A 57,118-nucleotide genomic window follows, 5' to 3' on the forward strand; every position below is an offset into this window, starting at 1 on the left:
CAGATGTGGTTGTCGCCGGTGGGGCAGGGGACAATGCGGCCTCGGCCATTGGCATGGGTGTCGTCAAGGCGGGGCAGGCCTTCCTCAGCCTTGGCACCTCCGGTGTCTTGTTTGCCGCCACTGACAGCTACGCGCCCGACCCCGACACGGCGGTGCATAGCTTTTGCCATGCCTTGCCCGGACAGTGGCACCAGATGGGGGTGATCCTTTCGGCGACGGATGCGCTGAACTGGTTCGCCCGCGGTGTCGGCAGCAATGCCGCCGCGCTGACCCTTGCTTTGGGGGAGGAGGTCCAGGCCCCCGGTGACGCAATCTTTCTGCCCTATCTCGGGGGGGAGCGGACACCGCATAATGATGCGGCCATACGCGGGGCTTTTGTTGGTCTTGCCCATGGCGCCGATACGGCCAGCCTGACCCGCGCAGTGTTGGAGGGCGTGGCCTATGCCTTTGCTGATTGCCGCGATGCGCTCGCGGCAACTGGAACGACGCTCGAAAGGGCCACGGCCGTCGGAGGCGGCTCTTTGTCGACCCATTGGTTGCAGATCCTTGCGAACGCCACCGGCTTGATCATCGACGTGCCGGAAGATGGCGACTTTGGCGGTGCTTTCGGCGCGGCCCGGTTGGGTATGATGGCCGCGCACGGAGCCGGGGCAGAGCTTGCGACACCACCGCGGATCGCGCGCTCGATCCAACCACAGGCGGATCTGGTTCCGGCCTTTGCCGCAGCGCATGAGCGCTATAAGGCGGCCTATCAGGCGCTGCGCGGCTTATCGGGGTGACTGGACAGGGGCGGCGGACCTGCTTAGGTCTGCCGCCTCATGTCAGACGGCACTTCTGAAACCACACGATCTTTTCAGACGGAAGCGGCACGATTCGCCCGATTCCTGATCGTGGGCGGTGGTGTAGCGCTGATCTATGCAGGCTTGTTCTTCGCCCTGCGGTATTGGCTCGTCCCCACATGGCTGGCCAATGTCATCGCCTTTTGCTGCGGCGTTCTGTTCCAATATGTCATGCAGACCGTCTGGACGTTCCGCGCCTCTGTGCGCGATTCCAGGCAACAAGCCCGCTTTCTGGGTGTGATCGTGTTCGGGTTGGTATTCTCGTGGCTGGCCACCACGAAAATGGCCCCCGTCATAGGCTATGGGGACAGGATTGGCGCCGCACTCGTCATCTTTGTCCTGCCCGTGTTCAATTTCGCGCTCTATCGGTTCTGGGTCTTCCGCGATCAACAGTCAAATCGTCTTTGAGCGCCCCAAGAGCAGCCCAACATACCGGTTTCGGTCGTGAATCAGGTCTGATCGTTCGGATTTAGGCGCATTTCCGATCCACCGTTGCGTTTCGCTAGGACGTATTGTTAGCTTTCACGCGACATGACGGACTGTGCGGTTGCGCACATGAACGAACGGGACAAAAGGGGCAGGTATTTGTCGGATATGACAGCGAATGACGGGTTCGTAACATTCGATCGGGTGCAGAAAAGCTACGATGGCGAAAACCTCGTGGTGAAGGACCTGAACCTTTCCATCGGCAAGGGGGAGTTTCTGACCATGCTTGGGCCGTCAGGTTCGGGCAAGACGACCTGCCTGATGATGCTGGCCGGTTTTGAAAGCGCCACCCATGGTGAGATCAAGCTCGACGGCGTTTCGATCAACAACATTCCGCCGCACAAGCGCGGGATCGGCATGGTCTTCCAGAACTACGCGCTCTTCCCGCACATGACGGTGGCCGAGAACCTCGCCTTCCCGCTTGAAGTGCGCAAAATGGGCAAGGATGAGCGTGAGGCCAAGGTTAAGCGCGCCCTCGACATGGTCCAGATGGGCGCATTCGGCGGCCGCCGCCCCGCACAGCTTTCCGGCGGGCAGCAACAGCGTATCGCACTGGCCCGCGCGCTCGTCTTCGATGCGGAACTGGTGCTGATGGACGAACCGCTCGGCGCGCTCGACAAGCAGCTGCGTGAGCATATGCAGTTCGAGATCAAACACCTGCACGAACAGCTCGGCATCACGGTCGTCTACGTGACCCACGATCAGGGCGAGGCGCTGACCATGTCCGACCGGGTTGCGGTCTTCAACGATGGCCGCATTCAGCAGTTGGCCCCGCCAGAGGATCTCTACGAGCGTCCCGAAAACAGCTTCGTTGCGCAGTTCATCGGTGAGAACAACACCCTCGGCGGTCGCATCGAAAAGATCGAGGGCGACGTGGCAGAGGTGCGTTTGCATTCGGGGGAGCTGATCAGCGCGTTCCCCGTCAATGTCACACAGCCCGGCGAAGAGACCACAATCTCCATCCGGCCAGAGCGGGTCGAGATCGACCACACGCGCTTGCCTGCCGACGCGCATCTGATCGACGCCGAGGTGCTGGAGTGGATCTATATGGGTGACATCTTCCGCACGCGCCTGCGCGTCGCGGGCAATGATCAGTTCGTGATCAAGTCGCGCAATTCCGGCGATCAGCGCAAGCTGAAACCGGGTGAGAAAATCAAGATTGGCTGGGCTCCGATGGACGCCCGCGCGCTCGACGCTAGCTGATCTTATCGCATAGCCGCTGTGGGGCTGGCCCCCGCGCGGCGTACACCGCACCGGAACGTCTGCCCGGCGTGTCCACTGCGGAACAAAGTCAACACGGGCACAGGGAATATGTAATGAAACTCAAGTCATTGATGGTTGGGGCAACCTCTGCCCTCGCATTTGCTTCCATCGCTCAGGCGGACGGTCACATGGCTGACAGCCTGACGGTCGTCTCCTGGGGGGGCGCTTATCAGTCCTCTCAGCAGAACGCCTACTCCATCCCCTACGCGGAGATGACGGGTACCGAGTTCACCTGGGATGAATCCTCGGCTGAGGCTGTTGCACGCCTGCGCGCCATGGCAGAAGCCGACAACATCACCTGGGATGTGGTGGACGTTGTTGCGGCGGACGCGATGCGTCTTTGCGATGAGGGCCTCGCGCTCGAAATCGACCACGACAACATGCTGGCCGCCGCACCGGACGGCACGCCTGCTTCCGAAGATTTCGGCGACCTGATCGTCTCCGACTGCTTCGTGCCTCAGATCGTGTACTCCACGACATTCGGCTACCGCACCGATGTCGAAGCATGGAACGGCAACGCGCCGACTTCCGTCTGCGACGTCTGGAACATGGACGACTTCCCCGGCCAGCGTTCGCTTGAAAAGCGCCCGATCGCCAACATGGAGTGGGCTCTGATCTGTGACGGCGTCGACATCGCGGACGTCTACGACGTTCTCGAAACCGAAGAGGGTGTTGCACGCGCCTTCGCAAAGCTTGACGAGATCAAGGACATGGTCACTTGGTGGTCCGCAGGTGCGGAAACGCCCCAGCTGCTCGCAGATGGCGAAGTCGTTCTGGGCTCCACCTATAACGGTCGCCTGTTCTCCGTGATCGAAGAGCAGAACCAGCCGGTCGCAATGCTCTGGGATTGGCAGATGTTCGATCTCGATGGTTGGATCATTCCAGCAGGTCTGCCTGCGGACCGTGAGGCACGCGCGCTCGACTTCCTGTCCTTCGCAACCGACACGCAGCGTCTCGCAGACCAGGCGAAGTACATCTCCTACGGCCCGGCACGTGCGTCCTCCGCACCGCTGGTGGGTCAGCACGCAGAGCTTGGCATCGACATGGCGCCGCACATGCCGACGGATCCTGCAAACGCTGTGAACACCTTCCTGTTCAACTACGACTGGTGGGCGGATAACCGCGACGACATCGACGCGCAGTTCCAGGCGTGGCTGCTCCAGTAATCTGGGACCATACGCCCCGGCCAAGTGCTGGGAGCCTGCCCCGGACCTGATCCGGGGCCGACTAGACGACCTGCGGTCCCGGCTCACGGGCCGGGACATGCAATAAGATCGACGCCCCGGCCACGCGCCGGGGCCTCACCCCGCAACACGCACCGCGAAAGGAGGCGTGATGACCAGCACAACGCCTTCTCTCCCGATGCATGACGCAAGACCAGACTGGCAAGCCGCCCACCGTGCGCGTGTGTCCCCTTTCATCGTTGTTCCGAACGCGATGCGGGTGGTTGAGTTCGCGCAAGAGGTGTTCGACGCAAGACTCGCGCGCCCACCGCTCTACCGGACGGATGGGCATCTGTGGAATGCGGAGATCGTGATCGGTGACAGTTGTATTCTTCTGGGCGATGCGCGGGATGAGAAAATGACCCGTCCGGCCTTCCTCTATGTCCACGTCCCCGACGCGGACGCAACTTATGCCAAGGCAGAGGCTGCGGGCGGCAAGGTCGTCATGCCCGTCACAGATCAATTCTACGGTGACCGCGATGGCGGCATCGAGGATCCCGCCGGAAATCTCTGGTGGATTTCAACCCATATCGAGGACCCGACCGATGATGAGATCGTCGCCCGGGCCCGCGCCGTTGAGGCTTCATGGTGAAGGCTCAGCCAACAACAAACCGACCCGCCCCGACAGGAGCAGATGTATGAGTTCGACAGACATGGACACCGGACCGGTTCTCGCCGCTGATGGCACGCCGCTCAAGAAAAGCCTCGCGCGTGCGTTGCGCCGCCAGAAGATGCGCGCGCTGATGCTGATCGCGCCGCTCTTGCTGTTCATCCTGATCACCTTCCTGATCCCGATCGGGCAGATGCTGCTCCGGTCGGTGGACAACGAAATCGTCTCTGCCACCATCCCGCGCACCGTTCAGGCGCTGGAGGATTGGGAATTTGTCGAGGGTGGCGCACCACCGGGCGAGGCGGTGTTCGAGCAGCTCTATGAAGACATGCTCATCGCGACCGAACAGAAGATCCACACACGCCTCGGTTCCCGCCTGAACTACGAAATGTCGGGCATGTCCTCGCTGTTCCGCAAGACGAACGAGCGTCGCCTTGGCCGCTTCGATCTGGAAGAGCCGCTGGCCCCGCAATTTGCGGATATTGATGAGGATTGGCTGGATCCGGAGGTCTGGTTCACGATTCAGAGCAATTCCGACACTGTGACGGCGGGCTACTTCCTGGCCGCCGTTGACCTGCAACGCACCCCCGACGGGATCGAGAGCGTGCCCGACTTCTCGGCCATCTATGTGAAGCTCTTCGTGCGCACGATCATCCTGTCGGTCACGATCACCTTCACCTGTCTCATCTTGGGCTATCCGATTGCTTGGCTGCTCTCGAACCTGCCGGCGAAATCCGCAAACCTCCTGCTGATCCTGGTCTTGCTGCCCTTCTGGACCTCACTTCTGGTCAGAACGTCGGCCTGGAAGGTGCTGCTGCAACAGCAAGGTGTGATCAACGACATCCTCGTTTGGATTGGGCTGGTGGCCGATGACAACAGGCTTGCCCTCATAAACAACGCGACCGGTACCGTGATTGCGATGACGCATATCCTGCTGCCCTTCATGATCCTGCCGCTCTATTCAGTGATGAAGACAATCCCGCCCTCCTATGTGCGGGCTGCCAAATCGCTGGGTGCAACGGATTGGACGGCCTTCTGGCGGGTCTATTTCCCGCAAAGTGTGCCGGGCATCGGTGCGGGTGCAATCCTCGTCTTCATCCTCGCCATCGGTTACTACATCACGCCGGAACTGGTTGGCGGGACCGACGGAACATTCATCTCGAACCGCATTTACTACCACATCTCGTCGAGCCTGAACTGGGGCCTTGCGGCCGCACTCGCCACGATCCTGCTGGCCCTCGTCATGGTGCTCTACTGGATCTACGACCGCATGGTCGGCATCGACAACGTGAAGCTGGGATAAGAACCATGAGCCTTCCTGCATATGCCTCCACCGGCCAAAGGGTCTGGTATTACTCGTTCCGTGTGATTTGCGGCCTGATCTTCGCGTTCCTGATCATTCCGATCCTGGTGATCATCCCGCTCAGCTTCAACGCGACGGATTTCTTCACCTTCACGCCGGAAATGCTGCGCCTTGATCCTGAAGGCTACAGCCTCAAACACTACGAGGATTTCTTCACCGATGACGGCTGGCAGGCCGCGTTGCGCAACTCCTTCATTATCGCCCCGATCGCCACGATCCTGGCGGTGGTGTTCGGAACGCTCGCAGCCATCGGCCTCAGCCAGAGCCACGTGCCGTTCCGCCGTGCGATCATGGCGATCCTGATCTCTCCGATGATCGTGCCGTTGATCATCTCGGCGACGGGTATGTTCTTCTTCTACTCGGCGATGGGCAATTTTCTGGAAGATACGTTCGGCCTCAGCCAGGATTTCGTGGGTTACATCAAGATTATCCTGGCGCACGCGGCCCTTGGCATTCCCTTCGTGATCATCACTGTCACGGCCACGCTGGTGGGCTTTGACCACTCGCTGACCCGCGCGGCCGCCAATATGGGCGCGAACCCGGTGACGACCTTCTTCAAGGTGCAGATGCCGTTGATCCTGCCCGGTGTGATCTCTGGTGGTCTCTTCGCCTTCATCACTTCGTTTGATGAGGTTGTCGTGGTGATCTTCATCGGATCGGCCTCGCAGCAGACGTTGCCCTGGCAGATGTTCACCGGATTGCGAGAGCAGATCAGCCCGACAATCCTTGCGGTTGCCACCATCCTTGTGGTCATCTCGATCCTGCTTCTGACCACGGTGGAGCTGTTGCGCCGCCGGTCAGAACGCCTGCGCGGCATGTCGCCGGGCTGACCTATCCGGAGGACACCCCTTGTTCAGATCTGCCCTTGCAGCTCTGCTGATCTCATCCTCCCCGGCGCTGGCCTGTACCGCGCCGGGGGTTTTCTTTTTCGACCCCGATCCCGTGGTGACCTTGCGGATCCTGCCCGATGATCTGGACCGGCTCGACCTGTCCGAAGGCACCACCGTGACCGGAGCCTATACCGGAACGGAAACCCGGCAGAATGGCGGTCATCTGCCCGTCGGCTTCATTATCCGCGAGGGGGAGGTCATCTCGCGCAACGGTGCCCGCATGGATGGGGCGCTGGTGATTGATGCGCAGGGACACGCCACGATCACCCGGCGGGACCGCGTGGGGATCGACACGTTGGAGGGGCGGCAAGGCTATCTTTCCCGCGCTTCAGTTGAGGGGACGGGCATCCTTCAATCGCATCTGCTGATCACGGACGGCGCGCTTGACCTGACGGATGTGGAAGACGCCCCGCGTTTCATCCGCCGCATCCTGTTCCAGACCGAGGCAGGACTGGGCCTGTGGCAAAGCGATGGCGCGCTCACGCTCTATGCGGCGGCAGAGGCGCTACAGGCTTCGTGTGCCCCTGACATGGCCCTTAACCTGGACATGGGGTCTTACGACTTCTGCTTCACCGGCGGGGACAATTGCGGCCTGCTGCGCGCAGGCGACCTCAGCCGCCTGTCCAACCTGCTACATTTCGAGGGTCGAGAGCGCGATCAGCCACAGGCTGACGCTGACAACGGATAGGGCTGTCGCAATCAGAACCGTGTTGGCGGCCACGCCCTTTCCGCGATCATACATATTGGCAAAGACATAGGCATTCACGCCAGGCGCCATTGCCGCTGTCAGGACGGCAGAGCGGATGAATTCGATTGGCAGTTCAAAGACATATACGGACAGAATCCAGGCGATGCTCGGATGCAGGACCAGCGACAGGCCGGTCACCATGCCCGCTTGGGCGATCTTGTCCGACAGGGCATAGCGGGTCAGTATCCCCCCCAATCCGAACAGCGCCGCAGGCAGGGCCGAGGCGCGCACCATATCGACCGCCGCCCAAACCGGGTCAGGCAGGGCAACTCCGCTCAGATTGACGATGAAGCCCAGCATCAATCCGATCATCAGTGCATTTCGAAACATCGCCCGTGTGACGGCCGCTGCCGTCGCAGCCGGTCCACGCCCGTCTGCGCGGCTGAACTCCATCGCTGTGATGCCCAGCAAATAGCAAAACGGCGCATGGATCGCGATGATCCCGAAATTGGAGGCCAGCGCCTCCACCCCATAGGCCCGTTCCGTGATCGGCAGGCCCAACAGGACAGAGTTCGAGAACAGCGCCCCGAACCCGATCGCCACAGACTCACCCGGTCGTCGGCCAAACAAATAGCGCGCGCCCAATATGCCAAGGACGAAGCAGGTCGTAGCCCCACTGTAAAAGCTGACCAGCAGCCGCCAATCGAACACGGCCCCCAGATCCAGCCGGGCCAAAGCCGCAAACAGCAGACAGGGAATGGCAAAGCTCTGCGTATAGACCATCAGCCCGTCGACATAGGCGTCGGCAAACAGCTTCAGGCGCACAGCCACATATCCGGCACCAATGATCATGAAGACCGGGATGACGACCGTCAGAACTGTCAGCATCGCGTCGCCATCTTTCTCCAAATACGCAGCGCGCGGTCGGCCCTACGTTTGGAGCAGGGGATCAAAGCTCCGCCTCGATTCGCATCATGTCAAAGGCGGGCGTGACGCCTTCGGGCAGTTCCGCTGATACCGTCCGATAATCGATATCGACATGCATATTCGTGATCACCGCACGTTTCGGCGCGGCGCGTGCAATCCACTCCAGCGTTTTTTCAAGGTGCGAATGGCTGGGATGCGGGGTATAGCGCAGCGCGTCCACGATCCAGCAATCAAGCCCTTCCACAGCCGCCCAGGCCGCATCAGTCATGTCAGAGACATCGGGCAGATAGGCGCAATCCCCGATGCGCAGCCCTTGTGCGACGATCCCGCCATGTTTCACCGGGAAGGGTGCAAACGGGATCGGCCCGCCGGGGCCGTCTATCGTGATCGGCTCATCCATCGGATGCAGGTCCAGAATGGGTGGATAGGAACTTCCCTCCGGTTGCACAAACGCATAACCGAACCGGTCGATCAGCGCGCGCCGGGTCCGCTCATCGGCCCAGACCGGAAGACGCTTGCGGGTGTTGAAGACGATCATCCGCAGATCGTCCAGGCCGTGCACATGGTCCGCATGCTCATGGGTGTAGACAACACCGTCCAGCACGCCGACCTCCGCATCGAGCAACTGTGCCCGCATGTCTGGCGACGTGTCGACCAACACTCTGGTGACGGCCTCACCCTCGAAACGCTCCACCAGAAGGGAGCAGCGCCGCCGCCGGTTTTTCGGCTCAGCCGGGTCGCAGGCGCCCCAGTGCCCACCCAGACGGGGCACGCCGCCGGACGATCCGCAGCCCAGAATGGTCAGGACGAGCCGTGCCATCAGCGAGCCTCCGGCACAAAAAACGGTGCACGGGTTGTGCACGCTTTGTGTACGGGTTGTGCACAGGCATTTTTCACCAGATCACCCCTTCACCCGTGGAAAGAGACGCTCGAAATTCGCCTCGGTCGCGGCGGCGAAAGTGTCAGGCTCGACGCCGAAAATCTCGGCCCCCATGGCAGCGGTATGCGCAGTGAATGCAGGTTCGTTCCGCTTGCCCCTGTGCGGCGTCGGCGCAAGGTAGGGGCTGTCGGTCTCCACAAGGATGCGATCCAGGGGGGCATCTGCGAAAATATCCCGCAATTCCTGTGACTTGCGGAAGGTCACGATGCCAGACATCGACAGGTAAAATCCCAGCCCAAGCGCCGTTTCAGCAAGGGCCCGGCTGCTGGAAAAGCAGTGCATGACGCAGTTGAACGCGCCCTTGGCATGTTCCTCTGTCAGAATGGCCGCCATGTCCTCATCCGCATCGCGACTGTGGATGATCAGCGGCAGGCCGGTCTTGCGGCATGCCTCGATGTGAAGGCGAAGGCTAACCTGCTGATCTGCCTTGCTTTCCTCGGTGTAGTGATAGTCGAGCCCCGTCTCTCCAATCCCGACCATTCGCGGGTTTTGAGCCGCGTTGACCAATTCTTCAACAGTGATGATCGGCTCTTCTGCAACGCGCATGGGATGAATGCCGAACGCATGCCAAACCGCTGGATAAGTCGCGGAAATCGTTTCGACATTTGCCAGGCCAGCCCGCTTTGTACAGATGGTGACCATCCGTTCCACACCTGCCGCCACGGCGTCAGCCACGACCTGATCGCGTGTTTCGTCGAAATCGGGAAAATCCAGATGACAATGGCTGTCGGTCAAGCGGGGCATGCGCGTCCTCTCAGGCCACCTTGCGCGCGGTGGCGTCAATCCTGAGGAAGCTATCGAGCATCACCTGCGCCGGGTCAAGATTGACCGCGCGCGCATGTCCGATCCGTGCGCGCAATTGATCGCTCAACTCCGCCCATGCGCGACCGCTTTCGGGACTGGGGGCAAGGCGGGCGAGCAGCTCTGCCTCACCTTCGAAAGGGGTTGGTGCAACCCGACCGGTGGCACCCGCACGGGCGAGACGGGCGAGGAGCAGGAAGGTCAGTCGGACGGTCAAATCGTAACGGCCCTCAGCGCCTTTGCCAGCACAGCTTTCTGCGATGCGCGACAAACCAACCCGGTCTAATTTCGGGACACCCGACAACAATGTCAGCAGGTTGGCATAAAGTGTCACCCCCTCATCGGCCAGCACCCGCACGGCCTCACCAACAGACCCGGCGGAGAGGGAGGCGAGCGCGGCTGCTTCCGCGCCAGGAGGTGCCCCGGCATCGGTCATGGCACTGTCCAGATCGGCCTGCGCCAATTCGCCCAAGCGCAGGGTGCGACAGCGAGAGCGGATGGTAGGCAGCAGGCGTCCGGGCTGGTGGGTCACCAATAGGAACAGCACACGGGCGGGTGGTTCCTCCAACAACTTCAGCAAGGCGTTTTGCGCAGGCACGTTCAATTCATCCATCGCGTCGATGATTGCGACGCGCCAGCCGCCATCTGCCGAGGACATCGCAAAGAAGGATTTGAGCTTGCGCACCTCGTCCACGGTGATCGCCGTTTTCAGCCGCTTGGCCTTGTCGTCATAGGGACGGCGCAGGACCGTGACGCGTGGTTCTGAGAGGGCTGCTACACGCCGAAAGACGGGATACTCAGCATCCAAATAGAGCGTATCGGCCGGCGGAGTTTCCTCCGCCCCGAACAACGCAGGCCCCGCGTCTGCCGGTTGCGCGATCAGCCATCGCGCTATGCGCCAGGCGAGCGTGGCCTTTCCGACGCCCCGTGGCCCGGTGAGCATCCAGGCGTGATGCAATTTTCCACTGTGATGCGCGGCCAGAAACTCTGCTTCCTGCGACCCGTGACCATGCAGGGATGCTGTGTGCCGTGGATGGGGGACACCCTCGATCCGATCTGGTTCGGGAAGCGCGTCATCACTCATCGAATTGCCTGCAGGACGTCGGTTGCCACATCATCCACGGATCTGTTTCCGTCGATCAGGCGGCATCTGTTGGGGAAATCGGCGGCCAGTGCCCGAAAGCCTGCGTGAAGGCGGTGTTGGAAAGAGGCGCCCATATCCTCGAACCGATCTTCGCCGGAGCGTCGGGCGAGGCCACGGGCCAGGGCTTCATCAGGGTCCATGTCGATGATGAGTGTCAGGTCAGGCTCCATCCCGATCATCTGGGCATGCAGGGCATCAACGACCGCGCGCAGATCGCCACGGGTCGCACCCTGGTAGACCCGCGTGCTGTCAGCAAAACGGTCAGAGATCACGGTCTTACCAGCTTCAAGGGCGGGCCGGATCGTCCGCTCCAAATGATCGCGACGCGCTGCGGTGAAGAGCAGGATTTCCGTCTCTGCCGACCAGCGGCCCGGATCGCCTTCGACCAAAAGCCTGCGGATTTCCTCCGCTCCCGCAGAGCCGCCCGGTTCGCGGGTGAGCACAATATCACGACCGGACTGTTCCAGATGCGTGGCCAGCCTGCGGGCCTGCGTTGACTTTCCTGAGCCGTCAATGCCCTCGAACGTGATGAACATGTCCGCTTAGTCAGAGCCGAATATGCTGCCAAGGGCGCGGCCTGCCATCATTCTGGCGGAAGTCATCACCCGTACCATCGCGCCACCCTCGGCCACATCGGCACCCGCGACGAGGGGTACGACGATGTCTCCAACATCTTCGGAGGTGGTGATGATCAGGTCGGCGATGTGATCGCCTGCTGCGATGGGCGCTTCAACCGGGCCGTCATAGGAGACGCGCGCAACAGCACCGTCGACCTGTCCGCGGGGAAGTGTCGCCATGACACTGTTTGCGGCGACGAGGGGCACGGTGTCGGTCTCGCCCAACCAGATTTCTGCCTGCGCGACCGTCTCGCCCGCATCGAAGAAGGTGACATTCTCGAATTCCCGAAAGGCCCAGCGGGTCAGACGTTCTGACTCGGTAGTCCGGGCGGATGAGCTGTCGAGCCCCGAAATCACGAAGACGATGCGACGACCATCCTGTTCGGCTGAGCCGACAAGGCCGAAGCCTGCTTCCTCGGTATGACCGGTCTTCAGACCGTCACCACCGATCCCGGCCCCAAGAAGCGGGTTCCTGTTGGGCTGCGTGATGTCGTTCCAGGTGAATTCCTGTTCGGCGAAATAGGGATAGAACTCCCCAAACTCATCAATCATCCGGCGTCCGATAAAGACGAGGTCCCGGCCGCTCATCCTGTGATCGGGATGCGGCCAGCCGGTCGCATTGGCAAAGGTGGAATCCATCATCCCCAATTCACGGGCGCGGATCGTCATGCGATCTGCAAAGGCCGTTTCTGACCCGGCAAGATGCTCGGCCACGACGATGCACGCATCATTGCCCGACAAGACCACGATACCCCTGATCAGATCTTCGACCGTGGGATCATGGCGGGTTTCAAGGAACATGGTGGAGCCGCCAAAACCGTGCGCGTTTTCGCTGACCGGAAAAACAGTGTCGAGGCCAACGCGGCCGTCCTGCACCGCCTCAAACAGCATGTTGAGTGTCATCAGCTTTGACATCGAGGCAGGCGGGATCGGCGTGTCTGCGTTGCGTTCCAGCAGGACTGCGCCGGTGTCATAGTCCACGATCAGCGCGGTGGTCGCGGCCGTGTCGATGGTTTGCGCGCTGGCCGATGCCGCGCCAAGGGCGAGGGCAAAGGCGATGTGGCGAAAGGTATTGATCATGTCGTCTCCCGTCACTGGAGGGAAATAGCGATGGAATCCGAGAAGCCAAGCGCGCGCAGACGGTCGCGATAGGTCGCCAGCTCCTGGGTCGAGGCGGCTGGACCAACGACAACGCGCGTTAGTGAGCCTGCAGGGCGTCCAGAGGCGGGAAGACCCGCTTCGGTCAGGCGTGTGACGAGCGCTTCTGCATTCGCGGCGACGCCAAACATACCCACCTGCATGAAAGGCTGATCCGGTGCGTTCGGGGCCGCAGCGGGTTCCTGCGCCGGCTCAACCGCCTCGACAACGACGGGTGCGGGCGTCTCGGCCGGTTCGGCGGACGCATCAGCTTCAACCGGGGTGGAGGGATCAATTTCGGAAGGAGCTTCAACGGGCTCTGCCACTGGCTCAACCACATCCTCTGCAACAGGTGCAACCGGGGCAGGAACGACCACTGCCTCCACCAGACCTTCCCGAACGGCGACGACGGAGACTTGCACGGGCACACCAGCAGGTACGTTGAGCGCAATCGCAGCTTCTGCGGAAAGCTGGAACGGTGGTCCGGGCAATGCGCGCTCACGGCGAAACAGTGCGGCGGACGTGACGATATTGTTTGACAGGTTGGTGATCTCCACCCGCTCGGCTGCGCTGACATCTGGATGAGCCACCCATGGGCCGCCAAGGGACGGGCGACCGTCCCAGACGGCCATGTCACGCACGGCGAATATATCAGGGCGTTGTTCAAGTTGCGGTTCGAGACTGGTCACAGGTGTCGTGACGGTCGTATCTACGGGACCGTCCGCGCCGCTCGCCGTTGGCTCGGTGTTGGCCGTCTGCTCGCAGGCGGTGAGTACGAAAGTGGATGCCAGTATTGCGCCAAGCGCCTTTACGCGAACCGTCATGCTGCCTGTTCCCTCACGGTCAAAATCTTGTTGCTTTGCCTCATCGGGCGCCGCTCTGCCGTCAGCACCTCGTTTTGCGGCATGCTACAGCACCGCGCTTCGGGGGGAAAGCCTCACGCAGGCTCTGGACCTTCGGTGTGATTTTCCGTTAGGCGTGTGCAGGACGGAAGTGTGGCCGAGTGGTTTAAGGCACTGGTCTTGAAAACCAGCGTGCGTGAGAGCGTACCGTGGGTTCGAATCCCACCGCTTCCGCCAGCAAACCTAGTCTTTTCAGAATGAAGCGCGCCGTGAGGGCGGCTCGCTACCAGTCCACGTCGAATTTTCGGACGACTGCGCCGATTTGATCGTTGGTCAGGCCGATTGGGTTTTGGCCACGGGTGAGCAGGGCCAGCTTGGCCGTTTCCTCCAGCTCTTCCATGGCGAAGGTTGCGGCCCAGATGTCTTTGCCCGCAACCACCGGTCCATGGTTGGCCAGCAGCACGGCTGAGCGTTTGCCTGCAAGACCTCGCACCGCGTCGCCCATCGCGGGATCGCCCGGAACGAAGAAGGGCAGCAGCTTCACCTTGCCCACGCGCATCACTGCGTAGGCCGTTAGCGGCGGAATGGCGTGATCTGGATCGGTTTCGGGCAGCATCGACAAGGCGACCGAGTGGGTCGAGTGGAGGTGAACGACGGCCCCGGTGCCGGTTCGCGTTTCATAGAATGCCGAGTGAAGGGGCGTTTCCTTGGTCGGGCGATCCCCGGACAACAGGCGGAATTTTTCATCCAGATGGCTGATCCGCGCAGGATCAAGGAAGCCCATCGGAACCCCGGTTGGCGTGACCAGCACGGACCCATCTGAAAGGCGCGCGGAAATATTGCCGGACGCGCCGCAGGTCAGCCCGCGGTCGAACATCGACTTTGCGAGCAGACAAATATCTTCGCGCAGCTTTGCCTGTTCACTCACGCGCTTTGCTCCATCAACGACAGGGTGTCGGCAAAGAAGGTCTCGCCTCCGAAATTGCCGGATTTCAGGGCGAGAGCGGTTTTTCCTGCACGCACGAGAGGTACGCCCGCGGCGGCGCGCGGGCCGATTGTGAGCGCTTCTGCCTTGAGGCCGGTCACAACCGCGCCGGACGTCTCGCCCCCGGCGACAACGAGGCGCGTCAGTCCGCGCGTAACTAGTTCAGTGGCCAAGCTGCTGAAGAAGCTCTCGATGGTCGCGGCAGCACGCTCCGTCCCGAATTCGGCCTGGGCCGCCCGCACGACATCCGGGTCGGCGGAGGAGTAGACCAGAGGGGCGGTGTCCTGTGACAGAACCCAAGCCGTTACATCATCCACAGTCGTGCTGCCGTCGAGCACCGTGCGCACGTCGATCTGCCTGTGCGGGGCTATGGCGAGATAGTGTTCGACCTGCGCACGGGTTGCACGGCTACACGAACCGGACAGCACCACGCCGGGGCCTGTCACCGGCTCCCAAGTCGGTGGGCGTGAGGTCACATTGAAATTGACTGGCAGCCCGAGCGCGATCCCGGATCCGCCGCAGAGCAGCGGCATGCCCCGGGCTGCTGCCCCGATTTCCAGCAGATCATCATCCGTGATTGCATCGACGATATAATGCGCGTCTTCGCCCATTGCTTCGGCAAGCACGCTCGGGCCGCGCATCACCGTTGCGCGTGGCACATGTTGCACGGCACGTGCGGACTGTGCGGCGAGCACGCGACGCAGATCCGGGTCCGTCATTGGGGTGAGGGGGTGATCCTCCATCCCGCTTTCGTTGAGCAGGCGGTCCTGCACGAAAAGATGACCCTGATAGACGGATCGTCCGTTTTCAGGGAAAGCGGGGCAGACCGGGACGCCCCGTGCTTGCAATCGGTCTGCCAAGGCGTCGAGCACCGGGCCGATATTGCCCTGTGGGGTGCTGTCAAAGGTCGAGCAGACCTTGAGCACGATCTGCTCGGCGCCTTGGCGCAACAGCCATTCGCATGCGGCCAGAGATGTCGCTATGGCGTCCGCGACGGGTGCAGTGCGGGATTTTAATGCGACAACGCCCGCGCCAAGGTCGGGATCGGAATCATCCGAAGGCACGCCGATGAATTGCGCCACGGACATGCCAGCCTCTGCCAGTGTCAGGGCGATGTCGGATGCGCCCGTGAAATCATCTGCGATGACGCCAATCTTCATGTCTTTACCGCCTTTTGCGGCCCGGTATCGAGCCTGTGAATGTGGGATGCGAGATCGCTGGCGAAGTAGTCCCGCACCAGCGGGTCGTGACCGGGGACAATCAGGTCCGGGCGACTTGCGAGTCGTTCGAGCGTGTCGAACCCGTCAAGCATATTTTGCAAGTCGACCACGATCGGGAAGGGTTTGCGTGCGTGCAGGTTCTCGTAAAAATGTGCGGCATCGGAGGCCAGCACCATCCAGCCCGATTGTGTGCGGACCCGGACGCATTGCAGGCCACGGCTGTGACCGCCAATGCAGTGAACCGTGATGCCGTCGGCAATTTGAGCGTCGCCATCGTGAAATTGCACCTTGCCTGAATAGAGCCGTCTGATCGCCTCGCACACATGATCTGCGGTAAAGGGCATGCGCAGGGTGTCGTGGCACATGCACGGCCCTGTGGCATAGGCCATCTCTGCCGCTTGCAGATGCAGCGTCGCATTCGGAAAAAGATGCAGACCGCCCGCGTGGTCGTAGTGCAGGTGGGTGACGATGATCTGATCGACATCCTCAGGCCGTATGCCGAATGGGGCCAGGGCCGCTACCGGATTGAGGCGAATGGGCCGCCCGCGCGCTGCGGCTTCCGTGTCGTCATAGCCGGTATCGACCAGAATGGTCTGATCCCCCTGACGCAGCACCCAGACATAATAGTCGATGTCATGGGGTGCATCATGGTTGTCGTCGAAAATGAAGCTGTCGGCGCGGGTTCTTTGGCCGCGTTCGGCATATTTGACGCTGTGGATTTGCCATTCGCTCATTGTACGACCTTCGAATAGGTGGAGACTGTCTTGGCCCGGATCATCGGCGCCACGACCCTATCGAACGTCTTGAAATGAGCGCTGTCCAGATGCTCGGCAAAGGCGGCGGCATCTGAATAGAGCTCGTAGAGGAACACCTCTGCCGGGCGCGATGGATCTGTGCAGACGTCGAACTGGTGGCAGCCCGGTTCCTGAGCAAGTGATTGCCGCGCATTGGCTTGCATTGCGGGCAGGAACTCTTCCATCCGTTCCTGCTCGATTTCGAATGTCACAACGACAGCGAACATCAGATGATCCTCCGGCGCAGATGCCCGAAGGCGCGTTTCACAACAGGTATCTGGCTCATGATAAGGGCCAGATTGAGCGCAAGCAGGATACTTGCGACCGGGCGTGAGGCAAAGACCATCAGGTCGCCGCCGGAAATCAGCAGGGATCGGCGGAACGTCTCATCAAAGAGACCACCGAGGATCACACCGATCACGAGTGGGGCAATGGGGAACTTGAGCATGTTCAGAAAATACGCGACGAAGCCGACGCCGAGCATCAGGTAGAGATCATTGATGCCACCCCCGACACTGAAGGACCCGATGGTGGTCAGGACCATCACGATCGGCAGGAAGACGACCTGCGGGATGCGCAGGATCTTGATGAACACCCGTGCGGTGAACAGGCCCATGATGAACATGGTGAGCGACGCAAGCACCATGATCGCCACGACGCGCAGGATGATGGCAGGGTCGATCGTGGGACCGGGTATGATATTGTTGATCTTGAATGCGCCCATCAGTGCCGCCGCCGGTGGGGAGCCGGGGATGCCGAGCACAAGCAGCGGGATCAACGCCCCACCGATGCAGGCATTGTTGGCCGTCTCGGATGAGAGCAGGCCTTCGAGCGAGCCCTTGCCGAACTTCTCCCCCTCAGGACTGACGGTCTTTCCGACGCCGTAACTGACCCAACCGGCCACATCCTCACCCACGCCGGGCAGGGCGCCGACGCCGGTTCCGATCACGCCGGAACGGGTGATGGTCGGCAGGTAACGCTTGACCGTCTTTGTGTTCGGAAGAATGCGTCCTTTGAGTTCTGTGACCTTACCCACATCCATATGGCGCATGCCCTCGATGATCTGCGGGACGGCGAATGCGCCCATCAGCACGGGCACGACCTGAAAGCCGCTCAGCATATAGGACCAGCCGAAGGTGTAGCGCGGTTCGCTGAGAAGCGGGTCGAGCCCGACCATCGCCATGGCAAGCCCGATCAGCCCGGCAATCCAGCCTTTGACGACCAAATCCTCGGACATCAACGTGCCTGAGAGCAGGATACCGAACAGGGCGAGCAGCGCTTTTTCGGGGCTTGCGATGTTCTGGGACAGAAGCAACAGCGCCCAGACGAATACCAGAAGGGCAAGTGTGCCAATGAGCGTGCCGATGAAGCTGGCGGTGGTGGTCAGGCCCAGTGCCTCTCCCCCACGGCCCGCCTTTGCGAGCGGGTAGCCGTCCATCGCTGTCGCGGCACTGGCTGCCGTGCCCGGGATGTTGAGCAGGATCGAAGGGTAGGAGCCTCCGTAAATGGCACCCACATAGGCGCCCAACAGGGCGATCAATGAATAGTCGAGGGGAACCTTGTTGCCGAAAAAGCCGGTCAGGATGGTGACGGCGAGTGTCGCAGTCAGGCCCGGCAATGCGCCAAAGGTGATGCCGAGGAACACCGAAATGATCAGATAGATGTAGGTGAGTGGATCAGAGGCGAGCGCCCAGAACGCCCCGCCAAATCCTGACAATTGGGTGAGGATGAACTCCATCTCACGACCTCCAGATCGGACGCAGGGTCACGTAATAGTGGTATTCGATTTGCTTGAAGAGGATGCCGCCGCGGTTGGGGACATTCTGGCGGAAGCCGAAGGCCATTGCGCAGACCAGCAGCACCGGTGCGATAAGCGCGATAACGGGGACCGCTTTCAGGACGCGGTCACCGCGCGCATTCAGCACGACAACAGCCGTCATGATCGCCCACATCGCCAGCGTGATGATGTCATCATCATGGGCGCCCCATTCAGACTGCGACAGGTGCATGACGAGCGCATAGAGCCCGCAGACCGCGACCGCGGCGGCGGACAGGATCATGCGTTCCGGCAATCCTTTGTGAAATCCAAAGGTAAGCGCGGTGATCAGCAACCCGCTGCACGCGATGAAGTCAACGCGGGGCACAAGTCCTGCGACATAGAAAAACAGGATCACGCCGATTGTGGTGAAGCGCAGAGCCTCTGCCTGATCCCAGCCGATCCCCACGGCGCTCAGCGCGCGGGCCGCGCCACCGTCACGGATCGCGATGATCAGCAGGACGATGGAAAGGATCAGGAGGGCGCTGAAGATGCCCAGGGGAACGATCGCTGCGGAATTGTACCAGGATGCCGTGCTGACGCCGGCGCGGTTGTCACCGAAAAGCGGGATGTCAAATGTCCGCCAAAGGAAAAAGACCGATACGGCCAGCAAAACGAGGGCGCCCCAGAAGTCGCGGGCGCGCAATATCTCTTTATCTTCCATCATCTGTCCCGATCCGGAGGGTGATGAAAGAGCGCGGGACTGGCCCTCCCGCGCTCTTCACTCTTTGCCTTATGGGAGGCGCTTACGGGCGCTCGATACCCAGGCTCGCGGGATCAACCGTGGCCGAGCCAAGCTCCTGCAGCGTGTAGGCAAAGTTCGCTTCGAGGGTCGCAAAGATTTCCTGCGCTTCCTCGCCATACTGGCCGCCAACATCGTAGTTGTTGGCCGCAGCCCATTCTGCGACAACATCCGAAGCGATAGCGGCTTCGAAGGCTGCGCCGAGGGCGGCTTTCACCTCATCGGACGCACTGTTGTGCACGGCGAAGCCGATGGCTTGCTTCAGCGGCAGATAGGCGTCCAGACCGTCATAGATGTCAAAGGCGGATGGCACCGTCATGCCGCCGATTTCGGCGCTTTCCGGGGTCAGCATCGCCAATGGGCGCAGTTGGCCACCCTCGATCAGTGCTGCCTGTTCTGCCAGCGAAGTGACGACAAGAGCGACTTCGCCTGCAATCGCGGCCTCCTGACCTGGCGCGGAACCGCCATAAGGCACGAAGAGGAAGTCTGCATCGGCGCCATTCTCGATCGCAAGAAGGTTGAGGTGGTGGATCGAACCTGCGCCGGATGCTGCAGCCGGGATCGTGTCTGGCGCGGCCTGCGCTGCTTCGACCAGCTCTGCCAGCGTGGTGTAGGGGCTGTCCGCCGGAACAGAGATCAGATCGGGCGAGCCGCCGACAATGAACGGATACCAGAAGTCGAAGCGCTGATCCCAGCCGCCCTGGACGGCCGCGGTCACGTTGGATTCGGACAGACCGACCAGCGTGTAACCATCATCGGGCTGGTTCTGCACGTAGACCATACCATTCGAGCCTGCGACGCCGCCGGTCTGGTTGATCACGTTGATCGACACCGGCAGGTGCTTTTCCATCTCAGCCATGATCATGCGGTTGATGCTGTCCGTGCCACCACCAGCACCCCAGACAACTGCCGTGGTGATGTCGCGGAACGGATAGTCCTGTGCGACAGCCGCGCTGCCCAGACCCGTCGCCAATACGGCGGCTGCGGCGATCTTTGCCATGCTGAATTTCATTTGATCTGTCCTCCCAGACGTTAGGTGTTCGTTGTTGCATTTATTTGCGTATGCATTAATGAATGCACTGTCAACTTTTTGATTGGAGCAATCGAAAAGTTCACGGATAACGAGGCGGACGCAGAGGCACCCAGATGACCAAGACTTTCGACATTGCTGTATTTCAGGGGGATGGCATCGGGCCTGAAATTACGGGGCCAACGCTGGAAATTCTCAAGCGGATGGCGTCGGTCTCAACCGGCTACAATCTGCGGTTCCGCGATGCGCCCGCAGGGGCACGTCACTATGCCCAAACCGGCGAATCACTTCCGGCAGAGTCGATGAAAATCGCCCGTGAGGCGGATGCGATTCTGCTATCTGCGATGGGTCTACCGGACGTGCGCTATGCGGATGGAACCGAGATTTCACCACAGATCGACCTGCGGAAAGCCCTGACCCTGTTTGCAGGTGTGCGTCCGGTGACTGTGAAGAAGGGGCAGAACACTCCGCTCAACATGCCAGCCGATCGTGAGATTGATTTCGTGCTGATCCGTGAAAGCACGGAAGGTCTGTTTTACACCCAAGGTCGCGGCGAGGTGACGAAGAACGAAGCGCGGGAAACGCTGCTGATCACCCGCGATATCTCGGAAAAACTGTTCGAGTTTGCCTTCGCCCTGGCCCGTAGTCGGAAAGAGGTTGGACGCGGGCCAGGGCGGGTCACCTGTGTCGATAAAGCAAATGTGTTTCGCGCCTTCGCGTTCTTTCGCGAGATGTTTGATGCAGAGGCGGCGCGGAACCCTGACTTGCAGGCCGATCATGCCTATGTCGATGCGACAGCGCTTTGGATGGTGCAAAAGCCCTGGGATTTTGACGTGCTGGTGACCGAAAACATGTTTGGTGACATCCTGTCTGATCTGGGCGCTGGGCTGATGGGGGGGCTTGGGCTCGCCCCCTCTGCCGATATCGGCCTCGAACATGCGGTGTTCCAGCCATGCCATGGATCTGCGCCAGATATTGCCGGCAAGGGCGTTGCGAACCCGTTTGCGATGATCCTGTCGGCGGCAATGATGCTCGACTGGCTCGGCATCAAGCACGACAATGCCGATCTGCGGCAAGACGGGACGCGCCTGCGCGAGGCCGTGGAGGACGTGGTCAGCCAAGGTCGCGTGCTGACCCGCGATTTGGGTGGCTCGGCAGGCACAGACAGGGCGGCGCAAGCCGTGCTTGATGCGCTTTTCGTGGCATGACGGGGGCGGCCAAGCTGAGGGTTGCCTGCGTCGGTGCAGGGTATTTCAGCCAGTTTCATTATGGCAGTTGGGCGCGGATGGAGGGTGCCGAGGCGGTTGCGGCGTGTGATCGTGATTTGACGCTGGCCACGGCAACCGGATTGACGGCCTATAAGGACGTGGCGGAAATGCTGGCGGCGGAGCGGCCTGACCTGCTCGACATCATCCTGCCGCCCGCCTCACACGCTCAAGTCATACGCACCGCTTTGGCCGCCGGTGTGAAGTGGATGATCTGTCAAAAGCCGTTCTGCCGTGATCTCGCAGAAGCAGAGGCGATTACGCTGGAGGCAGAGGCGGCTGGCGCCAAGATCATCGTGCATGAGAATTTCCGCTTTCAGCCATGGTACCGTGCGATCAAGCGCGCGGTCGAAGACGGTGTGGTCGGACAGGTTCAGCAAGTGACGTTTCGCCTGCGGCCCGGAGACGGGCAGGGGGCGGATGCCTATCTGGACCGCCAGCCCTATTTCCAGACCATGCCACGGCTTCTGATCCACGAGACCGGCGTACATGTCGTCGATACGTTTCGATATCTGCTGGGGGATGCCGTATCGGTCTACGCGGACCTGCGGCGCATGAACCCGGTCATCGCGGGCGAGGATGCTGGGTTCGTCTTGTTTGAGCATCCCGACGGGGTCAGAGCTGTTTTCGACGGCAATCGCAATCTCGACCATAAGGCTGACAATCTGCGCCGAACGATGGGCGAAGCTTTGGTCGAAGGAACCGACGGGACGCTTAGCTTGCACGGTGATGGCAGGGTGACATTACGCAAATTTGGCTCCGATGACGACGCAGTGCTGTTGCCTGCCGATACGTGGGAGGGCTTTGGCGGAGACTGCGTGCATGCGCTGCAATCCCATGTCGTCGGGGCCATGCGCACCGGCACCCCCTTGGAAAATGAGGCGAGGGATTACTTGTATGTGGTACGGGCCGAAGCGGCGATCTATGCTTCTGCCGAAACAGGGGCCAGACAGGTGGTAAGCACGACGTGACAAGCTCTGCGCAAAAACCGGCAACCAATGTTCAGCGGGCGATCCATCAGCTGCGCGACAAGATCTTTTCAGGAGAGCTTGCAGCGGGATCGGATCATCTGGAGTCGGAGTTGGCAGAGGTGTTGAGCATGTCGCGAACACCAGTGCGCGAAGCTGTTCTGACGCTTGAAACGCAAGGCCTGCTGGAGCTGCGGCCACGAAAAGGCGTGCGCATTCTGCCAATCTCTCCAGAAGATATGGCGGAGGTCTATGACGTTCTGACAGAGTTGGAGAGCCTTGCAGCTGCACGTGCCGCGGCGTTTGGCTATAGCGCGCAGGAGTTGGCCCCGCTTGATCGGGCGATTGGCGACATGGATATCGCCATTCATTCCTCTAACCTCGAAGACTGGGCAGAGGCCGATGATCGGTTTCACCGAGAGCTTGTGCGGTTGGGGCGCAATTCGCGTGCCATCTCCATCGTCGAGATGATGAGCGATCAGGTGCGGCGGGCGCGCAGCATGACATTGTTTATGCGTCCGCTTCCCACCAAGTCGAATGAGGATCACCGCGAGGTGTTTCGCGCGATCATGGATGGGGATGCGGCGAAGGCGCGACAGACCCATCGGGAACATCGCGAACATGCCAAGCAGATGATCGTGGAACTGCTCAAGCGCCATCGTCTGCGCTACGTTTGAGAACGCGAAGAGAGGTACGCTGCTGACTTCGCGCATGCAGCATCTTTACTTCGCAAGCGCAGCGCGCCTACTGTGGCGTTCATGTCGAATGTTTTGTCCATCGTCGTTGTTGAAGAAGATCGCGACCGCGCTCTGACAATTGTGGACAGCCTGCGCGATGCGGGCGAGTTCGAGATCCATGTCATTGGAACCCGCACCGGCCTTGCCCGGCAGATAAAGGCCCGTGAGCCGGATGTCGTTTTGATCGACATCACCAATCCGTCGCGCGACATGCTGGAGGAGCTGGCACTTGCCTCCGGTCCGATGGAGCGGCCCGTTGCGATGTTTGTGGATCGGTCCGATGACGGTTTGTCGGATGCAGCCATCGAGGCCGGTGTTTCGGCTTACGTCGTGGATGGATTGCAGCCCGCACGCCTCAAACCGATCCTGGATGCGGCCATCACGCGCTTCCGCATGTTTCAGCGTATGCGAACAGAACTGGCTGAAACCAAGCGAGCGCTGGAGGAACGCAAAGTCATCGACCGTGCGAAAGGTATGGTGATGAAGGCGCGCGGCGTCAGTGAGGATGAGGCCTACGCGATCCTGCGAAAAGCCGCGATGGACCAGAACAAGCGTGTGGCCGAAGTCGCAGCGGCCCTCGTCACCGCTGCGGGGCTTTTGTCATGAAGGCGCGCTCGGTCACGCTGGGGTTCATACCGCTGGTCGATGCCGCGCCGCTGATCGTTGCCCATGAGATGGGGTTTGCCGCCGAAGAGGGGCTTTCGCTGACGCTCTCGCGCGCGCCGTCATGGTCTGCATTGCGCGATATGCTGCGGATCGGTCACCTGGATGCGGCGCATATGCTGTCACCTGTCCCTGTCGCCGCGGCGCTTGGTCTTGGCGGTGTGAGCGGTGGGCTCTCGGCCGTCTCTGTTCTGAGCATCAACGGAAATGTCATTGGTGTGAGCCGTGAGCTGGCCGCTCGATTGCGCGATGCGGGGCATGATTTCGCGTTTGATGATGCACGCAGTGCGGGCAATGCGCTGATCGCGGCCGCTGATAAGCCCCTGCGCATCGGTGTGCCCTTTCCGTTCTCGATGCATGCAGAATTGGTATTCTATTGGCTGACCGCGCTGGGATTGCCTGCACCGGAGAACCTGACCGTGCGCACGGTGCCGCCCGCCCTGATGGGAGAGGCGATCCGCGCAGGTGAGATTGATGCATTCTGTGTGGGGGAGCCTTGGGGAAGCCAAGCCGTTGAGACGGGTGTAGGCGAGCTTTTGTTGCCATGCTCTGCCATCTGGGCCTTTGCACCGGAAAAGGTGCTGGCGGTGCGCGATGAATGGGCGGATGCAGAACCCGCCCTCGTCCAATCCCTGATCCGCGCTGTCTGGCGCGCGAACCGGTGGCTTGCCGATCCGTCTTCCCGGATGCTCGCGGCAGAAATGCTTGCGCGTCCTGCATGGCTCGACCTGCCCGCGGAATTGCTGGATCGCGCGTTGGGCGGGCGATTGGTGATTTCGGCAAATGGGGACACCCGCAATGTGCCCGATCTTATTGAGTTTCACCGGGGTGCAGCCACTTTCCCCTGGCGCAGTCAGGCGGAATGGATCGCGTCGCGGCTGGCGCGTCGCGTTGGTCTGGACCCGGATCGCGCGGCGGAGCAGGCACGCTCTACGTTTCGCAGTGATATTTACCGCCTCGCCATGGAGCCTACGGGGATCGATTTGCCCGGCGCATCGGCGAAGTTGGAGGGCGCTTTGTCCGCTGATACGGCTGTCGCCTCTCGGGCTGGACGCTTGATTCTGCCACGCGACGCCTTCTTTGATGGCGAAATCTATGAGCCTTTGCTCAAGTAACGCGCATTTCTGCGCGACAGTTTGTCCATAAATTGTGCAATGCCAAAAAATGCCCGGATGAGGGCATTTTTCTTTTGCAGTTGCGAAAGGCGCGCGCTTTTATCGTCGCATCGGCAGGCAACGGAGCTCGTCGAACAAGATACGCCCTAAGATAGGGCCGTTTGTGAGCAAAGCCGCTCGACCCTTCCCGCCAAACAGAGGCGGGGTGTGTCGGCGGCTTTTTTTGTTGCCCGGTTGGCCGGGTTAACCACCAAATCCAGAGGCTCTTCCCATGAAGAAACTTCTTCTCGCCCTTGCAGCTTCCACTGGCCTTGTGGCCCCCGCATCTGCGGAGATGCTGGAACTTGAAACAGACATCCTGACCTTCGGGTTCATCAAGCTGACAGACATGGCGCCGCTCGCCGTGGCTTATGAGCAGGGCTACTTCTTCGATGAAGGGCTGTTCGTCACGCTTGAAGCCCAAGCCAACTGGAAGGTTCTGCTCGACGGTGTGATCGACGGTCAGCTTCAGGGCGCGCACATGCTGGCGGGTCAGCCGCTGGCGGCAACGATTGGCTATGGCACGGAAGCCCACATCGTGACGCCGTTCTCGATGGATTTGAACGGGAATGGGATCACGGTGTCCAACGAAGTCTGGGAAATGATGCGCCCGCACATCCCCTCGATGGAAGATGGACGCCCTCAGCACCCGATCAGCGCTGAAGCCCTGATCCCGGTGATTGAAGACTTCAATGCGCGCGGTGAGCCGTTCAACATGGGCATGGTCTTCCCGGTCTCGACGCATAACTACGAACTGCGTTATTGGCTGGCTGCTGGCGGGATCAACCCCGGTTACTATTCCCCCGACAACATCACGGGCCAGATCGGTGCAGAGGCGTTCCTGTCCGTCACCCCGCCGCCGCAGATGCCTGCGACGCTGGAAGCTGGCACCATCTCTGGCTACGCCGTGGGTGAGCCGTGGAACCAGCAGGCGGTCGTGAAGGGCATCGGTGTGCCGGTGATCACCGACTACCAGCTGTGGCGCAACAACCCGGAAAAGGTCTTCGGCTTGACCGCTGAGTTTGTTGAGGAGAACCCCAACACGACCCTCGCCGTGACCCGCGCGCTGATCCGAGCGGCCATGTGGCTGGATGAGAACGACAACGCGAACCGGCCTGAGGCAGTCGAGATCCTGTCCCGCCCGGAATATGTGGGTGCCGACTATGACGTGATCGCGGCCTCTATGACCGGCACATTCGAATTTGAGCCGGGCGACGTGCGCGAAGTGCCGGATTTCAATGTGTTCTTCCGCTACTACGCGACTTATCCCTACTACTCTGACGCTGTCTGGTATCTTACCCAGATGCGCCGCTGGGGTCAGATTGCCGAGCAGCAGCCGGACAGCTGGTATGATGAGGTCGCCCGCTCGGTCTATCGCCCGGACATCTATCTTGATGCGGCGCGTTCCCTTGTCGAAGACGGCTTGGCCAATGAAGCGGACTTCCCCTGGGACACTGACGGCTACCGTGAGGCCACCCCGGCTGAGGATATCATCGACGGCATCCCCTACGACGGGCGCACGCCGAATGCCTATCTGAACAGCCTGCCGATTGGTCTGCACGATGACCAGCGTGTCGTAGGCGACGAAGTGCAGGGCTAACGCCCTTCGCGTGTCCGGGCCGGGGGCCATTCTTCCCCTGCCAACCGGCCCGGACCCAAATTTTTCCTAAAGACAAGGTCTTTGAGCGATGAGCACCGCAGATCCCCAGTTTGAAGCAGACGCCGCACGCGAAGCCCGCCGCGCCCGTCTGTTCACCCGCATCAACACCGCAGATAAATGGCTGCAGGTCATTGGATTTGCCTGGCTCACCCCTGTTCTCAAGGCGGCTGCGGGGGATAATCCGCGTGCGCAGGTCGGTGAAATCTGGCGCCAGCTGGGTGTTCCAGTCCTTGCGATTGTGGCGTTCCTGATGATGTGGGGCACGCTTGCTCCGACGGTGCAGACCTCCCTTGGCGCTATCCCCGGACCGGCACAAGTTTGGGAGGAAGCCGTCAATTTGCACGATGACGCGCTGGCGAAAGCCGCGCGGGCAGAGCAATTTCAGGCTCAGGTCGATGCACGCAACCAGCGCCTGATTGATGCCGGCCGCGCCGACGAAGTGCGCGACGTGCCCTACACGGGCGCGCCGAGCTATTATCAGCAGATCTGGACCTCCATTCAGACCGTATTCTTCGGCTTTATGATTGCCACCGTGATCGCGGTGCCGTTGGGCATTGCCGCTGGACTTTCTGCCACGGCGAACGCTGCGCTGAACCCGCTGATCCAGATTTTCAAGCCGGTTTCTCCGCTGGCATGGCTCCCGATTGTCACGATGGTCGTGTCCGCCGTCTACACCACCAATGACGGGCTGTTTGCCAAGTCGTTCCTCGTGTCTGCCATCACGGTGACACTGTGTTCGTTGTGGCCGACGCTGATTAACACAGCGCTTGGTGTGGCCTCCATCGACAAGGATCTCGTGAGCGTTTCCAAGGTTCTCAAGATGAACACTTGGACCAAGATTACAAAGCTCGTTCTGCCCTCGGCCCTGCCGCTGATCTTCACCGGCCTGCGCCTTTCTCTCGGCGTAGGGTGGATGGTTCTGATCGCAGCGGAAATGCTGGCGCAGAACCCGGGTCTGGGCAAGTTCGTGTGGGATGAGTTCCAGAATGGCTCCTCCTCCAGCCTCGCCAAGATCATGGTGGCTGTCTTCACCATCGGGATCATCGGCTTCCTGCTCGACCGTGTGATGTATGCGCTGCAATCGCTCTTCACCTTCTCGAACAACCGGTGATCGCAATGGGCATCCTTACTTTTGATAATGTGAACAAGGGCTTCGGCGAAGGCGCACACCGCGCCGAGGTCCTCAAGAACATCTCGCTGGACGTAGCAGAAGGAGAGTTCGTCGCGATCCTGGGCTTTTCTGGAACGGGCAAGTCCACCCTCATGAACCTGATCGCGGGTCTCGAAACCCCTGATACCGGTTCAGTCACGTTCAAGGGCGCACCGATCGAGGGGCCGGGGCCGGAGCGGGGACTGGTGTTCCAGTCCTACTCTCTGATGCCTTGGCTGACGGTGCAGGGCAACGTGATGCTGGCGATTGATGCTGTGCATCCGAAGCTGTCCAAGGCTGAGAAGGCAGAGAAAGCCGCGCACTACATTCAGATGGTGGGTTTGAGCCATGCGACGTCCCGGCGCCCGGCAGAGCTTTCGGGCGGGATGCGGCAGCGTGTCTCCGTCGCGCGGGCACTGGCCATGGACCCCGAGATGCTGCTGCTCGATGAGCCTCTCTCCGCCCTCGATGCGTTGACCCGTGCCAATCTGGCCGATGAGATCCTTGAGATCTGGGAGCGGGACCGCAAGACCTGCATTCTGATCACCAATGATGTGGATGAGGCGATCCTGCTCGCGGACCGCATTGTGCCGCTGAACCCCGATGGCACCCTTGGTGAGCCGGTGACAGTGAACATCCCGCGTCCGCGCGACCGGATGGCCATGAACACCGACGAGACCTTCAAGGCGCTGCGGGCCGAGGTGACATCATACCTCATGGATGTGGGCATTGAGGCAAAGGTCGAAGGATCGCGCGTTCTGCCCGATGTGACGCCAATCCATGGTGTTCCAAAAGCTGTGGCAGAGGCGGCGGCTTCGGGCGCGACAGAGCGCTATATGGATTTCAGCCAAGTTCATAAGGTCTACCCGACGCCCAAAGGTCCGCTGACCGTTGTGGAGGATTTCAACCTCAAGCTCCGCAAGGGTGAGTTCATCTCTCTGATCGGGCACTCGGGGTGCGGTAAATCCACCGTCCTGACGATGGCCGCGGGTCTGAACGAAATCTCCAAAGGGGTCATCGCCCTTGATGGACGTGGGGTTCTGGGGGCCGATCCAGAGCGGGCGGTCGTGTTCCAGTCGCCAAACCTTTTCCCGTGGCTCAGCGCGAAAGAGAATGTCGCGATTGGGGTGGACAAGGTCTATCCGCGCGCCAGCCAGGCCGAGCGCCAGGACGTGGTTGAGTATTATCTGGAGCGGGTTGGACTGGCTGACTCGATGGATAAGCAGGCATCATCGCTTTCCAACGGGATGAAGCAACGCGTGGGTATCGCGCGGGCGTTCGCGCTCAGCCCCAAATTGCTTCTGCTGGATGAGCCGTTTGGAATGCTCGACAGCCTGACCCGGTGGGAATTGCAGGAAGTGCTGATGGAAGTCTGGAGCCGCACCAAGGTGACGGCAATCTGCGTCACGCATGATGTGGATGAGGCGATCCTGCTGGCAGACCGGGTGGTCATGATGACCAATGGGCCGCAAGCCACCATCGGCAAGATCACCAATGTGGATCTGCCCCGCCCCCGCACCCGCAAGGCGCTGCTGGAGCACCCGGATTACTACACCTACCGGCAGGAAGTGCTCGATTTCCTTGAAGAGTTTGAACACGGCGCAAAACCGAAGCCCAAGCCGGCCTCGGCGATTGCCGCGGAGTGAGCGCAATGAAGAAGAACCTCGTTATCATCGGAGCAGGGATGGCCTCCGGCCGCCTGCTCGAACATCTCACCGATGCGCAAGGCGCGGACTGGGATGTCACGCTGTTCAATGCCGAGCCGCGTGGGAATTATAACCGGATCATGCTGTCGCCGGTTTTGTCAGGAGACAAAACCTATGACGAGATCGTCACGCATGATGACGATTGGTATGCTGAACGCGGCGTTACCTGCCGGTTCGGAGAGCGTGTCACCGGTATTGATCGCGCAGCGAAGATCGTGCGCGCACCCAATGGCGACGTCGCCTATGACAAGCTGGTTCTCGGCACCGGTTCTGATCCGTTCATCATCCCGCTGCCCGGGCATGATCTGGACGGGGTGATTGCCTATCGCGATCTGGAAGACACCGAAAAGATGATGGGGATGGGCGCTGGCAAGCGCGTCGTCGTCATTGGTGGTGGGCTGCTCGGCCTAGAGGCGGCAGCGGGTATGGCTGCGCGTGGTGCCGATGTGACGGTCGTCCACATCATGGGCCACCTGATGGAGCGTCAGTTGGATGAGGCGGCGGGCTACCTGCTCAAGACCTCTTTGGAAGGTAAGGGTATCTCGATCCGCCTGCTGGCAAATTCCCAGGCTATTCTGGGCGAAAACGGGCATGTCCGCGCACTGCAACTCGATACGGGCGAAGAGCTTCCCTGCGATCTGTTGGTGATGGCAGTGGGCATCCGGCCCTCAGTTGCATTGGCGAAAGAGGCCGGACTGGCCGTCGGACGGGGTGTGCATGTTGATGATCAGCTTGTAACCTCCGACGCAGATGTGCTGGCCGTTGGGGAATGCGTTGAACATGATGGCGCGGTCTTCGGTCTTGTTGCCCCGCTCTACGATCAGGCCAAAGTTGCAGCACAGACCCTGATGGGTGAAGACGCGTCCTTTGTGCAGAAATCGCTCTCAACCAAGCTGAAGGTCACAGGGTGTGATCTCTTCTCTGCCGGGGACTTTGCAGAAGGCGAGGGACGCGAGGACATCGTGTTCCGGGATCCATCGCGTGGCGTCTACAAACGCCTCGTCATCAAGGACAACGTTGTTGTGGGTGCTGTCATGTACGGCGACACGGCGGACGGGAACTGGTTCTTCGGTCTGATCAAGGACAAGACCGACATTTCCGACATGCGTGAGACGCTGATCTTCGGGCCTGCCTTTCAGGGAGGATCCCCCGCGGACCCTCTCTCAGCCGTTGCAGCCTTGCCGCTTGATGCGGAAATCTGTGGCTGTAACGGCATTTGCAAAGGTACGATTGTTGACGCCATTACCGCAGGATCGACCGAACTGGGCGCGGTACGCGCTACGACCAAGGCGAGTGCCTCTTGCGGCACGTGCACTGGACTGGTGGAGCAACTCCTCGAAGTTACGCTGGGCGATGAATATGCAGCGCCCGAAAATGCTGCGATCTGTGGCTGCACCGATCTAAGCCACGAGGACGTGCGACGTCTGATCAAGACGAAGGAACTGAAATCCCAGCCTGCTGTCTGGCAGGAGTTGGGTTGGACGACACCGAATGGGTGTCATGTCTGTCGTCCGGCAGTGAACTTCTACCTGCTCGCTGACTGGCCGGTGGAGTATCAGGACGACCCGCAAAGCCGGTTCATCAACGAACGCAAGCACGCCAACATTCAGAAGGATGGTACGTTCAGCGTCGTGCCTCGGATGTGGGGGGGCATCACCAACGCCAACGAGTTGCGCGCCATCGCGGATGCAGCGGACAAGTACAATGTTCCGACCGTGAAGGTGACGGGAGGTCAGCGGATCGACCTTTTGGGCGTGAAGGGTGAGGACCTGCCTGCGATGTGGGCTGATCTGAACCGTGCCGGTCTCGTCTCGGGCCACGCCTATTCAAAGGGCCTGCGGACGGTGAAGACCTGTGTTGGAACGGATCACTGCCGGTTTGGCACACAAGATTCCACCGGCCTTGGCATCAAGCTGGAGCGTGCATTGTGGGGGTCTTGGACGCCACACAAGGTGAAACTTGGGGTTTCAGGTTGTCCGAGGAACTGTGCGGAGGCCACCTGTAAGGATGTCGGCATCGTCTGTGTCGATAGCGGCTATCAGATCGGTGTTGGTGGTGCGGCGGGGATGGACCTCAAAGAGATCGAGCGTCTGTGTGAGGTCGAGACCGAGCAAGAAGCGATGGACGTCGTCATCGCCTTCACCCAACTTTACCGCGAGAACGCCAAATATCTCGACCGGATGTACAAATGGATCGCGAAAGTCGGGCTGGACTGGGCAAAAGAGCGCGTCGTCGACGACCTGGAAGAGCGTGCGGCCCTCGTCGAGCGTTTCGAGTTGAGCCAGTCGATTTACCGTCGCGATCCTTGGGCCGATGAGGCCAAGAAGGCGCAGCAGAAATACACGCCCCTTGCTGATCTGACATTGGAGGCTGCGGAATGAACTGGCTCGATATTGGTGCCGTCGACGATATTCCGTTGCGCGGCGCACGGATTGTGAAGACGAAGGTGGGCTGTGTAGCGGTCTTTCGCACGGCTGAAGCGGAGATCTTTGCGGCCTCCAACACCTGCCCACACAAGGGCGGACCGCTCGCAGAGGGCATTGTCCACGGGCAGAAGGTAACGTGCCCGCTGCACAACTGGGTGTTCGACCTGAACACTGGTGAGGCGCAGGGTGCCGATGAGGGTCGCATCGCGACCTATCCGGTTCGCATTGATGACGGACGCATTCTGCTGGATGCGACCGACCTTATGGCGCAACGCGCCGCATGAGTGCGGAGGGCGAAATCCGCTCTACCTGTCCCTATTGCGGGGTTGGGTGCGGGGTTTTGCTGCGAGCTGACGGGCGTGGGGGCCTAGAGGTGCGCGGCGACCCCGAACATCCCGCGAATTACGGGCGTCTTTGCTCAAAGGGCAGCGCGCTTGGGGAGACGTTGGGTCTGGATGGGCGCTTGCTTGCCCCGCGCATTGATGGGGTCGAGGCGGTTTGGGACGATGCGCTCGAACTGGTGGCTGATAAGTTCAGTGCCGCCATTGAGGAGCATGGTCCCGACAGTGTCGCATTCTACGTCTCTGGTCAGCTTCTGACCGAAGATTACTACGTCGCCAACAAGCTGATGAAAGGCTTCATCGGCTCAGCCAATATCGACACGAATTCCCGGCTCTGCATGGCTTCCACAGTGGCCGGTCATAAGAGGGCTTTTGGCACCGATACCGTACCGGGGACATATGAAGACCTGGAAGAAGCTGATCTGGTCGTGCTTGTCGGCTCAAATCTGGCCTGGTGCCATCCGGTCTTGCATCAGCGGTTGCTGGCTGCGCGCGCGAGACGGGGCACCCGGATTGTCGTGGTGGATCCCCGCCGGACGGCCAGCTGTGATGCTGCCGATCTTCATCTGGCATTGGAGCCGGGCACGGACGTCGCCTTGTTCAACCACCTTCTTGCTGCCATCGCGGATGCTGGCTTGATTGCCCCGGATCGGGCTGGTGCAGTCAACGGCCTGGATGAGGCACTCGCAGCAGCGCGTGCGACGGATGTTTCCGCCACTGGTCTGTCCGGCGAACATCTCGCACAGTTTTGCGCAATGTGGACCGGCACGGAACGGGTTGTGACCGTGTTCAGCCAAGGCGTGAACCAGTCGACGTCTGGTTCGGACAAGGTGAACGCGATCCTCAACTGTCACCTGGCCACACACCGTATCGGTCGGATCGGGATGGGCCCATTCTCTGTCACCGGTCAGCCCAACGCCATGGGCGGGCGGGAAGTCGGCGGCTTGGCCAATATGCTGGCCTGCCATCTGGACCTCGAGAACGCAGACCACCGGATGGTTGTTGGGTCTTTCTGGAACGCAGCGTCTGCGATTCCGAACGCTCCGGGCCTGAAGGCGGTGGATATGTTCAAGGCGGTCGGGGACGGGCGCATCAAGGCGCTGTGGGTCATCCACACGAACCCCGCCGTCAGCATGCCGGATGCTGATGCGGTGCGTGATGCCATTGACGGCTGCCCATTCGTGGTGGTCAGCGACATCACTGCGGAAACCGACACTGCGCGGCTTGCTGATGTGGTACTGCCTGCTTCGGGCTGGGCCGAGAAATCGGGGACAGTGACGAACACTGACAGGACGATCAGTCGCCAGCGCTCTGTCTTGCCCTCCCCCGGGCTGGCACGACCTGACTGGCAAATTCTGGCGCAGGTCGCGCAGCGCATGGGCTGGGTCGCTGCCTTCGACTGGCAAAGCCCGGCGGAAATTTTCCGTGAATATGCAGCGCTTTCTGCCGCTTCCGCGCAGTTCGGGCGTGACTTCGATATTTCGGGTCTGCAGGGGCTGGACGAAGCGGAATATGACGCTCTCTCCCCCACCCGATGGCCCGTGACCCGCGAAGGTGGACGCGAGCGGTTCTTTGCGGATGGTCGCTATTATCACCCGGATGGCAAAGCGCGGATGCTGTCGGTTTCCCAGCGTGGACCGGCGGCCCGGACGGGTCCGAAATATCCGTTCCGTTTGAACACGGGCCGTATTCGCGATCAGTGGCACACCATGACGCGGACCGCACGGGCGCCCCGGCTCTCCGCCCATCTGGCGGAACCGTTCCTTGATATCCACCCCGAGGATGCCGCGCAGCTGGGGCTAGCACCGGCGGCGCTGGTCCGGGTGCGCAGTCCACAGGGGCAGGCCATCTTCCGGGCGCGGCAGACAAACACGGTTGCGCGTGGTCAGGTCTTCGCCCCCATTCACTGGACCGGTGAAACCGCCCCGGCTGCCCGTGTCGACGCTGTCATTCCTTCGGCCCATGATCCGATTTCCGGCCAGCCGGAAAGCAAGGCTGCAGTTGTTGCGGTCGAGCCATTTGAGGCGATGTGGTACGGGTTTGCCGTCTCCGCTGAACCGCTGGCACCCACATGTGAATACTGGGCCAGAAGCCGGACGGATGCTGGGTGGCGTGTCGAGTTGGCTGGCCTTACAGCCCCGGAAGATTGGGAGCACTATGCGCGGGCGCTGTTCGGCCTCGACGATGTCGAGACGCAGATGGTCAGCGACCCGGCCCGCGGTGCGACACGGATCGCCTTTCACCGTGATGGCGTCCTTCTAGCCGCATTGTTCCTGTCGGATGAACCGGTCATTGCGATGCGCGACTATGTGGCGAGCCTGCCGGGAACGGCGGCCCCCGCTGTGTTGTCCGGGCGGCGGCCCGGCGATCAGCCCGATCCGGGGCCGATCCTGTGTGCCTGCCTGTCGGTTGGGATCAACACGATCCTTTCGGCCATCGAAGACCAAAACCTGATGAGCGTAGAGGCGATCGGCGCCGCCCTTGGTGCCGGAACAAATTGCGGCTCTTGCCGCCCGGAAATCGCAGAGCTGATTGGCCGCTCCACGCGCAAGATCGCTGCTGAATAGGAGTGAGGACATGAAGAGCTTTCCGATGTTCATCAAGACCACCAACCGCGATGTTGTCATCGCGGGGGGCGGGGAACAGGCGGCTCAGAAGGCGCGTCTGATCCTGAAAACGGATGCACAGATTGTCCTGCTCGCCCCAGAGTTGGATGCGGAATTGCAAGCCATGGTGGATCAGGGGCGCGCGGTTCAGGATGAAAGCGCGCCGAGTGTCGCACAGTTCGAAACGGCGGCCTTGGCGTTCATTGCAACGGGATGCCCGGCCCATGATGCAGCCTTGCATGCTCTGGCAAAGGCCGCACGGTGCCCGGTCAATGTGGTTGACCGGCCGGATCTTTGTGACATCACGACCCCGTCCATTGTCGACCGCGATCCGGTTGTGGTGGCAATCGGGACAGAGGGGACGGCCCCCGTCCTTGCGCGCCAGATAAAGACACAAGTTGAACGTTCGCTGGCGCCCTCGCTTGGGGGGCTCGCAGCCTTTGCAGGGCGGATGCGGGCCGAAGTTTCCCGCCGCGTTCCGCGCGACAATCGGCGCGCATTCTGGCGCTGGGTGTTCTCGGACAAGCCGCGTCAACAGTGGACAAGTGGAGCGGAGGCGCATGCGATCAGCACGATCAAGCGCGCCATGGATGCGGGCGGCGCCTTTTCGCAAGACACCGCAGGCTCTATCGCGCTGGTCGGTGCCGGTCCGGGGGCGCGGGACCTTCTTACGTTGCGCGCGGTGGAGCGCCTGCAAGAGGCCGACGTCATCTTTTATGACCGGCTCGTGTGCGAAGAGGTGTTGGAGCTTGCGCGACGTGACGCCGAACGCGTGTTTGTCGGCAAACATGTCGGTGCACATTCTTGGCCGCAGGAGCGCATCAACGAGGTGATTGTTGCCGAAGCCCTGAAAGGACGGCGGGTCGTGCGTCTGAAATCCGGCGATCCCGGCATTTTTGGCCGAGCGGCAGAGGAAATGGAGGCCGCCCGGGCGTCCGGGATCGACGTTGAGATCGTGCCCGGCATCACGGCAGCCTGTGCCGCTGCCGCCGCGGGAGGTGTCACACTGACCGAGCGGGGCACGGCCGACACGCTGGTTCTGGCCACTGGCATGGCGCGCGAAGGCGCACCTTTGCCAGACACTCTGCGCCATGCCGGGCCGGGTACGACCCTTGCGCTTTACATGTCCGTCGCACAGGCCGGGCGATTGTCTGATCAGTTGATTGCCGATGGCCTGCCTGCCGATGCGGATGTTTTGATCGGGTCTTCGGTTTCCAAGGCGGCCGAACAAATGATCTCAACAACTGTGGGTGCGCTTGCGCAGACACTGGAGGCGTGGCAGATCAAAGGATGCGCAGTTTTGCTGATCACGTGGCCTGCAAATGTCGAGCGCGTTGAACAGGCTGTGCCGACCTACGCCAAGCCGGTTTTGCAAATCGCGTGATGGCGACGCTTTGGACAGTTCCGCACGCATGATCTAGCCTTTCCCATTGAAGGCAGGAGGACAGATCATGGATGATCGGAAGAGTGTTCAGGACTGGTGGCGCACATCCATCATCGACATGGCGCCAGGACGCATCGCGTTTCGCGGCCGTCCGATTGAAGAGCTGATTGGCACGGTCTCTTTCCCGCAAATGATCTGGCTGATGGTTCGGGGGGACATGCCAAGTGCGGCGCAGGCTGCCTTGTTTGAGGCGGCTTTGGTTGCAGGCGTGGACCATGGGCCGCAAGCCCCCTCAATTTCGGCCGCGCGCATGGCGGCAACCTGTGGTGTTGGCCTGAACAACGCGATGGCAACCGGCGTCAACATGCTGGGCGATGTGCATGGCGGGGCCGGGGAGCAATGCGCCGAGCTTTATTTCGACATCGACCAGCGTATGTCTGATGGAGCGCCTCTTGATCAGGCAGTGGAGGCGGGGCTAACCGCCTGGCGCGCCAAATACGGAAAGATCGTCAGCGGGTTCGGACATCGTTTCCACAAGCCCGTCGACCCGCGCGCGCCCCGTCTGATGACTCTGGTGCGTGACGCAGCAGAGGCAGGAACAGTCAGTGGCCGCTTTGCAGATATCGGAGAGGCGGTTCAGTCCGTTTTGTCGGAAAGACAGCCCATCGCGATGAATATTGACGGCGCAACGTCGGTGATCTTTTGCGAGTTGGGATTTGCGGCACCCCTGTCACGCGGGCTGTTCTGCCTGTCCCGATCCGTTGGCATTTTGGCCCATGCCTGGGAGCAAACCCAACAGGGCGGCCGCAACAAGGGGCCGATGCCGCCGAGCTTTCTGCCGACATATGACCCTGACCCGCAGGTATGAGCCGCTCTAAGGATGCCGTGCTGCGGTAACCCGTTCGACGACCGAGAGTGCGACGAACACAATGCAAACCCAGATGGGCAAGGCGAAGGCCGCAAAAGGCGTGCCGCGAAGCCAGACGCGCAATGCATCTCCGCCCGGTGGTAGCTCTCTCAAGCCAAAAAGGCCCGGACGAGACCAGAGGTCAAACGGCCAGAACCGGGAGATGTAGAGCAAGACGGTCGCGGCAAGCAGCGTAAGAACGATGCGCAGGACGTGTGCGATCATCACAGGCTCTCCACAGTTTCAGGATCTATGATCAGCACGGGCATGCCGCCGCGGAGTGAGATTTCTCCTTCCGCTTCGACATAGAGGCCGACGAAGTCAATCAGATCCCGCCCAATGGGCGCGCCATCTGCTGTGCCGATCAGGAAAAATTCGTGTCCGTTGATGGGCTCGGATGCCACGAAGACAGGAGGCACCTCTCCAACAAGGCAGAGCTGAGCGCATGCGCGGTGTCCTATCCCGGTGCCGGGACGCATCGCGCCGGCCAGGCACTTGCCGTCACAAATCTCTCCGGATAACCGCCAGCGTCCCAACGGCTCAATATCCAGCGTGGGGGCTTCACCCTCTGCCGCCATGACGCCTCGCCGTCCCCCGGCGACTTGCAACATGCGCAAGTCGCCCCGGTCCAAGATGATGCCTTGCAATGTCGCAAGCGCGCCGTCGAAGTCAGAGACGCGATTGGCGACGCCGAACTTGCCCACACCCGCCAGCAGAATGGTTTCGCCCGCCGCGACAAGCTCACTCCCCTCCGTCACATGCAGGGTCGGGTAGGGGGCGAGTGTGATTGTGCCGGTCAGTGTTTGTCGGCCGAAGTCGAAGCGGTAGCCGGACGGCCCCGGATCTTCCTGTGTGACGCTCACGGCCCAACTGAAAAGGGGGAAGGCGAGGATGAGCAGGAGCGATACGCCTGCAAGAAACCAGCGCAGCGACTTTGGCGCGGGAAGGTAACCGACGAAAAAGGGGTCTTCTTTGTCAGACATCAGACGGTGTCCTTATTCGCAGGTGTGGCGGCCACGGGCTCCACATAAGTTCCAGGGGGATTGGGCTCGCTCCGGATTAGAACCTTGGCGCCATCGATGCGCAGGTCATAGGTCGGCACCGTCTCTGTGAAAGGTTCGGGCGAACGGCCATTCGTGACGTTGTATTGAAAGCCATGCCACGGGCAGGTGACCAGGCAATCAATGATCCTGCCTTCGCCCAGCGGACCGTTCTGGTGGGAGCAGGCGTTTGAGATCGCAGAAAGCTTTCCCTCTTGCCGAAAGACGGCGACGCGCTCTCCTGTTGAGAGAACGGCGACTTTTCCAAAGCCTTCTTCAACCTGATCTGCGTGGCACGCGACCTCCCAGCCGTCCTGTGCGATCGATGCAGCCGGGTCGCCCGCCCTTCGATCTTTCATCACTGCGGCCAGATGCAGGGCAATGACAAGTGCGCCAGACAGACCGAACGCAACCGTCAGCCCCGTTGCATGCCCATCTTGCAGAACGCCCAGGGCGACATGGCCTATCACGGCGGCATAGGCGGCGTAGATCAGGAAGTGCAGAGCCTTCCAAATCGGTGGTGTCAGGAATTTCATCCAGAAATCATGGCTGGTCAGTGCGAGGACACCCAGACATAGCAGGGCAAACAGGCCAAGGATCTCAAAGGGGAAGCCGCGCACCCGGTCAAAGGATGTGTTGGTCGACAAAAGCGCCTCGTAGGTCTCGATCGGCGTAAAAGAGAAGTACCATCCAAGGATCGCGTAGGCGTGGGTCAGCGCGATGAAGAATGCCATGACCCCGAAATGCCGGCGATTGTAGAGCAATGGCAAAAACCGCGCATCGAGCCGCGCGAGCGGGCCAATGCACAAAATGACCGTCAGCATAAAGAATGCGCACGCGCCAAAGGCGCGGGCTGTGCGGATCTGACCGGTGATCGGACGGTCATGGGCCAGCAGGTCCGGGCTGACAAACATGAAGAACCACAGAAACGCTGCGACGGCTGCCAGCATGACGGCGTCGTAGACATACTTGTTCGGGTTCCACTGAACAGGGATGTATTTGACGCTCATTGAGGGGCCTCCAGCAGAACGGGTGGCGTGAGCAACTCCGTGCTTTGCCGCGCGGCGAGTGCTGCAAGAAAGATCAGGGGGATCACGACGGCCAGAACCATCCAGGCTTGCGCATGGAATGCGCGCGGTGGCTGATGCCTTTTTGCCCAGTCGTCGCGGCCCGTCTCAATGATCCACCAGCGCCACAGAACAAGCGGCCAGATCAGGATGATCCCCGGAACCAAGAGTGGGCGAAAGACATAGGCGCCGCGCGCATCTTCATCCACGCGACCTATGCCGATGGTCAGAAAAAGAGCAGAGATGGCGAGCCCGATCCAAACCCAGATCTCAGCCATCAGCACAAGGGTGGCGGCAAAGCTCATCGCACGCCCCCATAGGCAACCCCGGCCAGATCCGACATTTCGCGCTTCCACGTGGTCAGGTCATCGATGTTGAAATCGGACAGGTGCGCGTGGCCGCAGGCGCGCGCCATGACGGCCATAAGATGCGTGCTGGCCTCAAAGAAGTTGGTCAACTGCTTGGCAGAGCTTTCAACAACAATACGGCTGGCCAGATGGGGTTTCTGGCTGGCGATCCCGACCGGGCAGTTATTCGTGTGGCAGGCACGCATTGCGATGCATCCAATGGCCTGCATGGCCGCATTCGAGACGGCAATCGCATCGGCCCCCATCGCCATTGCCTTTACGAAATCGGCGGGTTTGCGTAATCCACCGGTAATGACGAGTGAGACATCGCCCCGCCCGAGACTGTCCAGATGTCTGCGCGCCCGGGCCAGAGCTGGTATTGTCGGCACTGAGATATTGTCGCGGAAGATGATCGGGGCCGCACCCGTGCCGCCGCCGCGGCCGTCAAGAATGATGTAGTCGACACCTACCTCGAGGGCTGCGTCGATGTCCTTTTCAATGTGTTGGGCGGATAATTTGTAACCGATCGGGATGCCTCCGGTCCTGTCACGAACCTCATCGGCGAACTCTTTGATCTGTGCAGGATCGGTCCAATCCGGGAACCGGGCTGGCGAGATTGCGTCCTGACCGGGTTCAAGCCCACGGACCTCAGCAATTTTTCCCTTAACCTTTTCCCCTGGCAGATGGCCGCCCGTGCCGGTCTTGGCCCCTTGTCCGCCTTTGAAATGGAATGCCTGCACCTTTGCCAGCTTGTCCCAATCGAAGCCAAACCGCCCCGATGCAAGCTCATAGAAATAGCGAGAGTTCGCCTCCTGCTCTTCGGGCATCATCCCGCCTTCGCCTGAACAAATGCCTGTCCCCGCGTTCTCTGCCCCAATGGCGAGGGCCAGCTTTGCAGGCTCTGACAAAGCGCCGAATGACATGTCCGAGACGAAGAGCGGGATATCCAGCCGCAACGGCTTTTGCGCATTCGGACCGATCACGACATCCGTGCCGACCGGGTCGTCGTCCAGAAGCGGCGGACGATGGAGTTGTGCCGTCAGAAGCTGAATATCGTCCCAATCGGGCAGCTCCGCCCGTGGCACGCCCATCGCATCGACAACGCCATGATGTCCCGTCTTGCTGAGCCCGTTCTTGGCATAGCCCTGGATTAATCCCGTATACGGCTCTTCAGCCGTTCCGTGCGATGTGTCCGCATACAGGCCCAGATAGGCGTCGCGGTTGAAGGGTTGCGGGTTCTTGAGGGCCCACGCACCGATTTCATCGGCATCGACGCAGATGTCGTCGCCTTCAAGCCAGCTTTCGAACTTGGGCAATTTCTCATCATTTGCGTATTCGGAAACACCGCTGTCGAGCCTGTAGTCCCAGTCATGAACTCCGCAAATCAGGTTGTTGCCCCGCACAAATCCGTCAGACATCAGCGCGCCGCGATGCAGACATCGACCGTAGAAGACCGAGATTTCATCATCGAACCGAACGACGACGAGATCGACTTCCCCAACCAGCGCGTAAGCTGGCTTGCGGTCGGGAAGGTCAGAGAGTTGAGCGACGGTCGTTGGTGTCATGGAGCTTTGCTTTCTTGATTTTGTGCGGACGGATTTCCCACAGCTAGACGGGTCACGATGATAGCGGGGGTGAATGGGATAGGGGGAAATACTTTCGGGGCGCATCGGCGGACCGCTGCCGTGGTTCGGGCCGATGTGCCATCGCAACGGGTTGCATCTGATTGCGCGGCGATTGGGTGAATGCCAAGCGCTGGGCTGCTTTCATTGCGGGGATCAGTCTGGTCCAACCCAAGTCAGACCAGCTCCATGTCGGTCATGATCTCGACAAGTGAGGGTCCGTCATGCGCCAGGGCCTGTTGCATGGCATCGGCGATCTGATCAGCTTCGGTGACCTTGATGCCGTGACCACCGCAAAGCCGTGCAAATGTTGCAAAGGATGGGTTCACCAAGTCGGTCTGCCAAGAGGGGAAATGCCCGGCACGCTGCTCTTTGGTGATCTTGCCCAATTGGCCGTTGTTCAACAGGATATGAGTGATGTTCATTCCGTATTTTACGGCTGTGGTGAACTCCATCGCATATTGGCCAAACCCGCCATCGCCAGAGATCGAGATTACGGGGCGGCCCGCATAGTCGGGGTCTTCCTGCGTCGCGGCCCAGGCACCCATCGCGGCCGGGAAGGAAAAGCCGATGGATCCCAGATAGCCCGACATCAGCACGCGCTGGCCCTTGGTCTCGAAATACCGACCGAAGGAATAGGTGTTGTTGCCGACATCGACCGCAATCACGGCGTTTTCGGGGCAAAGGGCAGAAAGATGCTTGAACACCACAGCCGCGCCCAGACCCTTGCCCGCGTCATCGGTGATCCGGCTCTCTTTCTCTGCGCGCCAAATGGCCCAACGCTCTGCGATCTCTTCCGCTTGGTCAGCGTGTTGATGGGGGGTGGAAAGCATCGCATCGCAAAACGCGCCGATCTCACCCCAGACTGGCAGGGCGACCGGGTGGAATTTACCGAGCTGCGCCCGCTCGAAATCCACCTGAATGATCGGCTTGCTTGGCTCGATCCCTGTATGGTTCGCGAAAGAGGAGCCGAGTGTCAGGATCAGGTCACATTCATTCATGAACCAGCTTGCAATCGGGGTGCCGGAGCGGCCGAGGACACCGGCCGCGTAAGGGTGGCTGTCGGAGACGAGCCCCTTGCCCTTGAACGTTGTCACGACGGGGGCTTTCAGGGCCTCGACCAGCGACAGAACCTGATCCATCGCCCCGACTGCGCCATGTCCGACGACGATGAAGGGGCGTTTGGCGCCCGCGATCATCTCCCGCGCTTTCTCAAGATCGTCAGCCGCAGCCTGTATCACAGGTTGGCCAAGCCGCCCGGCAGGTGAGGTTGCGTCCGCGTCAGACGGAACTGTCTGCACATCATCGGGGAAGACGAGATGTGCCACGTCCCGTTCTACAATTGCGGATTTGCAGGCGAGCGAGGCCAGCTCTGCATGATTCGAGGTGGTGAGTACGGGCTGCGAGAATTTCGTCACAGGGGCGAAAGCCGCCAGCAGGTCGATATCCTGAAACGCGCCCGGTCCGAACACCTGTGTTTGCACTTGCCCGGTCAGTGCGAGCACTGGCGCGCGATCAACTTTGGCATCCCACAGGCCGGTTACCAGGTTCGTTGCACCCGGTCCGGCAATTGCAAGGCACGCGGCAGGCTTGCCTGTCAATTTGCCGTATCCCGATGCAGCGAACGCGGCTGCCCCCTCATGTCGCACGCCGATATAGCGCATGTTGCCTGCGACGGTCTGACGGCGCAGCGCATCGGCCAATCCCAGATTGGAATGGCCAACCATGCCAAAGACCGCGCGAATGCCCCAATTCGAGAACGTTTCTGCCATGACATCGGTGACTGTTCTTTCGTGGTCCGGCTCAGGCTCTAGCCCGACAAAGACTTCTCCGTCTTCAACCTTCACATCGTAGAGTTGCTGCCCGGTATCCTCATGACCGCCCGGCGGGGCGCCGGTGATCGGGTCGAAGTCCCAACCATGCCAGGGGCACCGAATCCAGCAAGCGCCATCAACACCTTTCTCGATCGAGCCTTCGCCCAATGGGCCACCCTGGTGCGGGCAGCGATTGTCCATCGCGGCCCATTGGCCGTCGAAATGCGACAGGCAGATTGAGGTGGTCCGGGCCGTCACCGTCATTACGCGACCTTCCGGCAATTGCTCAACATCCGCCACCTTGATCCAGTCGAGCTCTGCCTGCTTTGTCGTCATGGTGGTCGTCCCTGTCTTGCGTATCACCGTGGTGATGATGTTGGTCGTGTCTCTTGAGTTTAGGCCCCAGCTTTCGCTCGGCAGAAATTACGCTTTCTCAAAACCGTGCGCGGCGCTGTGATCGATTGCGAGGAAAAACTGCGGCCGGGCCGATCACTTTTTTCACTGCATTTGCGGACAATCTGCGGTGCTGGCAGCGTCAATCATCAGAAATTTTCAGCAAGAAATTGATTTTTTGCGCGCGACAAGAAATTGTAAGGTTCGGAAAGAACGATTTTGACGGCAGAGAAGAATGCGATGAGCGAACAGAAAATCCGCAATATGGAGGAGTTCGCCCGGATCAGCGGAATCTCGCGGCCGACCGTCTCGAAATATTTCAACGATCCCGACAGCGTGCGCAGCACAACCCGCGCCCGGATCGAGAGCGCGTTGGAGCAATATGACTATCGCCCCAACATCTATGCGATGAACCAGAACCGAAAGCTGACAAAGAATGTCGGCATCGTTGTTCCGCTTCTGGCCGATCCATATTTTGCCGAGATAGCCCGTAATCTTGAGCAGCGTTGCATTGCGGCGGGGTACCGTCCGACCCTCTTCAGCTCCCATGGTGATCCCGCCTTCGAGGTCGAGGTTTTGGACACACTCCGCTCTCTCAAACCGGCGGGCGTGCTGCTTGCCCCCCTTGGGCGAGCCTCGGATGTTGCCGCGCTTGAACGTTTTTGCGAAGCCGTACCAACCGTGGTTTTCGACAGCAGCGTGGACGAGATCGGCCTAGCATTTGTTGGCTCTGACAACTTTCAGTTCACCCGTCACATCACCGACTATCTGTGCCGAACCGGAGAGCCGCCCTGCTTTTTCGAGATGCGGACCCCGGCCAACCCGAACGCTCATCGCAGACGACACAGCTATCTGAGCGCAATGGCCGCGTTCGGGCACACACCTACGGTCATCTCGGTAGATGGTGAGGGGTGGGCGTTTGAGGAAATCGGGCGACTGGGGGCGCATGAGGCGTTCCGTCAGGATCGGTTCACGTCGAACACGATCCTGTGCAGCAATGACCGGCTTGCAATCGGCATGCTGACCGCCTGCTACGAGCAGGGCATGAAAGTCGGGCGCGAAAACAAGGCTACGATTCGTGTCGCGGGGCAGGACGGTCATCCGTTTTCGCGCTACACCTGCCCACCGCTCACCACAATTTCCCACAATTACGACGCCGTATCCCAAACGGCGGCAGAGGCCTTGTTTGAAGCAATCGAGGGCAACGTTACCCCTTGGAAAAGCACACGTCTTGAGGGGCGGCTCATCCTGAGAGACTCCGCCTGAGAGGAATTTTCTTTACGCGCGTAAATTTTTAGTTGACGCCGCGTAGTCGCGTCTACTAGCGTCAGCGGACTACATCCAAACAGGGAGGTTCCGGATGTCCATCAAGAGCACGCTTCGCGCGGCCACGGCATTGTCACTTATTTCGGCTGGAAGCGTCTTTGCTGACGGCCACTCTTCAACGATCACAATCGCGACCGTGAACAACGGCGACATGATCCGTATGCAGGGCTACACCGATCAATTCACCGAGCAGACCGGCATCGCTGTCGAGTGGGTCACCCTCGAAGAAAACGTTCTGCGTCAGCGCGTCACGACTGACATCACCACAAATGGTGGTCAGTTCGATATCATGACCATCGGCATGTACGAGACCCCGATCTGGGGTGCGAACGGCTGGCTGGTTCCGCTCGACAACCTGTCCGACGAGTATGACGTGGACGATATCCTGCCGGCGATGGCAGGTGGATTGAGCCATGACGGTACGCTCTATGCCGCACCATTCTACGGTGAGAGCTCCATGATCATGTATCGCACCGACCTGATGGAAGCGGCTGGCCTCGAAATGCCCGACGCACCCACCTGGGAGTTTATCCGCGAGGCCGCAGCGGCCATGACGGACCGCGACGCCGAGATCAACGGCATCTGCCTGCGCGGCAAGGCCGGCTGGGGTGAGGGCGGCGCCTTCATCACTGCGATGTCCAACTCCTTCGGCGCACGTGTCTTTGACGAGAACTGGGTGCCCCAGCTCGACAGCGCAGAGTGGGCCGAGACGCTCAACTTCTTCGTCGACATGATGTCCGAGAGCGGCCCCGCGGGCTACGCGACCAACGGCTTCAACGAGAACCTGTCGCTGTTCCAGCAGGGCAAGTGCGGCATGTGGATTGACGCAACTGTTGCTGCATCGTTCGTGACCAACCCGAACGACTCTGACGTTGCGGACAGCGTGAGCTTCGCACTCGCACCTGACACCGGTCTGGGCAAGCGCTCTAACTGGCTGTGGGCATGGGCTCTGGGTATCCCAGCGGGTACTCAGCAGCAGGACGAAGCGATGCAGTTCATCGAGTGGGCGACGTCCAAGGACTACATCGAGCTGATCGCAGAGAACGAGGGCTGGGCAAACGTACCGCCGGGCGCACGTACCTCTCTCTACGAAACGCCAGAGTACCAGGAAGTGCCGTTCGCGCAGATGACGCTCGACTCCATCCTCTCGGCTGATCCGAACCAGCCGACCGTGGATCCAGTTCCTTACGTTGGCGTTCAGTTCGCAGCTATCCCCGAGTGGGCTGGCATGTGGACCCAGGTCAGCCAGGAATTCTCGGCAGCATATGCGGGCCAGCAGACTGTCGAAGAAGCACTCGCCAACGCGCAGGCGATTGCAACCGAAGAGATGGAAGCCGCAGGCTACTGATCTTTTCTCCCGGGGGCGGGCTGTTCGCGGCCTGCCCCACCAAAATCCCTTTCCGAATTCTGCCGTTTTCTCGCAGGCTGCAAGTGCCTGAACAGAGAGGTATTGCGCCATGGCGACCCAACATTCGAGATCAGCTGCCCGTATCATGATGGCACCGGCCGTCGTCCTTCTGCTCGGATGGATGCTGGTTCCGCTGACGATGACCCTCTACTTTTCCTTCAAACGGTATCTGCCGCTGCGCGGTGGCGATCTGGGGTGGACCGGTTTTGACAACTATGTCCGTTTCGTTTCCTCCAGCGCCTTTTGGCCGGCTGTTCAGACGACGCTGCTGATCGTGGGCGGTGTGCTGGTAATCACCATCGCGCTGGGCATTTTGCTGGCGATCTTGCTCGACCAGCCGATGTGGGGGCAGGGGATCGTCCGCATCCTCGTGATTGCACCGTTCTTCGTGATGCCAACGGTGTCTGCCCTCGTTTGGAAGAACATGTTCATGGATCCTGTGAACGGGCTGTTCGCTCACCTCTGGCGCTTTTTTGGAGCAGAGCCGATTTCATGGCTGTCAGAGGCGTCGCTTCCATCAATTGTCATGATCGTCTCCTGGCAGTGGCTGCCATTTGCGACGCTTATTCTTCTCACCGCGATCCAGTCGCTCGACAGTGAGCAGCTTGAAGCGGCCGAGATGGATGGTGCCTCACCGCTGAACCGGTTCTGGTTTATCATTCTGCCGCACCTGAGCCGTGCCGTGACAATTGTCCTGCTGATCCAGACGATCTTTCTGCTGTCGATCTTCGCGGAGATTTTCGTGACCACGGGCGGTGCGTTTGGCACGCGAACACTCACCTACCTGATCTACCAGCGGGTTCTGGAAAGCCAGAACGTCGGTCTGGGATCTGCGGGTGGTGTCTATGCAATCATTCTGGCCAATATCGTTGCGATCTTCCTGATGCGCATCGTCGGCAAGAACCTGGACGCGTGAGGAGGACCTGACCATGGCACGCGCCGTTACGACACAACGCAAGACACTCAACACAATATTGGCATGGGCAGTGGGTCTGTTGATCTTCTTCCCGATCCTGTGGACCATCCTGACCTCGTTCAAGACCGAGGCACAGGCCATCGCGAGCCCGCCGATCTTTTTGAACTTTGATTGGACACTCGAAAACTATGCGGTCGTGCAGGAGCGCTCTGACTACATGCGCTTCCTGTGGAACTCGTTGATCATCGCTGGTGGGTCCACTGTGCTGGGGATCATCATTGCGGTTCCCGCGGCTTGGTCGATGGCATTCGTTCCTTCCAAGCGCACCAAAGACATTCTGCTTTGGATGCTGTCCACCAAGATGCTTCCAGCGGTTGGCGTGCTCTACCCGATCTATCTGATCTGCATCGAGCTGGGCGTGCTGGACAACCGCGCTGCACTAGTCGTGATCCTGATGCTGATCAACCTGCCGATCATCGTCTGGATGCTCTACACCTATTTCCGCGAAATTCCGGGTGAGATCCTGGAAGCCGCGCGGATGGATGGCGCGACGCTGAAAGAGGAGCTGCTCTACATCCTGACGCCCATGGCTGTGCCCGGGATCGCCTCGACCTTGCTGTTGAACTTCATCCTTGCGTGGAACGAGGCGTTCTGGACGCTCAATCTGACAGCAGTTGATGCAGCCCCGCTGACGGCGTTCATCGCGAGCTATTCGAGCCCCGAGGGCCTCTTCTTCGCGAAGCTCAGTGCAGCCTCGACCATGGCCATCGCGCCAATCCTCATCCTTGGCTGGTTCAGCCAGAAACAACTCGTCCGCGGCCTCACCTTCGGCGCAGTGAAGTAAGGAACAGACACATGGGACAAATCCAACTGAACCAGGTCACCAAAAGCTTCGGCGACGTACAGGTGATCCCGCCGCTCGATCTGACAATTGAAGACGGTGAGTTCGCAGTTTTCGTCGGTCCGTCGGGATGCGGTAAGTCCACGTTGCTGCGACTGATCGCGGGGCTTGAGGACTTCACGACCGGTCATATTGAGATCGACGGCAAGGACGCGACAGCCGTTCCGCCCGCCAAGCGCGGACTGGCAATGGTGTTTCAAAGCTACGCCCTTTACCCGCACATGACCGTGCGCAAGAACATCGCGTTTCCTTTGCGGATGGCGAAGATGGATCAGGCCGAAATCGACCGGCGGGTAGAGAATGCAGCCAGTATTCTCAATCTTTCCGACTATCTCGACCGGCGTCCCGGGCAGCTGTCCGGCGGTCAGCGTCAGCGGGTCGCCATTGGCCGGGCCATCGTGCGTGAACCTGCGGCGTTCCTCTTCGACGAGCCGCTCTCGAACCTCGACGCGGCACTGCGTGTGGGAATGCGTATGGAAATCAGCGAGCTTCATAAGAAGCTTGCGACCACGATGATCTATGTGACGCATGATCAGGTCGAAGCGATGACCATGGCTGACAAGATCGTCGTGCTGCGCGCCGGTCATATTGAACAGGTCGGTTCGCCGCTCGAACTCTATCGCACCCCCCGCAACCTGTTCGTCGCAGGTTTCATTGGCTCACCCAAGATGAACTTCATCGAAGGGGCAGAGGCAGCAAAGCACGATGCGCACACAATTGGAGTGCGTCCTGAACATATTTCGGTCTCTGCTGAGGGTGGCGAATGGAAAGGTGTTGTCGGATTGTCGGAACATCTGGGCTCGGACACGTTTTTCCATATTCATGAGACCGGATTGGCCGAGACCATCACCGTACGTGCAGATGGTGAGGTTGCGTTCCGTTCTGGTGATACGGTTTACCTTAACCCGCGCGCTGACGTTATTCACCGCTTTGACGCAAACGGATTGCGGATCGGATGAGACGGTTAGAGGGCAAGGTTGCTCTAATCACCGGTGCGGCACGCGGTATCGGGCTCTCATTCGCGGAGGCTTATCTGCGCGAAGGGGCACGGGTTGTGCTTGCGGATATTGACCATGATCGGGCGCAGCAGGAAGCGCGGCGCCTTGGTGTAGGCGCTCTGGCTGTCGCACTTGATGTGACCCGTCAGGACAGCATCGACGCGGCCATTTCCGAAGCCAGTGAGGCGTTCGGGCCGATTGATATCCTAATCAACAACGCTGCGATTTTTACGGCAGCTCCTATTGTCGAGATTGAGCGCGCTGACACCGCGCGCGTTTTCGATATCAACGTGAATGGAACGCTGTTCATGATGCAGGCCGTGGCCAAGCACATGATTGCGAACGGCCGGCGCGGCGCGATTATCAACATGGCCTCTCAGGCTGGGCGCCGTGGTGAACCCCTGGTCGCCGTCTATTGCGCCAGCAAAGCCGCGGTGATCTCGCTTACACAGTCCGCAGGCCTCAATTTGATTTCACACGGGATCAATGTGAACGCCATCGCGCCGGGTGTTGTGGATGGCGAGCATTGGGAGGGCGTTGACGCCTTCTTTGCCAAACATGAAGGCAAGGCGCCTGGCCAAAAAAAGCGCGAGGTTGGAGAGGCTGTTCCCTTTGGCCGGATGGGAACTGCTGACGATCTGACCGGTATGGCAATCTTTCTGGCAAGTGACGAGGCGGAGTACATCGTCGCGCAAACCTATAATGTCGATGGCGGGAATTGGATGAGCTGATGGACGATCTGACGAAACCCAACGATCCCAGTCCGCTGAATGAGGCCAGTCTTTCGTCACTGGCCGCTACTCTTCCCGTTCCGACATATGATCGCTCGGCTTTGACGCCGGGGATCGTGCATATCGGACTTGGCAACTTTCACCGCGGGCATCAGGCGTGGTATCTGCACCGGCTGATGGAGCAGGGCAAGGCCCATGATTGGGCCATTGTCGGCGCGGGCGTTCGTTCCAATGACGCTGCGATGCGTGACCGCCTGTTGGCGCAAGATTGCCTGACGACACTGATCGAATTGCGGCCCGATGGGACGTCGGCAGAGATTTGTGGCTCCATGATTGATTTCCTTCCTGTGGAGGAGGGAAATGGCGCACTGATCGCCCAGATGGCGGAGCGCTCTATCCGGATCGTGTCCCTGACTGTGACAGAGGGTGGATATTTTCAGGACGCTGCAACAGGGTCGTTTACGCCCGAGCATGCCGATATTCAGCATGATGTTGCTTACCCCGACGCCCCGTGCACTGCGTTCGGTGCGATCGTTGCGGCACTCAAGCTGCGCCGTGCGTCCGGGGCCGGACCCTTCACAGTTCAAAGCTGTGATAACCTGCGCGGCAACGGAACGATCACAAAGGCAGCCGTGGTTGGCCTTGCACAGCTCACCGATTCTGATCTGGCAAACTGGATTGAAGAGCATGTGAGCTTTCCCAATGCCATGGTGGATTGTATCGTTCCGGCGACTGGGCCGCAGGAGCTGGCGTTGGCCCGTGTCCTTGGTGTGGCCGACGCCGCCCCGGTCACTCATGAAAGCTTTCGGCAGTGGGTGATCGAAGATGATTTTTGTGCCGGGCGCCCTGATTGGGACCTCGTCGGTGCGACCTTCACCAACCATGTTCACGACTATGAGGCGATGAAGATCCGCATTCTGAATGCAGGTCATCAGGTTCTTGCAAATGCTGGCGAGCTACTGAACGTCGGCACGATTTCAGACTGCATGGCCGATCCGTTGATTTCTGCGTTTTTCGCACGGGTCCAATCCGAAGAGATCGTGCCGCATGTCGCGGATGTTCCAGAGATGACGGCACCCGACTATTTGACGCTGATCACGGGTCGCTTCTCAAATGGAGCTATTCGCGACACGGTGCGCCGCGTGGCTTATGACGGGTCTTCCAGACATAGTGGCTTCATCCTGCCAATCGTCCGCGACGCCCTTGAGGCGGGTACTCCGGTCAGTGGTCTTGCGCTTTGCGAAGCTCTGTGGTGCTTCATGTGTCTGGGAACGCGCGAGGATGGGAGTTCGATTGAGGCTAACGATCCAATCTGGGATCTGCTTCAGCGAACGGCTGCCGCGGCGAAGGACGATCCGCAGGCGTGGCTTGGTCTAAGCCAGATCTACGGTGATCTCGGCGCGAATGAGCGCTTTGCCAACGCGTTCGCGTCCTGGCTGTCGCATCTGCATGACAAGGGCCCCTCCCATACCCTTGCGCACTACGTGCAGAGCTGACTTTGCCTGGCTGGGCGCGTGTTCACAGACGCGCGTCCCGCCCAACATAGGCGCCGCATTCAAGCAACGTGTCTTCAAATTCACGCATATGGGTTGTCGCGCCCTCGGATCGGCTGAGCATCGTCGCGACGAGCGCTTCAATCAGGGTGAAGGCTGCGACCAAGCTGGGCATTGCTTGCGGTCCGTCCATGCGCGGGATCAGGACGATGTCCGAACCATCTGCGATTGGGGCACGAATGTCATCGGTGATCGCGATGATCTTCAGTCCGCGCTGTCTTGCCAACGCATGTGCGCGGATCGTCTCGGTCGAATAATGTGAAAAGGTGATTGGCACGACGACATCGCCGGGCTGCGCGCGGGCCATGAGGTCGTAAATGTCGCCGGGTTCACTGCTGCGCCGCACGAAATTCTTGAACGCCATGCCCCCGCAATAGCTCAGGTAATGTGCGAGCGAGAAACAGCTTCTGACACCAATGATGTAGGCCTGACGGGCTTCGAGCAGCATTGTCGCCGCACGTTCCAGCTGACGCCGGGTTTCCACATCGAATACACCTTCGATGTTGCGCACAGCGCTTTGGTGCATTTCGTCGAACAGACGTTCGCTTGGCTCACCTTTCAGCTTTGCTGCGCGGTTTGTGTAGCTGCTGCTATTCTGCCGAAGGGCCTCCTGAAAGGCGCGGCGACAGGGATCGAAGCCGTCATAGCCCAGTGATTGTGCCAGTCGCACAACCGTGTTGGCATTGACATTGGCCAGGGTCGCAAGACTGCGCACAGAGTTAAAGGCAAGCTCTTGCGGGTGGCCCAAAGCCCAGTCTGCGAAACTGGCCACTTTCGGTGGGGCAGTCTTACGCAGCTCCAGCAGGCGGGCCCGTAATGTGTCGAGCTCTGAGGACCGGGCAATAAAACGGTTTTCGGTGTTCATAATACGTTTGTATCATGCTCTTGACGTAATTCAATCGAATGTATCTTATCGAAGTGCTGAATTTTTCATCAGCCTACTTCAGGGAGATTCGTCTTATGTCAAAGCCCATCGTCGGCGCGTTGGTCGCTGCTGCGACCGCATTCGGTGCAAGTGCTGCTACCGCACAGGATCAGACCTTTATCGCCATTGGCACCGGTGGTGTTACGGGCGTTTACTACCCCACGGGCGGTGCGATCTGCCGTCTGGTCAACCGCAACCGTTCCGAGCACGGCATTCGCTGTGGCGTCGAGTCGACCGGTGGTTCGGTGTTCAACATCAATGCAATTCGCGGTGGCGAACTGGAATTTGGTGTCGCTCAGTCCGACTGGCAGTACCATGCCTATAACGGTTCCTCCCGCTTTGAGGAGCAGGGCGCGTTCGAAGGCCTGCGCGCCGTCTTCTCCGTGCACCCAGAGCCGTTCACGGTCGTCGCCCGGGCGGATGCGGGCATCGAGACCTTCATGGACCTCGAAGGCAAGCGTGTGAACGTCGGCAACCCTGGTTCGGGCCAGCGTGGCACGATGGAAGTTCTGATGGCCGAGCTTGGCTGGACCATGGACAATTTTGCAGTGGCATCCGAGCTTCAGGCCGCAGAGCAGTCTCAGGCCCTGTGCGACAACAACATCGACGCAATGGTCTACACCGTCGGTCACCCGTCCGGCTCCATTCAGGAAGCGACCACGGCCTGTGACTCCGTGCTGGTTGAGGTGTCCGGTGAGGCCGTCGACACGCTGGTTGCCGACAACCCATTCTATCGCACCGCGACTATCCCGGGCGGTATGTATCGTGGGAATGACGCTGACACGATGACCTTCGGTGTCGGTGCAACCTTCGTCACCTCTGCGGATGTGTCTGAGGACGTGGTCTACGAAGTGGTCAAAGCAGTCTTCGACAATATCGACCAGTTCCGTGATCTGCACCCGGCCTTTGCGAATCTGGATCCGGCCGAGATGGCAAATGATGGTCTGTCCGCGCCGCTGCACCCTGGTGCAGAGCGCTACTACCGTGAAGCTGGCCTGATCGAGTAATCGTCTCGCCGCACAAGATTGCCGATGGCGGGGAGACCTGCCATCGGACCTCCCATCCAAGGCGCCAGCAGAGCGCCCACCACTGCACAGGGAATCGACCAGATGAGCGGACCGACGGATCGTGAACAGATCACGCAAGGACAGCGGCAATTCAGTGACGATGAGTTGCAGGACCTTGTGGCCTCGACCGACAGCGGGGCGCGTGATCCGTCCAGTAAGGGCGTGGCGATGCTTATTGCCGGTCTCGCACTGGCGTGGTCCTTGTTCCAACTCTGGATCGCCCAGCCCCAGCTTTGGTTTGCAGAATATCTGCCGGTCCTGAACTCGTCGCAGACGCGGCCCATCCACCTGACCTTTGCCATTGTACTGGCGTTCCTTGCCTACCCGGCATTCAAGGGCTCCCCCCGTGATCGTGTTCCAGTCACGGATTGGATCCTGTTGATCGTTGGCGGCGGATGCGCTTTCTACGTCTTCTGGTTCTCAGATCATCTGGCCCTGACCGCGCGTTCGGGCCTTCCAACAGATACCCAAGTTTATATCGGTGCTGTGGGCTTATTGTGCCTGCTCGAAGCAAGCCGCCGCGCACTTGGCCCGGCACTCACCGTCGTCGGTTCACTCTTCTTGCTCTATGCCTATATGGGCACGGGCTGGCTGATCCCCGAATTGGTGGAGCATGAGGGGCTGAGCTTTACCGCCCTTATGAACGCTCAGTGGCTGGATACGGCTGGCGTGTTCGGCATTCCGTTGGGTGTTTCCACTGCGTTCGTGTTCCTGTTCGTTCTGTTCGGCTCCCTGCTCGATAAAGCGGGGGCCGGCAATTACTTCATCAAGCTGGCATTCGCAGGTCTGGGCCATTTGCGCGGTGGCCCAGCGAAAGCGGCGGTTGTCGGGTCCGCGATGACGGGCCTGATCTCAGGCTCTTCCATCGCAAACGTGGTGACCACGGGAACGTTTACCATCCCGCTGATGAAGCGGGTGGGCTTCACCTCTGAACAGGCCGGATCGGTCGAGGTTGCCTCCTCCGTCAACGGGCAGATCATGCCACCGGTCATGGGGGCCGCGGCCTTCCTGATGGTGGAGTTCATCGGGATTTCCTATGTCGAGGTGATCAAGCACGCCTTCATCCCGGCGGTGATCTCCTACATCGCGTTGGTCTATATTGTGCACCTTGAGGCACTGAAGAAGGACATGCCCGCATTGGGTGAGGCGAAAAGCTTCATCGGACTGATCCTGAACTTCTTCATCGGTTTTGCGATTGCCGGTGCTGCTTTCACCGCTTTGATCTATGCAATGGGGGCGCTGGAGTCGGCGCTGCCTGCACTCTCTGGCCCGATCGCGATTGTGGGGCTGTTGGCCGTTTACATCTATCTGGTGTCGGTTGCGGCCAAGCGGCCCGACCTTGAGGTGGATGATCCCAACGCGACGGAAATCAAGCTGCCGACCGTGAAAGAGGTCTATGCGACCGGTCTGCACTATGTGCTGCCCATCGTGGTGCTGGTCTGGTTCCTGATGGTCGAGCGGCAGAGCCCGGCGAAGTCGGCCTTCTACGCGACGTCCCTGATGCTATTCATCATTGTCACGCAGCGCCCGCTGAAGGCGCTTTTCCGAGGGCAGGGCGGCCAACTCGCGGCGGAGTTCAAGGGCGGTTTTGACGATCTGATCGCGGGCCTGATCGGTGGTGCGCGGAACATGATTGGGATCGGTGTCGCAACCGCGGCTGCGGGCATCATCGTCGCAACCGTGACCAAGACCCCCATCGGAACGGAGCTTGCCGGATTGGTCGAGATGCTGTCAGGCGGCAATCTGTTGCTGATGCTGATGCTGATCGGCCTGTTCTCTCTGATCCTGGGCATGGGTCTGCCGACCACCGCGAACTACATCGTCGTCTCGTCGCTGATGGCCTCGGTTGTGGTATCACTGGGCGCACAGGAGGGGCTGATCGTGCCGCTGATCGCGGCGCACTTGTTTGTGTTCTATTTCGGGATCATGGCCGATGTGACGCCGCCCGTGGGGCTTGCCAGTTTCGCGGCTGCTGCCGTATCGGGTGGGGATCCGATCAAGACCGGCTTCACGGCATTCTTCTACAGCCTGCGCACAGTCGCACTGCCGTTCCTGTTCATCTTCAATCCGACGCTGATCCTGTACGGTGTCGATCTGGGAACGTGGGCCGGGATATTTGAGGCGATCACCGTCTTCATTGTCGCGACGATTGCGATGCTGCTGTTCGCGGCGGCCACGCAGGGCTATTTCTTTGCCCGTTCGCGCATCTACGAAAGCGCGATGTTGTTGCTGGTGGCGTTCACGCTGTTTGTGCCGAATGTCTGGCTGGACATGGTGCAAAGCCCGTTCCGCGACGCGCCCCCGGCGGAGTTTGAGAGCGCGCTGGCCGAAGCGGAAGCGGACAGTCAGCTTCGCCTCCTGATCTCAGGCCCCGATTTTGACACTGGCGAGATCGTAGAGCTGACCTTGCCCGTCACGGTAAGCGATGCGCCTGCCGCGCAACGTGTCTCTGACACGGGCATTCTGATGTTCGAAGAAGGCGACATCATGCGTCTCGATGAGCCGATGTTCGGATCGGACGCAGGCGATGCGATGGCGGATTTCGATTTCTACTCCGATGAACCTGTGCAGCTCGTCTCGGTTCAGGTGCCGCAAAATCGGATGCCGAAAGAAGTCTTCTATCTTCCCGCCTTGCTTTTGCTCGGGCTTGTGATCGCGCTTCAGCGTCGTCGCCAGACCAAACCCGCCTTCTAAGGAACGCCTGCGATGTTTGAGAAAATCCTGCTGCCCATCGATCTGTCCGATCCTGCAAGCTGGAACCGCGCGCTGCCTGCAGCGCTGACGCTCGGCGCCGACAGCGGCGCGGTATTGCACGTGGTTACGGTCGTGCCAGATTTTGGCCTCTCGGTCGTTGGCAGTTTCTTTGAAAAGGGCTTCGAGGAAATGGCGTTGAAAGAAATTGGCGGCAAGCTGACAGAGTGGGTGTCCGCCAATGTGCCTGACGGCGTGGCGGTGCAACCGCATGTCATGCATGGCCGGGTCTATGACCAGATCATCCACGCGGCGGATAAACTGGACGTGGACGCGATTGTCCTGGGCGCCCATGCGCCAGAGCTGAGCGACTATTTGCTGGGCCCGAATGCCGCGCGGGTTGTGCGGCACGCCAAGCAATCGGTCTTTGTTGTCAAAGGGTAGATAAGACGATGACAAGTCATGTGTTTGGCCGCAGCTCTGCCGCGCGGCCCGTTGCCGTGCGCGGTGAGGGATGCTTCATTTTTGACCGAGACGGGAAAGCCTATCTCGATGGATCGGGGGGGGCTGCGGTGTCATGCCTTGGTCATTCTGACCCGGATGTACGTGCGGCAGTACATGGGCAACTCGATGACCTTGCCTTCGCCCATACTGGCTTTTTCACGTCAGACGCGGCAGAGACACTTTCGGATCTGTTGATCGAGCATGCGCCTGCCGGGATTGATCGCGCCTATCTGCTGTCTGGTGGCTCCGAAGCGGTCGAGGCCGCCCTGAAGCTGGCACGCCAGTACTTTCTGGAAATCGGTGAGCCTGGCCGCCACCGCGTCATCGCGCGGCGGCAAAGCTATCACGGCAACACGCTCGGCGCGCTTGCCGCTGGCGGAAACGCGTGGCGCCGGGAAAAATATGCGCCAATGCTGGTTGAGACGACACATATCGAACCGTGTTTCGAGTATCGTTACCGCGATGATGCCGAAAGCAGCCCGGCCTATGGA

Annotated in this window: 52 protein-coding genes, 1 tRNA gene and 1 pseudogene (2 of these 54 only partly in view); 33 read left to right on the top strand and 21 right to left on the bottom strand. The window is 60.3% G+C overall.

Features of this window, described 5'->3' with window-relative positions; all coding sequences use genetic code 11:
• The 8 genes and pseudogenes from xylB to POI8812_RS16035 form a co-directional block, all read left to right on the top strand.
• Window positions 1-779 carry the 3' portion of a xylulokinase gene (xylB, locus tag POI8812_RS16000; protein WP_108783600.1) on the top strand. 667 nt of this gene lie to the left of the window's left edge, so 779 of the gene's 1,446 nt are visible here — the last part of the coding sequence; the start codon falls outside the window, past its left edge; its stop codon occupies window positions 777-779.
• Between the two features lie 39 nt (window positions 780-818).
• Complete coding sequence (locus POI8812_RS16005) at window positions 819-1,247, top strand: GtrA family protein (protein ID WP_108783601.1); 429 nt, start codon at window positions 819-821, stop codon at window positions 1,245-1,247.
• Window positions 1,248-1,433: 186 nt separating this feature from the next.
• A complete protein-coding gene (locus tag POI8812_RS16010) occupies window positions 1,434-2,528 on the top strand; it encodes an ABC transporter ATP-binding protein (protein WP_108783602.1) in 1,095 nt (364 codons plus the stop codon).
• Between the two features lie 113 nt (window positions 2,529-2,641).
• Complete coding sequence (locus tag POI8812_RS16015) at window positions 2,642-3,754, top strand: extracellular solute-binding protein (RefSeq protein WP_108783603.1); 1,113 nt, start codon at window positions 2,642-2,644, stop codon at window positions 3,752-3,754.
• Window positions 3,755-3,923: 169 nt separating this feature from the next.
• On the top strand, window positions 3,924-4,403 hold the full coding sequence (locus tag POI8812_RS16020; protein WP_108783604.1) for a VOC family protein: 480 nt from the start codon (window positions 3,924-3,926) through the stop codon (window positions 4,401-4,403).
• Between the two features lie 46 nt (window positions 4,404-4,449).
• Window positions 4,450-5,724 carry an ABC transporter permease gene (locus POI8812_RS16025; RefSeq protein ID WP_108783605.1) on the top strand — a complete coding sequence of 425 codons (1,275 nt, stop codon included), beginning with the start codon at window positions 4,450-4,452 and terminating at the stop codon, window positions 5,722-5,724.
• Between the two features lie 11 nt (window positions 5,725-5,735).
• A pseudogene (locus POI8812_RS16030) lies at window positions 5,736-6,614 on the top strand (ABC transporter permease); the annotation flags it as partial.
• 19 nt (window positions 6,615-6,633) lie between these two features.
• Window positions 6,634-7,362 (top strand): hypothetical protein, encoded by a 729-nt coding sequence (locus tag POI8812_RS16035; protein ID WP_108783607.1) that lies wholly within the window; start codon window positions 6,634-6,636, stop codon window positions 7,360-7,362.
• On the opposite strand, the gene POI8812_RS16040 is transcribed toward POI8812_RS16035, so the two are convergent.
• The 7 genes from POI8812_RS16040 to POI8812_RS16070 all read right to left on the bottom strand — a co-directional run bounded on the left by POI8812_RS16040 (window position 7,306) and on the right by POI8812_RS16070 (window position 13,752).
• A complete protein-coding gene (locus POI8812_RS16040; protein ID WP_108783608.1) occupies window positions 7,306-8,250 on the bottom strand; it encodes an AEC family transporter in 945 nt (314 codons plus the stop codon). The two genes, POI8812_RS16035 and POI8812_RS16040, sit on opposite strands and share 57 nt — an antisense overlap.
• A 61-nt stretch (window positions 8,251-8,311) precedes the next feature.
• A complete protein-coding gene (locus POI8812_RS16045) occupies window positions 8,312-9,109 on the bottom strand; it encodes an MBL fold metallo-hydrolase (RefSeq protein ID WP_108783609.1) in 798 nt (265 codons plus the stop codon).
• 81 nt (window positions 9,110-9,190) lie between these two features.
• Window positions 9,191-9,973 (bottom strand): TatD family hydrolase, encoded by a 783-nt coding sequence (locus tag POI8812_RS16050; protein ID WP_108783610.1) that lies wholly within the window; start codon window positions 9,971-9,973, stop codon window positions 9,191-9,193.
• A 10-nt stretch (window positions 9,974-9,983) separates the two neighbouring features.
• Window positions 9,984-11,114: a DNA polymerase III subunit delta' gene (locus POI8812_RS16055; RefSeq protein ID WP_108783611.1), complete on the bottom strand. Its 1,131-nt coding sequence runs from the start codon at window positions 11,112-11,114 to the stop codon at window positions 9,984-9,986.
• Complete coding sequence (tmk, locus tag POI8812_RS16060; protein WP_108783612.1) at window positions 11,111-11,710, bottom strand: dTMP kinase; 600 nt, start codon at window positions 11,708-11,710, stop codon at window positions 11,111-11,113. Before tmk ends, POI8812_RS16055 begins: the two co-directional genes overlap by 4 nt.
• Before the next feature lie 6 nt (window positions 11,711-11,716).
• A complete protein-coding gene (locus tag POI8812_RS16065; RefSeq protein ID WP_108783613.1) occupies window positions 11,717-12,871 on the bottom strand; it encodes a D-alanyl-D-alanine carboxypeptidase family protein in 1,155 nt (384 codons plus the stop codon).
• 11 nt (window positions 12,872-12,882) lie between these two features.
• On the bottom strand, window positions 12,883-13,752 hold the full coding sequence (locus POI8812_RS16070) for an SPOR domain-containing protein (RefSeq protein ID WP_108783614.1): 870 nt from the start codon (window positions 13,750-13,752) through the stop codon (window positions 12,883-12,885).
• A 165-nt stretch (window positions 13,753-13,917) separates the two neighbouring features.
• Between POI8812_RS16070 and POI8812_RS16075 the strand changes: the two genes are divergently transcribed.
• Window positions 13,918-14,007, top strand: a tRNA-Ser gene (locus POI8812_RS16075).
• Window positions 14,008-14,053: 46 nt separating this feature from the next.
• Here the strand turns inward: POI8812_RS16075 and otnC are convergent.
• The 7 genes from otnC to POI8812_RS16110 all read right to left on the bottom strand — a co-directional run bounded on the left by otnC (window position 14,054) and on the right by POI8812_RS16110 (window position 20,339).
• Window positions 14,054-14,698 carry a 3-oxo-tetronate 4-phosphate decarboxylase gene (otnC, locus tag POI8812_RS16080; RefSeq protein WP_108783615.1) on the bottom strand — a complete coding sequence of 215 codons (645 nt, stop codon included), beginning with the start codon at window positions 14,696-14,698 and terminating at the stop codon, window positions 14,054-14,056.
• Entirely contained in the window at window positions 14,695-15,915 is a 1,221-nt protein-coding gene (otnK, locus tag POI8812_RS16085) for a 3-oxo-tetronate kinase (RefSeq protein WP_108783616.1), read from the bottom strand. The genes otnC and otnK overlap by 4 nt, the downstream gene beginning before the upstream one ends.
• The gene (locus POI8812_RS16090; protein WP_108783617.1) at window positions 15,912-16,709 is read right to left on the bottom strand and encodes an N-acyl homoserine lactonase family protein; all 798 of its coding nucleotides are present in this window, start codon (window positions 16,707-16,709) and stop codon (window positions 15,912-15,914) included. Before POI8812_RS16090 ends, otnK begins: the two co-directional genes overlap by 4 nt.
• On the bottom strand, window positions 16,706-16,996 hold the full coding sequence (locus POI8812_RS16095; RefSeq protein WP_108783618.1) for a putative quinol monooxygenase: 291 nt from the start codon (window positions 16,994-16,996) through the stop codon (window positions 16,706-16,708). The genes POI8812_RS16090 and POI8812_RS16095 overlap by 4 nt, the downstream gene beginning before the upstream one ends.
• Window positions 16,996-18,507 carry a tripartite tricarboxylate transporter permease gene (locus POI8812_RS16100; RefSeq protein WP_108783619.1) on the bottom strand — a complete coding sequence of 504 codons (1,512 nt, stop codon included), beginning with the start codon at window positions 18,505-18,507 and terminating at the stop codon, window positions 16,996-16,998. Before POI8812_RS16100 ends, POI8812_RS16095 begins: the two co-directional genes overlap by 1 nt.
• Window position 18,508: 1 nt before the next feature.
• Entirely contained in the window at window positions 18,509-19,252 is a 744-nt protein-coding gene (locus POI8812_RS16105) for a hypothetical protein (RefSeq protein ID WP_219928826.1), read from the bottom strand.
• 79 nt (window positions 19,253-19,331) lie between these two features.
• The gene (locus POI8812_RS16110; protein ID WP_108783621.1) at window positions 19,332-20,339 is read right to left on the bottom strand and encodes a Bug family tripartite tricarboxylate transporter substrate binding protein; all 1,008 of its coding nucleotides are present in this window, start codon (window positions 20,337-20,339) and stop codon (window positions 19,332-19,334) included.
• A gap of 134 nt (window positions 20,340-20,473) precedes the next feature.
• Between POI8812_RS16110 and POI8812_RS16115 the strand changes: the two genes are divergently transcribed.
• From POI8812_RS16115 to POI8812_RS16175, 13 genes are all read left to right on the top strand, one after another.
• The gene (locus tag POI8812_RS16115; protein WP_108783622.1) at window positions 20,474-21,565 is read left to right on the top strand and encodes an isocitrate/isopropylmalate dehydrogenase family protein; all 1,092 of its coding nucleotides are present in this window, start codon (window positions 20,474-20,476) and stop codon (window positions 21,563-21,565) included.
• Entirely contained in the window at window positions 21,562-22,593 is a 1,032-nt protein-coding gene (locus tag POI8812_RS16120) for a Gfo/Idh/MocA family protein (protein WP_108783623.1), read from the top strand. The genes POI8812_RS16115 and POI8812_RS16120 overlap by 4 nt, the downstream gene beginning before the upstream one ends.
• Complete coding sequence (locus tag POI8812_RS16125) at window positions 22,590-23,267, top strand: GntR family transcriptional regulator (RefSeq protein ID WP_108783624.1); 678 nt, start codon at window positions 22,590-22,592, stop codon at window positions 23,265-23,267. Before POI8812_RS16120 ends, POI8812_RS16125 begins: the two co-directional genes overlap by 4 nt.
• A gap of 81 nt (window positions 23,268-23,348) precedes the next feature.
• Window positions 23,349-23,933, top strand: a complete 585-nt coding sequence (locus tag POI8812_RS16130; RefSeq protein WP_108783625.1) for an ANTAR domain-containing response regulator — start codon at window positions 23,349-23,351, stop codon at window positions 23,931-23,933.
• Complete coding sequence (locus POI8812_RS16135; protein WP_108783626.1) at window positions 23,930-25,105, top strand: ABC transporter substrate-binding protein; 1,176 nt, start codon at window positions 23,930-23,932, stop codon at window positions 25,103-25,105. The genes POI8812_RS16130 and POI8812_RS16135 overlap by 4 nt, the downstream gene beginning before the upstream one ends.
• A gap of 271 nt (window positions 25,106-25,376) precedes the next feature.
• The gene (locus POI8812_RS16140; protein WP_108783627.1) at window positions 25,377-26,744 is read left to right on the top strand and encodes a CmpA/NrtA family ABC transporter substrate-binding protein; all 1,368 of its coding nucleotides are present in this window, start codon (window positions 25,377-25,379) and stop codon (window positions 26,742-26,744) included.
• Window positions 26,745-26,832: 88 nt separating this feature from the next.
• The gene (locus tag POI8812_RS16145; RefSeq protein ID WP_108783628.1) at window positions 26,833-27,915 is read left to right on the top strand and encodes an ABC transporter permease; all 1,083 of its coding nucleotides are present in this window, start codon (window positions 26,833-26,835) and stop codon (window positions 27,913-27,915) included.
• A 5-nt stretch (window positions 27,916-27,920) separates the two neighbouring features.
• Window positions 27,921-29,600 carry an ABC transporter ATP-binding protein gene (locus POI8812_RS16150; RefSeq protein WP_108783629.1) on the top strand — a complete coding sequence of 560 codons (1,680 nt, stop codon included), beginning with the start codon at window positions 27,921-27,923 and terminating at the stop codon, window positions 29,598-29,600.
• Window positions 29,601-29,605: 5 nt separating this feature from the next.
• Complete coding sequence (nirB, locus tag POI8812_RS16155; RefSeq protein WP_108783630.1) at window positions 29,606-32,041, top strand: nitrite reductase large subunit NirB; 2,436 nt, start codon at window positions 29,606-29,608, stop codon at window positions 32,039-32,041.
• On the top strand, window positions 32,038-32,370 hold the full coding sequence (nirD, locus tag POI8812_RS16160; protein ID WP_108783631.1) for a nitrite reductase small subunit NirD: 333 nt from the start codon (window positions 32,038-32,040) through the stop codon (window positions 32,368-32,370). The genes nirB and nirD overlap by 4 nt, the downstream gene beginning before the upstream one ends.
• Window positions 32,367-34,994 carry a nitrate reductase gene (locus tag POI8812_RS16165; RefSeq protein WP_108783632.1) on the top strand — a complete coding sequence of 876 codons (2,628 nt, stop codon included), beginning with the start codon at window positions 32,367-32,369 and terminating at the stop codon, window positions 34,992-34,994. Before nirD ends, POI8812_RS16165 begins: the two co-directional genes overlap by 4 nt.
• Window positions 34,995-35,004: 10 nt before the next feature.
• Window positions 35,005-36,417 carry a siroheme synthase CysG gene (cysG, locus tag POI8812_RS16170; protein ID WP_108783633.1) on the top strand — a complete coding sequence of 471 codons (1,413 nt, stop codon included), beginning with the start codon at window positions 35,005-35,007 and terminating at the stop codon, window positions 36,415-36,417.
• A 67-nt stretch (window positions 36,418-36,484) separates the two neighbouring features.
• Entirely contained in the window at window positions 36,485-37,285 is an 801-nt protein-coding gene (locus POI8812_RS16175; RefSeq protein WP_211310418.1) for a citryl-CoA lyase, read from the top strand.
• Between the two features lie 6 nt (window positions 37,286-37,291).
• Here POI8812_RS16175 and POI8812_RS16180 read toward each other — a convergent pair whose 3' ends face one another.
• The 6 genes from POI8812_RS16180 to POI8812_RS16205 form a co-directional block, all read right to left on the bottom strand.
• Window positions 37,292-37,549, bottom strand: coding sequence for a hypothetical protein (locus POI8812_RS16180; protein ID WP_108783634.1), 258 nt, complete (start codon window positions 37,547-37,549; stop codon window positions 37,292-37,294).
• Window positions 37,549-38,307: a hypothetical protein gene (locus POI8812_RS16185; RefSeq protein WP_108783635.1), complete on the bottom strand. Its 759-nt coding sequence runs from the start codon at window positions 38,305-38,307 to the stop codon at window positions 37,549-37,551. Before POI8812_RS16185 ends, POI8812_RS16180 begins: the two co-directional genes overlap by 1 nt.
• Complete coding sequence (locus POI8812_RS16190) at window positions 38,307-39,374, bottom strand: Rieske 2Fe-2S domain-containing protein (RefSeq protein WP_108783636.1); 1,068 nt, start codon at window positions 39,372-39,374, stop codon at window positions 38,307-38,309. Before POI8812_RS16190 ends, POI8812_RS16185 begins: the two co-directional genes overlap by 1 nt.
• A complete protein-coding gene (locus POI8812_RS16195) occupies window positions 39,371-39,736 on the bottom strand; it encodes a hypothetical protein (RefSeq protein WP_108783637.1) in 366 nt (121 codons plus the stop codon). The genes POI8812_RS16190 and POI8812_RS16195 overlap by 4 nt, the downstream gene beginning before the upstream one ends.
• Window positions 39,733-41,343: a glutamate synthase-related protein gene (locus tag POI8812_RS16200; RefSeq protein ID WP_108783638.1), complete on the bottom strand. Its 1,611-nt coding sequence runs from the start codon at window positions 41,341-41,343 to the stop codon at window positions 39,733-39,735. Before POI8812_RS16200 ends, POI8812_RS16195 begins: the two co-directional genes overlap by 4 nt.
• A gap of 233 nt (window positions 41,344-41,576) precedes the next feature.
• Window positions 41,577-43,550 (bottom strand): thiamine pyrophosphate-dependent enzyme, encoded by a 1,974-nt coding sequence (locus POI8812_RS16205; RefSeq protein ID WP_108783639.1) that lies wholly within the window; start codon window positions 43,548-43,550, stop codon window positions 41,577-41,579.
• Window positions 43,551-43,847: 297 nt separating this feature from the next.
• Between POI8812_RS16205 and POI8812_RS16210 the strand changes: the two genes are divergently transcribed.
• The 7 genes from POI8812_RS16210 to POI8812_RS16240 all read left to right on the top strand — a co-directional run bounded on the left by POI8812_RS16210 (window position 43,848) and on the right by POI8812_RS16240 (window position 51,383).
• Window positions 43,848-44,873: a LacI family DNA-binding transcriptional regulator gene (locus POI8812_RS16210; protein ID WP_108783794.1), complete on the top strand. Its 1,026-nt coding sequence runs from the start codon at window positions 43,848-43,850 to the stop codon at window positions 44,871-44,873.
• 94 nt (window positions 44,874-44,967) lie between these two features.
• Window positions 44,968-46,281 carry an ABC transporter substrate-binding protein gene (locus tag POI8812_RS16215; protein ID WP_108783640.1) on the top strand — a complete coding sequence of 438 codons (1,314 nt, stop codon included), beginning with the start codon at window positions 44,968-44,970 and terminating at the stop codon, window positions 46,279-46,281.
• A gap of 109 nt (window positions 46,282-46,390) precedes the next feature.
• Window positions 46,391-47,257, top strand: a complete 867-nt coding sequence (locus POI8812_RS16220; protein ID WP_108783641.1) for a carbohydrate ABC transporter permease — start codon at window positions 46,391-46,393, stop codon at window positions 47,255-47,257.
• 13 nt (window positions 47,258-47,270) lie between these two features.
• A complete protein-coding gene (locus tag POI8812_RS16225; protein ID WP_108783642.1) occupies window positions 47,271-48,101 on the top strand; it encodes a carbohydrate ABC transporter permease in 831 nt (276 codons plus the stop codon).
• Between the two features lie 11 nt (window positions 48,102-48,112).
• Window positions 48,113-49,117 (top strand): ABC transporter ATP-binding protein, encoded by a 1,005-nt coding sequence (locus tag POI8812_RS16230; protein ID WP_108783643.1) that lies wholly within the window; start codon window positions 48,113-48,115, stop codon window positions 49,115-49,117.
• A complete protein-coding gene (locus POI8812_RS16235) occupies window positions 49,114-49,887 on the top strand; it encodes an L-iditol 2-dehydrogenase (RefSeq protein WP_108783644.1) in 774 nt (257 codons plus the stop codon). Before POI8812_RS16230 ends, POI8812_RS16235 begins: the two co-directional genes overlap by 4 nt.
• A complete protein-coding gene (locus POI8812_RS16240; RefSeq protein WP_108783645.1) occupies window positions 49,887-51,383 on the top strand; it encodes a mannitol dehydrogenase family protein in 1,497 nt (498 codons plus the stop codon). Before POI8812_RS16235 ends, POI8812_RS16240 begins: the two co-directional genes overlap by 1 nt.
• A gap of 22 nt (window positions 51,384-51,405) precedes the next feature.
• On the opposite strand, the gene POI8812_RS16245 is transcribed toward POI8812_RS16240, so the two are convergent.
• Entirely contained in the window at window positions 51,406-52,305 is a 900-nt protein-coding gene (locus POI8812_RS16245) for a MurR/RpiR family transcriptional regulator (protein ID WP_108783646.1), read from the bottom strand.
• 95 nt (window positions 52,306-52,400) lie between these two features.
• Here POI8812_RS16245 and POI8812_RS16250 point away from each other — a divergent pair, with 95 nt between their 5' ends.
• The 4 genes from POI8812_RS16250 to POI8812_RS16265 form a co-directional block, all read left to right on the top strand.
• Complete coding sequence (locus tag POI8812_RS16250) at window positions 52,401-53,372, top strand: TAXI family TRAP transporter solute-binding subunit (protein WP_108783647.1); 972 nt, start codon at window positions 52,401-52,403, stop codon at window positions 53,370-53,372.
• Between the two features lie 102 nt (window positions 53,373-53,474).
• The gene (locus POI8812_RS16255) at window positions 53,475-56,126 is read left to right on the top strand and encodes a TRAP transporter permease (protein ID WP_108783648.1); all 2,652 of its coding nucleotides are present in this window, start codon (window positions 53,475-53,477) and stop codon (window positions 56,124-56,126) included.
• 12 nt (window positions 56,127-56,138) lie between these two features.
• Window positions 56,139-56,567: a universal stress protein gene (locus tag POI8812_RS16260; RefSeq protein ID WP_108783649.1), complete on the top strand. Its 429-nt coding sequence runs from the start codon at window positions 56,139-56,141 to the stop codon at window positions 56,565-56,567.
• 8 nt (window positions 56,568-56,575) lie between these two features.
• Window positions 56,576-57,118, top strand: the beginning of a protein-coding gene (locus tag POI8812_RS16265; RefSeq protein WP_108783650.1) for an aspartate aminotransferase family protein. 783 nt of this gene lie beyond the right edge of the window; the window shows 543 of its 1,326 coding nt (coding positions 1-543); the start codon lies at window positions 56,576-56,578; its stop codon lies beyond the right edge, outside the window.

This window comes from Pontivivens insulae, assembly GCF_900302495.1.
In the GTDB taxonomy this organism is placed as follows: Bacteria; Pseudomonadota; Alphaproteobacteria; order Rhodobacterales; family Rhodobacteraceae; genus Pontivivens; species Pontivivens insulae.

What these genes read in the sequence shown, in the direction of transcription:
- POI8812_RS16005 (WP_108783601.1), top strand. Translation starts at nt 819, where the DNA reads ATGTCAGACGGCACTTCTGAAACCACACGATCTTTTCAGACGGAAGCG.
- POI8812_RS16010 (WP_108783602.1), top strand. Translation starts at nt 1,434, where the DNA reads ATGACAGCGAATGACGGGTTCGTAACATTCGATCGGGTGCAGAAAAGC.
- POI8812_RS16015 (WP_108783603.1), top strand. Translation starts at nt 2,642, where the DNA reads ATGAAACTCAAGTCATTGATGGTTGGGGCAACCTCTGCCCTCGCATTT.
- POI8812_RS16020 (WP_108783604.1), top strand. Translation starts at nt 3,924, where the DNA reads ATGACCAGCACAACGCCTTCTCTCCCGATGCATGACGCAAGACCAGAC.
- POI8812_RS16025 (WP_108783605.1), top strand. Translation starts at nt 4,450, where the DNA reads ATGAGTTCGACAGACATGGACACCGGACCGGTTCTCGCCGCTGATGGC.
- POI8812_RS16040 (WP_108783608.1), bottom strand. Translation starts at nt 8,250, where the DNA reads ATGCTGACAGTTCTGACGGTCGTCATCCCGGTCTTCATGATCATTGGT.
- POI8812_RS16045 (WP_108783609.1), bottom strand. Translation starts at nt 9,109, where the DNA reads ATGGCACGGCTCGTCCTGACCATTCTGGGCTGCGGATCGTCCGGCGGC.
- POI8812_RS16050 (WP_108783610.1), bottom strand. Translation starts at nt 9,973, where the DNA reads ATGCCCCGCTTGACCGACAGCCATTGTCATCTGGATTTTCCCGATTTC.
- POI8812_RS16055 (WP_108783611.1), bottom strand. Translation starts at nt 11,114, where the DNA reads ATGAGTGATGACGCGCTTCCCGAACCAGATCGGATCGAGGGTGTCCCC.
- tmk (WP_108783612.1), bottom strand. Translation starts at nt 11,710, where the DNA reads ATGTTCATCACGTTCGAGGGCATTGACGGCTCAGGAAAGTCAACGCAG.
- POI8812_RS16065 (WP_108783613.1), bottom strand. Translation starts at nt 12,871, where the DNA reads ATGATCAATACCTTTCGCCACATCGCCTTTGCCCTCGCCCTTGGCGCG.
- POI8812_RS16070 (WP_108783614.1), bottom strand. Translation starts at nt 13,752, where the DNA reads ATGACGGTTCGCGTAAAGGCGCTTGGCGCAATACTGGCATCCACTTTC.
- otnK (WP_108783616.1), bottom strand. Translation starts at nt 15,915, where the DNA reads ATGAAGATTGGCGTCATCGCAGATGATTTCACGGGCGCATCCGACATC.
- POI8812_RS16090 (WP_108783617.1), bottom strand. Translation starts at nt 16,709, where the DNA reads ATGAGCGAATGGCAAATCCACAGCGTCAAATATGCCGAACGCGGCCAA.
- POI8812_RS16095 (WP_108783618.1), bottom strand. Translation starts at nt 16,996, where the DNA reads ATGTTCGCTGTCGTTGTGACATTCGAAATCGAGCAGGAACGGATGGAA.
- POI8812_RS16100 (WP_108783619.1), bottom strand. Translation starts at nt 18,507, where the DNA reads ATGGAGTTCATCCTCACCCAATTGTCAGGATTTGGCGGGGCGTTCTGG.
- POI8812_RS16105 (WP_219928826.1), bottom strand. Translation starts at nt 19,252, where the DNA reads ATGATGGAAGATAAAGAGATATTGCGCGCCCGCGACTTCTGGGGCGCC.
- POI8812_RS16110 (WP_108783621.1), bottom strand. Translation starts at nt 20,339, where the DNA reads ATGAAATTCAGCATGGCAAAGATCGCCGCAGCCGCCGTATTGGCGACG.
- POI8812_RS16115 (WP_108783622.1), top strand. Translation starts at nt 20,474, where the DNA reads ATGACCAAGACTTTCGACATTGCTGTATTTCAGGGGGATGGCATCGGG.
- POI8812_RS16120 (WP_108783623.1), top strand. Translation starts at nt 21,562, where the DNA reads ATGACGGGGGCGGCCAAGCTGAGGGTTGCCTGCGTCGGTGCAGGGTAT.
- POI8812_RS16130 (WP_108783625.1), top strand. Translation starts at nt 23,349, where the DNA reads ATGTCGAATGTTTTGTCCATCGTCGTTGTTGAAGAAGATCGCGACCGC.
- POI8812_RS16135 (WP_108783626.1), top strand. Translation starts at nt 23,930, where the DNA reads ATGAAGGCGCGCTCGGTCACGCTGGGGTTCATACCGCTGGTCGATGCC.
- POI8812_RS16140 (WP_108783627.1), top strand. Translation starts at nt 25,377, where the DNA reads ATGAAGAAACTTCTTCTCGCCCTTGCAGCTTCCACTGGCCTTGTGGCC.
- POI8812_RS16145 (WP_108783628.1), top strand. Translation starts at nt 26,833, where the DNA reads ATGAGCACCGCAGATCCCCAGTTTGAAGCAGACGCCGCACGCGAAGCC.
- POI8812_RS16150 (WP_108783629.1), top strand. Translation starts at nt 27,921, where the DNA reads ATGGGCATCCTTACTTTTGATAATGTGAACAAGGGCTTCGGCGAAGGC.
- nirB (WP_108783630.1), top strand. Translation starts at nt 29,606, where the DNA reads ATGAAGAAGAACCTCGTTATCATCGGAGCAGGGATGGCCTCCGGCCGC.
- nirD (WP_108783631.1), top strand. Translation starts at nt 32,038, where the DNA reads ATGAACTGGCTCGATATTGGTGCCGTCGACGATATTCCGTTGCGCGGC.
- POI8812_RS16165 (WP_108783632.1), top strand. Translation starts at nt 32,367, where the DNA reads ATGAGTGCGGAGGGCGAAATCCGCTCTACCTGTCCCTATTGCGGGGTT.
- cysG (WP_108783633.1), top strand. Translation starts at nt 35,005, where the DNA reads ATGAAGAGCTTTCCGATGTTCATCAAGACCACCAACCGCGATGTTGTC.
- POI8812_RS16175 (WP_211310418.1), top strand. Translation starts at nt 36,485, where the DNA reads ATGGATGATCGGAAGAGTGTTCAGGACTGGTGGCGCACATCCATCATC.
- POI8812_RS16180 (WP_108783634.1), bottom strand. Translation starts at nt 37,549, where the DNA reads ATGATCGCACACGTCCTGCGCATCGTTCTTACGCTGCTTGCCGCGACC.
- POI8812_RS16185 (WP_108783635.1), bottom strand. Translation starts at nt 38,307, where the DNA reads ATGTCTGACAAAGAAGACCCCTTTTTCGTCGGTTACCTTCCCGCGCCA.
- POI8812_RS16190 (WP_108783636.1), bottom strand. Translation starts at nt 39,374, where the DNA reads ATGAGCGTCAAATACATCCCTGTTCAGTGGAACCCGAACAAGTATGTC.
- POI8812_RS16195 (WP_108783637.1), bottom strand. Translation starts at nt 39,736, where the DNA reads ATGAGCTTTGCCGCCACCCTTGTGCTGATGGCTGAGATCTGGGTTTGG.
- POI8812_RS16200 (WP_108783638.1), bottom strand. Translation starts at nt 41,343, where the DNA reads ATGACACCAACGACCGTCGCTCAACTCTCTGACCTTCCCGACCGCAAG.
- POI8812_RS16205 (WP_108783639.1), bottom strand. Translation starts at nt 43,550, where the DNA reads ATGACGACAAAGCAGGCAGAGCTCGACTGGATCAAGGTGGCGGATGTT.
- POI8812_RS16210 (WP_108783794.1), top strand. Translation starts at nt 43,848, where the DNA reads ATGAGCGAACAGAAAATCCGCAATATGGAGGAGTTCGCCCGGATCAGC.
- POI8812_RS16215 (WP_108783640.1), top strand. Translation starts at nt 44,968, where the DNA reads ATGTCCATCAAGAGCACGCTTCGCGCGGCCACGGCATTGTCACTTATT.
- POI8812_RS16220 (WP_108783641.1), top strand. Translation starts at nt 46,391, where the DNA reads ATGGCGACCCAACATTCGAGATCAGCTGCCCGTATCATGATGGCACCG.
- POI8812_RS16225 (WP_108783642.1), top strand. Translation starts at nt 47,271, where the DNA reads ATGGCACGCGCCGTTACGACACAACGCAAGACACTCAACACAATATTG.
- POI8812_RS16230 (WP_108783643.1), top strand. Translation starts at nt 48,113, where the DNA reads ATGGGACAAATCCAACTGAACCAGGTCACCAAAAGCTTCGGCGACGTA.
- POI8812_RS16235 (WP_108783644.1), top strand. Translation starts at nt 49,114, where the DNA reads ATGAGACGGTTAGAGGGCAAGGTTGCTCTAATCACCGGTGCGGCACGC.
- POI8812_RS16240 (WP_108783645.1), top strand. Translation starts at nt 49,887, where the DNA reads ATGGACGATCTGACGAAACCCAACGATCCCAGTCCGCTGAATGAGGCC.
- POI8812_RS16245 (WP_108783646.1), bottom strand. Translation starts at nt 52,305, where the DNA reads ATGAACACCGAAAACCGTTTTATTGCCCGGTCCTCAGAGCTCGACACA.
- POI8812_RS16250 (WP_108783647.1), top strand. Translation starts at nt 52,401, where the DNA reads ATGTCAAAGCCCATCGTCGGCGCGTTGGTCGCTGCTGCGACCGCATTC.
- POI8812_RS16255 (WP_108783648.1), top strand. Translation starts at nt 53,475, where the DNA reads ATGAGCGGACCGACGGATCGTGAACAGATCACGCAAGGACAGCGGCAA.
- POI8812_RS16260 (WP_108783649.1), top strand. Translation starts at nt 56,139, where the DNA reads ATGTTTGAGAAAATCCTGCTGCCCATCGATCTGTCCGATCCTGCAAGC.